The 57,671-nt window shown below is 67.1% G+C and carries 45 protein-coding genes, 1 other RNA gene, 3 pseudogenes and 1 riboswitch (2 of these 50 running past the window's edge); of the genes and pseudogenes, 21 read left to right on the forward strand and 28 right to left on the reverse strand.

The window, feature by feature from the left end; genetic code table 11:
- A protein-coding gene (locus tag IEW85_RS09135; protein WP_188684914.1) for an MOSC domain-containing protein crosses the window boundary here: on the forward strand, positions 1-383 show its 3' end. 463 nt of this gene lie to the left of the window's left edge; 383 of the gene's 846 nt are visible here — the last part of the coding sequence; its start codon lies beyond the left edge, outside the window; its stop codon occupies positions 381-383.
- 23 nt (positions 384-406) lie between these two features.
- Positions 407-503: signal recognition particle sRNA small type (gene ffs / locus IEW85_RS09140), an RNA gene on the forward strand.
- A gap of 23 nt (positions 504-526) precedes the next feature.
- On the opposite strand, the gene gdhA is transcribed toward ffs, so the two are convergent.
- A complete protein-coding gene (gene gdhA, locus IEW85_RS09145; RefSeq protein ID WP_188684916.1) occupies positions 527-1,885 on the reverse strand; it encodes an NADP-specific glutamate dehydrogenase in 1,359 nt (452 codons plus the stop codon).
- Positions 1,886-1,971: 86 nt separating this feature from the next.
- Between gdhA and IEW85_RS09150 the strand changes: the two genes are divergently transcribed.
- The 12 genes from IEW85_RS09150 (at position 1,972) to IEW85_RS09205 (ending at position 15,108) form a co-directional block, all read left to right on the forward strand.
- Positions 1,972-2,430, forward strand: a complete 459-nt coding sequence (locus tag IEW85_RS09150; RefSeq protein WP_188684917.1) for a 23S rRNA (pseudouridine(1915)-N(3))-methyltransferase RlmH — start codon at positions 1,972-1,974, stop codon at positions 2,428-2,430.
- Positions 2,423-3,118, forward strand: a complete 696-nt coding sequence (locus IEW85_RS09155) for an NADPH-dependent F420 reductase (RefSeq protein WP_188684919.1) — start codon at positions 2,423-2,425, stop codon at positions 3,116-3,118. The genes IEW85_RS09150 and IEW85_RS09155 overlap by 8 nt, the downstream gene beginning before the upstream one ends.
- Positions 3,119-3,212: 94 nt before the next feature.
- Entirely contained in the window at positions 3,213-8,186 is a 4,974-nt protein-coding gene (locus IEW85_RS09160) for an Lhr family ATP-dependent helicase (protein ID WP_188684921.1), read from the forward strand.
- Positions 8,187-8,247: 61 nt separating this feature from the next.
- Positions 8,248-8,874: a VOC family protein gene (locus tag IEW85_RS09165; protein ID WP_188684923.1), complete on the forward strand. Its 627-nt coding sequence runs from the start codon at positions 8,248-8,250 to the stop codon at positions 8,872-8,874.
- A gap of 114 nt (positions 8,875-8,988) precedes the next feature.
- Positions 8,989-9,354: a DUF6507 family protein gene (locus IEW85_RS09170; protein ID WP_188684925.1), complete on the forward strand. Its 366-nt coding sequence runs from the start codon at positions 8,989-8,991 to the stop codon at positions 9,352-9,354.
- Between the two features lie 277 nt (positions 9,355-9,631).
- Complete coding sequence (locus IEW85_RS09175) at positions 9,632-10,672, forward strand: pseudouridine synthase (RefSeq protein ID WP_188684927.1); 1,041 nt, start codon at positions 9,632-9,634, stop codon at positions 10,670-10,672.
- On the forward strand, positions 10,665-11,291 hold the full coding sequence (locus IEW85_RS09180) for a DedA family protein (protein WP_188684929.1): 627 nt from the start codon (positions 10,665-10,667) through the stop codon (positions 11,289-11,291). Before IEW85_RS09175 ends, IEW85_RS09180 begins: the two co-directional genes overlap by 8 nt.
- A 69-nt stretch (positions 11,292-11,360) precedes the next feature.
- A complete protein-coding gene (locus tag IEW85_RS09185) occupies positions 11,361-12,770 on the forward strand; it encodes a TspO-related membrane protein (protein ID WP_188684931.1) in 1,410 nt (469 codons plus the stop codon).
- Between the two features lie 33 nt (positions 12,771-12,803).
- Entirely contained in the window at positions 12,804-13,124 is a 321-nt protein-coding gene (locus tag IEW85_RS09190) for a hypothetical protein (RefSeq protein WP_188684933.1), read from the forward strand.
- Positions 13,125-13,145: 21 nt separating this feature from the next.
- Complete coding sequence (locus tag IEW85_RS09195; RefSeq protein ID WP_188684935.1) at positions 13,146-13,685, forward strand: NUDIX hydrolase family protein; 540 nt, start codon at positions 13,146-13,148, stop codon at positions 13,683-13,685.
- A gap of 66 nt (positions 13,686-13,751) precedes the next feature.
- Positions 13,752-14,294 carry a hypothetical protein gene (locus IEW85_RS09200; protein ID WP_188684937.1) on the forward strand — a complete coding sequence of 181 codons (543 nt, stop codon included), beginning with the start codon at positions 13,752-13,754 and terminating at the stop codon, positions 14,292-14,294.
- Complete coding sequence (locus IEW85_RS09205) at positions 14,287-15,108, forward strand: hydroxymethylpyrimidine/phosphomethylpyrimidine kinase (protein WP_188684939.1); 822 nt, start codon at positions 14,287-14,289, stop codon at positions 15,106-15,108. Before IEW85_RS09200 ends, IEW85_RS09205 begins: the two co-directional genes overlap by 8 nt.
- A 104-nt stretch (positions 15,109-15,212) precedes the next feature.
- Here the strand turns inward: IEW85_RS09205 and IEW85_RS09210 are convergent, their stop codons facing one another.
- Positions 15,213-16,454: an acyl-CoA dehydrogenase family protein gene (locus tag IEW85_RS09210; RefSeq protein WP_188684940.1), complete on the reverse strand. Its 1,242-nt coding sequence runs from the start codon at positions 16,452-16,454 to the stop codon at positions 15,213-15,215.
- A 64-nt stretch (positions 16,455-16,518) separates the two neighbouring features.
- On the reverse strand, positions 16,519-17,244 hold the full coding sequence (locus IEW85_RS09215; RefSeq protein WP_188684942.1) for a response regulator transcription factor: 726 nt from the start codon (positions 17,242-17,244) through the stop codon (positions 16,519-16,521).
- Between the two features lie 36 nt (positions 17,245-17,280).
- On the opposite strand from IEW85_RS09215, the gene IEW85_RS09220 reads away from it, so the two are divergent.
- Positions 17,281-18,465, forward strand: a complete 1,185-nt coding sequence (locus tag IEW85_RS09220; RefSeq protein ID WP_188684944.1) for a sensor histidine kinase — start codon at positions 17,281-17,283, stop codon at positions 18,463-18,465.
- A gap of 327 nt (positions 18,466-18,792) precedes the next feature.
- Here the strand turns inward: IEW85_RS09220 and IEW85_RS09225 are convergent, their stop codons facing one another.
- The 3 genes from IEW85_RS09225 to IEW85_RS09235 form a co-directional block, all read right to left on the reverse strand.
- Entirely contained in the window at positions 18,793-20,169 is a 1,377-nt protein-coding gene (locus IEW85_RS09225; protein WP_188684946.1) for a copper amine oxidase, read from the reverse strand.
- Positions 20,170-20,302: 133 nt separating this feature from the next.
- Entirely contained in the window at positions 20,303-23,965 is a 3,663-nt protein-coding gene (locus IEW85_RS09230; RefSeq protein WP_188684948.1) for a choice-of-anchor G family protein, read from the reverse strand.
- A 247-nt stretch (positions 23,966-24,212) separates the two neighbouring features.
- Positions 24,213-25,322: a sensor histidine kinase gene (locus tag IEW85_RS09235; protein WP_188684950.1), complete on the reverse strand. Its 1,110-nt coding sequence runs from the start codon at positions 25,320-25,322 to the stop codon at positions 24,213-24,215.
- Between the two features lie 441 nt (positions 25,323-25,763).
- On the opposite strand from IEW85_RS09235, the gene IEW85_RS09240 reads away from it, so the two are divergent.
- Entirely contained in the window at positions 25,764-26,468 is a 705-nt protein-coding gene (locus tag IEW85_RS09240) for a response regulator transcription factor (protein WP_188684952.1), read from the forward strand.
- A gap of 75 nt (positions 26,469-26,543) precedes the next feature.
- Here the strand turns inward: IEW85_RS09240 and gcvT are convergent, their stop codons facing one another.
- Together gcvT and gcvP are read right to left on the reverse strand one after the other, a co-directional pair.
- A complete protein-coding gene (gene gcvT, locus IEW85_RS09245) occupies positions 26,544-27,728 on the reverse strand; it encodes a glycine cleavage system aminomethyltransferase GcvT (RefSeq protein ID WP_188684955.1) in 1,185 nt (394 codons plus the stop codon).
- 110 nt (positions 27,729-27,838) lie between these two features.
- Positions 27,839-30,742, reverse strand: coding sequence for an aminomethyl-transferring glycine dehydrogenase (gene gcvP, locus IEW85_RS09250; protein ID WP_188684957.1), 2,904 nt, complete (start codon positions 30,740-30,742; stop codon positions 27,839-27,841).
- Between the two features lie 167 nt (positions 30,743-30,909).
- Positions 30,910-31,011: riboswitch (glycine riboswitch) on the reverse strand.
- Positions 31,012-31,307: 296 nt separating this feature from the next.
- Between gcvP and IEW85_RS14635 the strand changes: the two are divergent.
- Positions 31,308-32,078 (forward strand): annotated as a pseudogene (locus IEW85_RS14635) (sodium/glutamate symporter); the annotation flags it as partial.
- Positions 32,079-32,664: 586 nt separating this feature from the next.
- Here the strand turns inward: IEW85_RS14635 and IEW85_RS14370 are convergent.
- Both IEW85_RS14370 and IEW85_RS09260 read right to left on the reverse strand, forming a co-directional pair.
- Entirely contained in the window at positions 32,665-34,104 is a 1,440-nt protein-coding gene (locus IEW85_RS14370) for an allantoate amidohydrolase (protein WP_308420880.1), read from the reverse strand.
- Between the two features lie 30 nt (positions 34,105-34,134).
- Positions 34,135-35,562 (reverse strand): YfcC family protein, encoded by a 1,428-nt coding sequence (locus tag IEW85_RS09260; protein ID WP_188684961.1) that lies wholly within the window; start codon positions 35,560-35,562, stop codon positions 34,135-34,137.
- A 374-nt stretch (positions 35,563-35,936) separates the two neighbouring features.
- Between IEW85_RS09260 and IEW85_RS09265 the strand changes: the two genes are divergently transcribed.
- Positions 35,937-36,194 carry a Smr/MutS family protein gene (locus tag IEW85_RS09265; protein ID WP_188684963.1) on the forward strand — a complete coding sequence of 86 codons (258 nt, stop codon included), beginning with the start codon at positions 35,937-35,939 and terminating at the stop codon, positions 36,192-36,194.
- A gap of 28 nt (positions 36,195-36,222) precedes the next feature.
- On the opposite strand, the gene IEW85_RS09270 is transcribed toward IEW85_RS09265, so the two are convergent.
- From IEW85_RS09270 to gabT, 11 genes and pseudogenes are all read right to left on the reverse strand, one after another.
- Complete coding sequence (locus IEW85_RS09270) at positions 36,223-37,131, reverse strand: alpha/beta hydrolase fold domain-containing protein (RefSeq protein WP_188684965.1); 909 nt, start codon at positions 37,129-37,131, stop codon at positions 36,223-36,225.
- The gene (locus tag IEW85_RS09275; protein WP_188684967.1) at positions 37,131-38,072 is read right to left on the reverse strand and encodes a DUF368 domain-containing protein; all 942 of its coding nucleotides are present in this window, start codon (positions 38,070-38,072) and stop codon (positions 37,131-37,133) included. Before IEW85_RS09275 ends, IEW85_RS09270 begins: the two co-directional genes overlap by 1 nt.
- A 114-nt stretch (positions 38,073-38,186) precedes the next feature.
- Positions 38,187-39,065, reverse strand: a complete 879-nt coding sequence (locus tag IEW85_RS09280) for an urea carboxylase-associated family protein (protein WP_188684969.1) — start codon at positions 39,063-39,065, stop codon at positions 38,187-38,189.
- A gap of 34 nt (positions 39,066-39,099) precedes the next feature.
- Positions 39,100-39,894: pseudogene (locus tag IEW85_RS09285) on the reverse strand (putative hydro-lyase).
- Positions 39,891-41,150, reverse strand: a complete 1,260-nt coding sequence (locus IEW85_RS09290; protein WP_229658928.1) for an NRAMP family divalent metal transporter — start codon at positions 41,148-41,150, stop codon at positions 39,891-39,893. Before IEW85_RS09290 ends, IEW85_RS09285 begins: the two are co-directional and overlap by 4 nt.
- Before the next feature lie 74 nt (positions 41,151-41,224).
- On the reverse strand, positions 41,225-41,908 hold the full coding sequence (locus IEW85_RS09295) for a GntR family transcriptional regulator (RefSeq protein WP_188684971.1): 684 nt from the start codon (positions 41,906-41,908) through the stop codon (positions 41,225-41,227).
- Positions 41,909-42,014: 106 nt separating this feature from the next.
- The gene (locus IEW85_RS09300) at positions 42,015-43,760 is read right to left on the reverse strand and encodes an acetyl/propionyl/methylcrotonyl-CoA carboxylase subunit alpha (RefSeq protein ID WP_188684974.1); all 1,746 of its coding nucleotides are present in this window, start codon (positions 43,758-43,760) and stop codon (positions 42,015-42,017) included.
- A gap of 11 nt (positions 43,761-43,771) precedes the next feature.
- Positions 43,772-45,493 (reverse strand): 5-oxoprolinase subunit B/C family protein, encoded by a 1,722-nt coding sequence (locus IEW85_RS09305; protein WP_188684976.1) that lies wholly within the window; start codon positions 45,491-45,493, stop codon positions 43,772-43,774.
- Complete coding sequence (locus IEW85_RS09310; RefSeq protein ID WP_188684978.1) at positions 45,490-46,260, reverse strand: LamB/YcsF family protein; 771 nt, start codon at positions 46,258-46,260, stop codon at positions 45,490-45,492. Before IEW85_RS09310 ends, IEW85_RS09305 begins: the two co-directional genes overlap by 4 nt.
- Positions 46,261-46,395: 135 nt before the next feature.
- Positions 46,396-47,778 (reverse strand): NAD-dependent succinate-semialdehyde dehydrogenase, encoded by a 1,383-nt coding sequence (locus IEW85_RS09315; RefSeq protein WP_188684980.1) that lies wholly within the window; start codon positions 47,776-47,778, stop codon positions 46,396-46,398.
- Between the two features lie 2 nt (positions 47,779-47,780).
- Positions 47,781-49,121, reverse strand: a complete 1,341-nt coding sequence (gabT, locus tag IEW85_RS09320) for a 4-aminobutyrate--2-oxoglutarate transaminase (protein ID WP_188684982.1) — start codon at positions 49,119-49,121, stop codon at positions 47,781-47,783.
- Between the two features lie 103 nt (positions 49,122-49,224).
- Between gabT and IEW85_RS09325 the strand changes: the two genes are divergently transcribed.
- On the forward strand, positions 49,225-50,160 hold the full coding sequence (locus IEW85_RS09325) for a LysR family transcriptional regulator (RefSeq protein ID WP_188684984.1): 936 nt from the start codon (positions 49,225-49,227) through the stop codon (positions 50,158-50,160).
- On the opposite strand, the gene IEW85_RS09330 is transcribed toward IEW85_RS09325, so the two are convergent.
- Positions 50,136-50,807 carry an MFS transporter gene (locus tag IEW85_RS09330; RefSeq protein WP_188684986.1) on the reverse strand — a complete coding sequence of 224 codons (672 nt, stop codon included), beginning with the start codon at positions 50,805-50,807 and terminating at the stop codon, positions 50,136-50,138. The genes IEW85_RS09325 and IEW85_RS09330 overlap by 25 nt on opposite strands.
- 139 nt (positions 50,808-50,946) lie before the next feature.
- A complete protein-coding gene (locus IEW85_RS09335) occupies positions 50,947-51,768 on the reverse strand; it encodes a CPBP family intramembrane glutamic endopeptidase (protein ID WP_229658929.1) in 822 nt (273 codons plus the stop codon).
- Positions 51,769-51,927: 159 nt separating this feature from the next.
- On the opposite strand from IEW85_RS09335, the gene IEW85_RS09340 reads away from it, so the two are divergent.
- Positions 51,928-53,445, forward strand: a complete 1,518-nt coding sequence (locus IEW85_RS09340; protein ID WP_188684990.1) for an alanine/glycine:cation symporter family protein — start codon at positions 51,928-51,930, stop codon at positions 53,443-53,445.
- 23 nt (positions 53,446-53,468) lie between these two features.
- On the opposite strand, the gene IEW85_RS09345 is transcribed toward IEW85_RS09340, so the two are convergent.
- The 3 genes from IEW85_RS09345 to IEW85_RS09355 all read right to left on the reverse strand — a co-directional run bounded on the left by IEW85_RS09345 (position 53,469) and on the right by IEW85_RS09355 (position 54,916).
- The gene (locus tag IEW85_RS09345; RefSeq protein WP_188684992.1) at positions 53,469-54,047 is read right to left on the reverse strand and encodes an arsenate reductase/protein-tyrosine-phosphatase family protein; all 579 of its coding nucleotides are present in this window, start codon (positions 54,045-54,047) and stop codon (positions 53,469-53,471) included.
- Positions 54,048-54,318: 271 nt separating this feature from the next.
- Positions 54,319-54,588 (reverse strand): hypothetical protein, encoded by a 270-nt coding sequence (locus IEW85_RS09350; RefSeq protein WP_188684994.1) that lies wholly within the window; start codon positions 54,586-54,588, stop codon positions 54,319-54,321.
- A 1-nt stretch (position 54,589) separates the two neighbouring features.
- The gene (locus IEW85_RS09355; protein ID WP_229658930.1) at positions 54,590-54,916 is read right to left on the reverse strand and encodes an IS110 family transposase; all 327 of its coding nucleotides are present in this window, start codon (positions 54,914-54,916) and stop codon (positions 54,590-54,592) included.
- A 133-nt stretch (positions 54,917-55,049) separates the two neighbouring features.
- Between IEW85_RS09355 and IEW85_RS09360 the strand changes: the two are divergent.
- Positions 55,050-56,154 (forward strand): annotated as a pseudogene (locus IEW85_RS09360) (IS3 family transposase).
- A gap of 121 nt (positions 56,155-56,275) precedes the next feature.
- Here the strand turns inward: IEW85_RS09360 and IEW85_RS09365 are convergent.
- Positions 56,276-56,872: a hypothetical protein gene (locus IEW85_RS09365; protein ID WP_188684995.1), complete on the reverse strand. Its 597-nt coding sequence runs from the start codon at positions 56,870-56,872 to the stop codon at positions 56,276-56,278.
- A 727-nt stretch (positions 56,873-57,599) separates the two neighbouring features.
- Positions 57,600-57,671, reverse strand: partial view of a hypothetical protein gene (locus IEW85_RS09370; protein WP_188684996.1) — the end only. The gene runs 216 nt beyond the window's last position; 72 of the gene's 288 nt are visible here — the last part of the coding sequence; its start codon lies off the right edge, out of view; its stop codon occupies positions 57,600-57,602.

A 57,671-nucleotide genomic window follows, 5' to 3' on the forward strand; every position in this document is an offset into this window, starting at 1 on the left:
GAGGACAGGTCACTCTGCTGCATGAGGCCTCGCTCCGGGCGCTGCAGGCCGCCTCCGGGCTGCCGGAGCAGGACCAGCTGTGGCACCGGTTCCGCCCCACCGCCGTGGTCGTATCGGACACCCACTCCACCCCCGACTTCGCCGAGGAGTCCTGGCAGGGGCGGGAGGTCGGCGTCGGGACGGCCCGGCTCCTGCTGGGTGCCCCGGTGCCGCGTTGTGCGGTGATCGACATCGATCCGCTCACCGGCGAGCGCAGCGGCGATCTGCTGAAGACTCTGGCGGCGGTCCGGCCGGTCAATGAGCGCGGAGAGCCCTCCTTCGGGGTCTTCGCCACCGTGCTGAGCCCCGGAACCATGGGGCTGGGCGATCAGTTCGCCTTCTGACCGGGGCCCACGATACGATGGTGTGCGGCCCCACGTGTGGTGTCATCCTGCTGAACTCCCCCAGGACCGGAAGGTAGCAAGGGTAGGTGGGCTCTGGCAGGTGCACGTGGGGCTTTTAACGTCTGCTGACGCTCCGTCCGGGCTCAGATCACGCCCTGTGCGATCATCGCGTCGGCGACCTGAGTGAATCCAGCGATGTTCGCGCCAGACACGTAGTCTCCCGGCATCCCGTATTCCTCAGCCGTAGCCGCGCAGCGCGCATGCACGTTCTCCATGATCTCCGCCAACCGCTGCTCGGTGTACTCGAACGACCACGTGTCACGGGTCGCGTTCTGCTGCATCTCCAGAGCCGATGTCGCCACTCCCCCAGCGTTGGCCGCTTTGCCTGGGCCGAAGAGCACCTCGGCCTCACGCAGGCGCCGAATCGCTTCCGGCGTGGCGGGCATATTCGCGCCTTCGGCAACTGCCGCAACTCCGGCCCGGATCAGCAGCTCGGCGTCCTCCGCAGTCAGCTCGTTCTGCGTGGCACAGGGAAGTGCGACGTCGACCGCGGTCTTCTCCGCGACGGCCCAGACCCTCCGGTCCGGGATGAACTCCGCCTGCGAGCGTGCCTCGACGTACTGGGCAATCCGTTCCCGGCGGACCTCCTTGATCTCACGCAGAAGGTCCGTATCGATCCCCTGCGGGTCGTAGACGGAACCGGATGAGTCCGAGGCTCCCACCACTGTGCCCCCGAGCTCTTGGGTCTTTTCGATGGCGTAGAGGGCGACGTTCCCTGACCCGGAGATCAGGGCCTTCGCCCCGTCCAGGGACCGCCCACGGGTGTGGAGCATGTGCTCGGTGAAATAGACGGTGCCGTAGCCGGTCGCTTCGGTTCGGACCAGAGAGCCGCCCCAGGTGATGCCCTTACCGGTGAGGACGCCTGATTCGTAGCGGTTGCTGATCCGTTTGTACTGACCGAAGAGGTAGCCGATCTCTCGACGGCCCACCCCGATGTCTCCGGCAGGGACGTCGACCCGGTCACCCAGATGGCGGTACGCCTCTGTCATGAAGGACTGGCAGAATCGCATGATCTCTGCGTCGCTGCGCCCCTTGGGATCGAAGTCGCTGCCGCCTTTTCCTCCTCCGATCGGCAGTCCGGTCAGTGCGTTCTTGAAGACCTGCTCGAAGCCCAGGAACTTCACCGTTCCCGCGAGCACCGACGGGTGAAAACGCAGTCCTCCCTTATACGGCCCCAGCGCCGAGTTGAACTGAACTCGGAACCCACGGTTGATCTGTACCTTCCCCTGGTCATCGCTCCAGGGGATCCGGAAGATGATCTGGCGCTCAGGTTCGCAGATGCGCTCCAGGATCGATTCGTCGGTGTATTCGGGGAACTTTGTCAGCACCGGCCCCAGCGAGTCGAAGACCTCCTTGACCGCCTGGTGGAACTCTGCCTCTCCCGGATTGCGGTCGATGACCTGTTGAAACACACTGCTGATCCGTCTGTTGGTCGGGCTCAAAGTACCACCTATCGTGAGTCTTCATTCATATGCGTGTAACAGGCTAGTCCATGGTCTCCTTCCCGTGCGCCGGTAGAGTCGTCCCCATGAGCATCACCGTCCTGGGCATCGGCAAGAAGCACGAGAAATGGGCCGTGGACGGCATCGAGCGCTATACCCAGCGGCTGCGCAAACCCTATGACCTGGGGTGGAAGCTGCTCCCCCACTCCTCCCGCGAGGGCGACGCCGCCCGCGACGAGGAATCGGGACGCATCCTGGCCGCCATCAAGTCCGGGGAGCATGTGGTGCTGCTGGATGAGCGTGGGAAGAACATCAGCTCCCCCGCCCTGGCCAAGCACCTGCAGGGCCAGTTCGACACCGGCCGCTCGGTGACCGTGGTGATCGGCGGAGCCTACGGGGTCAACGCCGAGATGCACTCCCGGGCGGACTTCACCTGGTCGCTCTCCCAGCTGGTCTTCCCTCATCAGCTGGTGCGGATGATCCTGGCCGAGCAGATATATCGCGCCCAAGAGATCAGCGCAGGAAGGCCCTACCACCATGTCTGAGCACAACACCGCGCAGAGCAGCGACCCTCAGCCCGTGGTCGGAATCCTGGGAGCCGGCCGGGCCGGCACCGCCTTCGCCCGCACTCTGCTGGCCGCCGGCGTCGGCGTCGACATCTGTTCAACCCGGCCGCCCAAGGCGCTGCAGCACCACCTGACGATCTACGCGCCTGGGGCGAATCCGGTGAGGCCGGAGGAGATCGCGGTGCGCACCCGGCAACAGGGTCCCGGGATGGTGATCCTGGCGATTCCGCAGGAGGAGCTGGATGAGGTGGAGCCCGAGTGGATCGGAGACTCCACCCTGGTCGATGCCACCAACACCTGGACCTACGCCGGCGAGCGCGAGCCGCTGCCGGGCTGGCTGGACGCCGCAGTCACCGAGCAGCTGCCCAGCTCGATGGCCATCGCCGGGCACTTCAGCCCGGCCCGGACGGTGAAGGCGCTGAACCACATCGCCCATTCCGAGTTCGACGACGCCGCCGGCCGCGACCTGCCCATGACCCAGCGCCGTGCGCTGGCGGTGGCCACCGATGACGATCAGGCCCGCGGACTGGTCATGGGTCTGCTGGTGCGTATGGGATTCGACCCGGTCTCCCTGGGGCCGCTGGCCGCAGGACGGGTCATGGAGCCCGACGGCCCACTGTTCAACCGTCCGTTGCAGCGCGAGGACCTGCTCCCCTACGCCCGCTGAGGATCGCGTACCTCATTGTCCAGAATGGTGTACCGGATCCCCGTATTCGCGACATTCAGGTACGCGATCCGGCCAGACATGGGAAAGTAGGCATGTGACCGGACTCGACCAGTTCTCTGAGGCGACGCGCGAGTGGTTCCGGGCCTCCTTCGGCTCCCCCACCGCGGCTCAGGAGGGCGCGTGGAACGCCGTCTCCCAGGACGAGAACGCCCTGGTCATCGCCCCCACAGGATCCGGCAAGACGCTCTCGGCCTTCCTCTGGTCCATCGACCGGCTCTTCGCCCAACCGCCGGCGGCCGCGAAGACCAAGGTCCTCTACATCTCCCCGCTGAAGGCTCTGGGTGTGGACATCGAGCGCAATCTGCGCAGCCCGCTGGTGGGGATCGGGCATACGCTGCGCCGGCTGGCCGGCGAGCGCGGGGAGACCGACGACGACGGCGCGGTCCCGCAACCGCCACAGATCAGCGTGGGCGTGCGCACAGGAGACACCAGCGCCAAACAACGGCGGGACCTGGTCCGGACCCCGCCCCATATCCTGATCACCACGCCCGAGTCGCTGTACCTGATGCTGACCTCCCAGGCCCGGGAGACCCTGTCTGAGGTGGAGACGGTGATCGTCGATGAGGTCCACGCCCTGGCCGGCACCAAACGCGGCGCACATCTGGCGGTCTCCCTGGAACGGCTGGACTCCATGCTGCGCGAGGCCGGGCACACACCGGCCCAGAGGATCGGGCTCTCGGCCACAGTCGAGCCCAGGGACGAGGTGGCCCGGTTCCTGGGCGGACGGCAGCCGGTGGAGATCGTGGCACCCGAGGCACAGAAGGAATGGGACATCACTGTCTCCGTGCCGGTGGAGGATCTCGCCTCCCCGGAAGCCGACTCCTCCGGTCCGGAGCTCGGCGGTCAGCCGCTCCAACCGAGCATCTGGCCTCATGTGGAGCACAAAGTGGTGGAGCTGGTGGCTCAGCGCCGCTCGACCATCGTCTTTGTGAACTCCAGGCGCCTGGCGGAGAAGCTCACCGGCCGGCTCAACGAGATCTGGGCGGAGAAGACAGGCAGTATTGAGATCGGTGCTGAGGCTGCTTCCGCGGCGGCCGACTCCGGCCAGGACGCCGAGCCTGCCGAACTCGCCCGCGCTCATCACGGCTCGGTCTCCAAGGAGCAGCGTGCGCTGATCGAGGAGGACCTGAAGTCCGGGCGGCTGAAGTGCGTGGTGGCCACCTCCTCTCTGGAACTGGGCATCGATATGGGTGCGGTGGACCTGGTCATCCAGGTGGAGGCCCCGCACGCGGTCTCCGCGGGGCTGCAACGGATCGGCCGCGCCGGCCACCAGGTGGGCGAGGTCTCTGTGGGCTGGTTCTTCCCCAAGCACCGCGGGGATCTGGTGAGCACCGCCGTCGTGGTGGAACGCATGCTGGCCGGGCAGATCGAGGCCCTGCACATCCCCAAGAACCCGCTGGACATCCTGGCCCAGCAGACCATCGCCGCCTCAGCCCTGGAGAGTCTGGACGCTGAGGAGTGGTTCGAGACGCTGCGCCGTTCGGCCCCCTTCGCCTCGCTGCCCCGCTCGGCCTATGAGGCGGTGCTGGACCTGCTCTCCGGGAAGTACCCCTCCGACCGCTTCTCGGATCTGCGGCCGCGGATCGTCTGGGACCGCGACGCCGGCACGCTGAACGGCCGCCCCGGTGCCCAGCGCCTGGCCGTCACCTCCGGCGGAACCATCCCGGACCGCGGGCTCTTCGGGGTCTATCTGGTGGGCTCGGGGGAGAGCGGGGAAGGCACCGGTGCCGTGTCAGGCTCTGCGCGCACCGGGGGGCGGCGTGTGGGTGAGCTGGATGAGGAGATGGTCTACGAGTCCCGGGTGGGCGACGTCTTCGCCCTGGGCGCCAGCAGCTGGCGGATCGAGGAGATCACCTTCGACCGGGTGCTGGTCTCCCCGGCCTTCGGCCAGCCGGCCAGCCTGCCGTTCTGGCGCGGAGACGGGCTGGGCCGCCCCGCGGAGCTGGGCCGAGCCCTGGGCAGCTTCGTCCGGGAGGTCCACGCCGGCGGGCAGGATGAGGCCGTCCAGCAGCGTCTGCAGCGCCTGGGCATGGACCAGTGGGCCCGGGAGAACCTGGTCCGGTATCTGGCCGATCAGCAGGAGGCCACCGGGGCGCTGCCCACGGACCGGCGGCTGGTCATCGAGCAGACCCGCGATGAGCTGGGCGATTGGCGGATCATCCTGCACTCCCCCTACGGCCTGCAGGTCCATGCGCCGTGGGCGCTGGCGGTCGGCGAGCGTCTGCATGAGCGCTATGGGCTGGACGGGGCCGCGATGGCCAGCGATGACGGGATCGTGCTGCGGGTCCCCATGATGGATGAGGAGCCGCCCGGGGCGGAGCTGTTCCGCTTCGAACCGGAGGAGCTGGAGGAGCTGGTGACCTCCCAGGTCAGCGCCAGTGCGCTCTTCGCCGGACGGTTCCGCGAAGCCTCGGCCCGTGCTCTGCTGCTGCCCCGGCAGAATCCGGGGCAGCGCACTCCGCTGTGGCAGCAGCGTCAGCGCTCCTCCCAGCTGCTGGAGGTGGCGGCGGGCTACCCCGACTTCCCCATGATCATGGAGGCCATGCGCGAGGTCCTCCAGGACGTCTATGACATGGAGGCGCTGCTGGAGCTGACCCGCGGAATCGCCCAGCGGCAGATCACACTGGTGGAGGCCACCACGCACCGGCCCTCCCCCTTCGCCCAGTCCATCCTCTTCGGCTATATCGCTCAGTACCTCTATGAGGGCGATTCTCCGCTGGCTGAGCGCCGGGCGGCGGCACTTTCCGTGGATCCGGAGCTGCTGGGCGAGCTGCTGGGCCGGGTGGAGCTGCGCGAGTTCCTGGATCAGCAGATCATCGACGACGCCGAGGCCCACGTCCAGCGGCTGAGCCCCTCCCGGCGGCTCCCCACCTCCCCCGGGGCCCGCGGTGAGGAGCGCGCGCCGGAATCGGTGGCGGATCTGCTGCGGCTGCTGGGGCCGCTGACCCCGGAGCAGCTGGCCCAGCGGCTGGAGTCTCCGGAGGTTGAGACTCCCGACGCCGGCGGCGAGGGTGCTGAGCCAGGGCTGGAGTCCACAGACGGTGCGGCTGCTGGTGCTGGAGCGGCGGAGGCTGCGGAGGCAGAAGAAGCGGCTCATGCCTCCGTGCGGGAGGCTGAGGACTGGGCGGAGCAGCTGGTCTCCTCCCAGCGTGCCTTCCGCGTCTCCTGGCAGGGCGAGCAGGCCTATGCGGCCGTGGAGGATGCGGCGCGGCTGCGCGATGGGCTCGGCGTTCCGCTGGCTCCTGGGATCCCGCAGACCTTTCTGGATCCGGTGGCCGATCCCTTAGGCGATCTGGTGGGCCGCTTCGCCCGGACCCATGGGCCCGTCACTGTGGGCGCCGCGGCCCGCGCGCTCGGGCTGGGTCGGGCGGTGGTGGCGGATACGCTGCGTCGCCTGGCCGAGGAGCACCGCGTGGTGGAGGGCCTCTTCCGTCCGGAGGGTCTGCCCGAGGGTGAGGAGACCGAATGGTGCGACGTGGAGATGCTGCGCCGCATCCGGCGTCGCTCTCTGGCCGCGCTGCGGGCCGAGGTGGAACCGGTGCCGGTGCGGACCTACGCGCAGTTCCTGCTGCAGTGGCAGGGAGTCGCTGAGGCTGAGGACTCTGGGCCGGCTGATCTGACCGCGGTGCTCTCCCAGCTATCCGGCGCGGCGGCTCCGGCCAGTGCCTGGGAGTCCTTCATCCTGCCGGCGCGGATCCCCGACTACCGGCCCGGGATGTTGGATGAGCTGCTCACCTCCGGTGAGATGGTGGCGCTGGGCCGCGGTGCGCTCACCGGTCATGACGGATGGGTGGCTTTCGCTCCGCGGGAGGATGCTGAGACGCTGCTGCCCCTGGCCCGGTCAAAGGACGAGGAGGAGGGCTCGCTGCCCCGGGCCGTCCTGGAGACCTTGGGCCGCGGGGGCGCGTGGTTCGCCGATGCGCTGCATGACCAGCTGGTCCGCGACGGGGTGAGCACCTCGGCCCAGCAGACGGCCGATGCCCTGTGGGAGCTGTTCTGGGAGGGGCGAGTGATCCCGGACAGCTTCGCCCCCGTGCGCAGCTTCCTGACCTCGGGCAGCACCGCGCACCGGCAGAAGCCCCGGCCTTCGCGCAGCCGGCATGCCTCACGGCGGATGGCGCTGCGGCAGTCGGTTCAGGCCCATCGGGGACGGGTCGGCAGGACTGCCGCTGGCGGCACTGGTGCTGGTGTGACCGGGGCTGGTCTGACCGGGGCGGAGGTCGGCGTCGGGGGCCGGTGGTCACTGCCACCTGCCGAGGAGGCGGCGCCCACGGTGGCGGCGCATACTCAGGCGGAGATCCTGCTGGATCGCTATGGTGTGGTGACCCGGGGCTCGGTGATCAGTGAGCAGCGGACCGGGCGCAGTCCCAAGGAGGCCGCCGGTGAAGGGCCGCTGGCGGGTGGATTCGCCGCGGTCTACAAGGTGCTGGCCGCGGCCGAGGAGGCCGGGCAGATCCGCCGGGGCCACTTCATCGAGCAGCTGGGTGCGGCTCAATTCACCAGTTCTGCGACCATCGATCAGCTGCGCGCGCTCTCCGAGCAGCTGGAGGATGCCTCCGGCGGGCAGAAGGCTGGCGGGCAGGATTCCGGCGGGCCGCGGACTCGGCGCCAGGAGGAGTCTGCGGCGCCGATCGCGCTGGCGGCCACGGATCCGGCCAATGCCTATGGTGCGGCACTGGACTGGCCGGCGGTGCCGGGTGCTGAGGAGCCGGGGTCGGGAGTCTCTGCGCGGCCAGGCCGGAAGGCGGGCGCCGTCGTCGTGCTGTTCCGGGGTGAGCTGCTGGTCTATATGGAGCGCGGCGGGCGGACGCTGCTGCTGTTCACCGAGGATGAGGAGCTGCTGGATGCTGCGGCAGTGGCGCTGACCGAGCGGCTGCGGGCGGCGAAGACCGGGCGGATCGCGGTGGAGCGGGTCAACGGGCAGCGGGTCCTGGAGCATCGGTTCGGCGGATCGCTGCGCGCAGCGGGTTTCCATTCCTCTCCCTCAGGGCTGCGGTTCGCCGGGTGAGGACGGCGTTCTCCCAGGTCAGATTCAATAGTTCCCAGGGCATGTCGGCTACGCTGATCCCATGACTCTTAGCTTTCCGTTCCTGATGTTCCAGGGCCGCGCCCAGGAAGCGATCGATCACTACCTGGAGACCTTCCCGGACGCAGAGCTCCTCGCGATCCAGCACCATCTCGAGGGAACTGAGATCTTCGACCCTGCCACGGAGCAGGCCGAAGATGACGAGACTGGTCAGGAGCCGGAGGGCTCGGAGCAGGACGCCGGCGAGGAGCCCGAGGAGGATGCCGAGAAAGACTCTGAGGATGAGTCGGCTGATGAGGCTGCGGACCCGGCTGACGAGGCCGCCGAGGCGGACTCAGACGAGGAGTCTGAGGAGCCGCCGGTGCTGGTGGCCACGGCGCAGCTGAAGATCGGCAGCCAGGTGCTGATGCTCCAGGACAGCCTGGTCAAGCACACGTTCACCTTCACCCCGTCCACCTCGATCGCCGTGGTGGTGGACTCCGCCTCCGAGTTCGACCACATCGTGGACAAGCTCGCCGAGGGCGGGCAGTATCTGATGGAGCCGGGCAGCTACGACTTCGCCCAGAACTACGCCTGGGTCACCGACCGCTTCGGCTTCTCCTGGCAGGTCAACCACCCGCTGAGCACCCCCGAGGAGACCACCCAGGCCAAAGCCCCCGAGTGGGGCTGAGGCGGGGGTTGGGACCGCTGGGGATGTGAGTCTCCTCCCATCTCAGTTGACACAGAACCGTCACACATGATGAATCTGTCGAGGCAGATTTTTCGTCAGGGGTGATTCATCGCCATGGCTACATTCAGCGTCGACGTCTCAGCGGCCGCTGAAACACTGAACAGCACAGCGGGGAAACTCGAGGACCTGCCGGAACACCTCGAGGAGCTGGATACCGGGTTGCAGAATGCGCAGACTGCCTGCGGCGATGGCGTGTCTGCTCCCGTGATCGAGGCCCTCACCAACTGGTGGACAGAATCAGCAGAGGGCCACATCAGCAAAGTGACCGCAGGCTCTTCCAACGCCATCACCTTCACCGGAGAAGCCCTGGAGCACTACTGGAACGGCGATGAAGAGATGGCCGTGGAAGCGGAGGCACCGCCCACCAGGTCGAACCCATCGACTCGGTCAACGGCAGCTGACCACACAGGGGACGCTTGAATGACTGCAGAATCTGTTGCCGGACTGGCCGACGATCAGTGCTGGGGATACGGCGAACAGACCGGGTTGGCGTTCGACGCCGGACTTACCATGGCCAATCCAGAGAGCCTGAGGACGGCTGCCGGCAAGATCTCGGATGGGGCCTCCGACGTAGACTCCGACATCTCCCAGGCCAAAGGCACTTGGCGCCGGCTTCCCAGGCGAGGTCTTCTACCCATAAGAAGCTCCTCCTCAGGGCTGATCCACGCCGGCCCCGCCGCCCGATAGGCTGACGCTGATGTCTCAGCGATCGCCTCTCCCGGTCCGCAACGGGGTCAACGCCACCCGACTGCGCCTCCCCCTCAGCGGGCCCTGGGAGACCATCCACGACTACGTCCTGGAGAAGTTCGGGCATATCGACCACGGCGGCATCACTGAGCGCTTCCTACAGGGCGAGGTCGTCGACGCCGACGGCACCCCGCTGAGCACCAGCACTCCCCTGGGTGCGGCCGAGTTCCTCTGGTACTACCGCTCCGCCGGCGTCGAGACTCCCCTGCCGGTCACCGAAGAGATCCTCTTCGAGGATGAGCACCTCATCGCGGTGGACAAGCCACATTTCCTGCCCACCACCCCGGCCGGAAAATACGTCCAGGAATCCCTGCTCGTGCGCCTGCGCAACCGCCTGGACCAGCCGGACCTCATCCCCATCCATCGCCTGGACCGGGGCACCGCCGGCGTCGTGCTGCTCTCCAAGGAGCCCAGCACGCGCGGAGCGTATCAGCTGCTCTTCGAGAACCGCGCAGTCTCCAAGACCTACGAATGCGTCAGCGCCCTCCCCGCCGGAACTGACCCGCAGGCTCTGGCCGCGCGCTTCCCGCTGAGTGTGCGCAGCCGCATCCATAAGACCAAAGGTGTGGTCGTCTCCGAGCGGGTGGCCTACGACGTCGCCGACTCCGGCAAGCGCCCCCAGGACCGCCGCGCGCCCAAGAAGGGCCGACGCCGCACCACCCCCATCCCCGGCGCCAACTCCTCCTCCCTGGTGGAGCTGCTGGCCACCGGGCCCAGGCCGAACGGCCAGAGCACCGGTGCCGCCGGCGTCGGGCACTTCCACCTGACCCCGCACACCGGAAAGACCCACCAGCTGCGGATCCACATGGCCCTGCTGGGACTGGGCATCCTGCATGACCGGTTCTATCCCGAACTGCTCGACGACGCCCCCGACGACTTCGAGGCACCGCTGCAGCTGCTGGCCAAGACGCTGAGCTTCACCGACCCGATCACCGGAGAGCACCGCACCTTCACCTCCCGCCGACGCCTGCAGGAGGCACCCGATGAATGAGCTGGGCGACGCTTCCCTCTACGAGACCTGGGGCTTCTGGTACTTCCTCTTCCAGGCGGTGGCCGTGGCGCTGACCGCCTTCGTCCCGCCCTTCCCCTCCGAGGTCATGGTGATCGCCTCCGGGACGATGGCCGCCGACGGGATCGTGCCCCTGAGCCTGGTGCTGGCAGTGACCTTCCTGGGTTGCCTGCTCGGAGACCTGGGCGTCTACGCGCTCTTCCGCTACCAGTTCATCCGGGTGCTCTACCGCTGGCGATGGGGCCGACGCCTCCACCGGAAGATGCTGCGCGTCTCCATCCGCGCAGGCGGCGCCTCCACCTGGGTGGGGCTGCTGCTGATCCGCGGAGTCCCCGGCGGACGATCCGCCTCCATGGCCACTGCCGGGATGATGCGGCTGCGCTGGCGCGGGCTGATCCCGCTGGCGCTGGCCGGCGCGGTGATCTGGACCATATGGCTGGTCGGATTAGGTTACATTACGGGAACAACTACCGGGCTTCCCCCGTGGGCGAGCACAGTGGCGGCAGTCGTTGTGGGTACCCTAGTTGGGTTGATCATCGCGATGATCGTCGCCCGAGCGCGGCGTAGGCGAACACCCCACCGATCCGCAGAGGGAGCGTAGCACTTGAGCGAGAGGTCGGCTGAGACGTCATCGTCGGCTGACGAGTCTGCCCCTGCGGAAGAGACCTCCATGGACAGCACTCCTCCCGGCGCCCCCACCTCAAGGGAGAACTCCGCGCCGGAGGAGGCAGGTTCGGAGAAGACCCAGATCCTTCCTCCCATCACCGACGAGGACGACGCCGAGACCGCGCCCAAGCTCTCCCTTCCCAAGCCCCCGCCGCCGGAGACCCGTCCGGAGCGCGACTGGGTGGGCCTCGCTGACGAGGAGAAGACCGAGGATCCCGACTCTGAGGATGCCGAGACTGAGGGCGTCGAGACTGAGGGCGCGCCCGAGGCTCCCGCCGATAAGCCGGCCTCCGAAGAGCCCGGCCCGGTTCCGCCGCCGCCGGCACAGCGTGAGCGCAGCGCCCGGGACCAGCGCCCTCTGCCCTGGGATCCTGATGCTCCACGGGCCGGCCGCGTGCGCCCCGACGCCGACGCCGACCGTCGCCGCGAGATCATCCTGGAGAAGGCCTCTGCCATCGAGGCCGCCACCGCCGCATCCCCGGACGCCTCCCCGGACGAGGCCGGCGACGAGGAGGATGACCTCTACACCTACATCCCGCCGTATAGCCTGCCCTCCCGGGATCCGGATCCGCCGGCGCAGAAGAGCGACTTCCACCGTCAGATCTTCGTGAGCATCGGCGCGGTCGCCTCCTTCATCACTATGCTCTGGATGTTCGGCGCCTTCGGACAGCAGGCCATCCTGGGCGGCGGTGCACTGGATGAGCTGCTCGAGGGCTGGTACTCGGGCGAGCAGGCGCTGCTCTCCCCGGACGCGAACTTCTTCTGGCTCTGGCCCGTGGTGGTCAGCGCGATCATCGCCCACACCGTCTTCCAGTGGCAGAGCACGCAGAAGTCCACACCGCGCCAGCAGCGTTCCGGCTGGCGGATCGGCCTGGCGTCCCTGCTGATGCTGGTCTGGACCGCCGCCGTCTACGCCGAGCTGCTGACCGTGGCCGTGCTGGCCGCACTGGCCACGGCCCTAGCCCTGATGGATGCGGTGCGCCAGTTGAACTTCCACACGGCGCGCAGCAGCACCGAGCGCCGCCTCACCGACGCCACCGCCGGGCTCTTCGCCGGCTGGGCGCTGGTGTTGGCGATGGCCTCCGTCTCCGTATGGCTGACCGCGGTGGGGATCCGCATCCCGGGCGTCCCCGCCCTGCCGTGGGCCCTGATCGGTCTGCTGCTGTGCATCTGGGTGGGCGCGTTCTACTCCATGACCGAGCGCGGCCGGATCACCATCGCCATGGGCCTGGGCTGGGGCATGTTCTGGCTGATCTTCCCCCGCCTGCTCTCCGACCTGACCTCGGTAGGCGTGGCCATCGGCGCGGCCATGGGTGCCTTCATCGTCATCCTGGCCACCGAGTCCCGCCGTCACCGGATCAACCACGCGGAGCGTCGCGCGGCCATGGGCCGTCCGGTCGAAGACATCATCTGATCCGCTCCCCCGGTGATCAGTAGACTGGCTGGCATGCTCTGGCTCATCACCGCGAAGGTCCTCCTGGCCGTAGGGATCTATGCCCTGACCGCCGGTGCGCTGAGCATCGCCGGCCAGCAGCCGCTGAGCTGGTTCCCCGGCTGGACCCAGGCCCCCGCGGGAGTGATCGGCAAGGCCCGCGCCCGCTCCTTCAAGGCTGAGACGCTTCGCCACAACGACTACGGCTCCGCGTTCATCGCCCCGCTCCAGGGCGGGAAGTGGCGCGTGGTGGTCCCCTCCCGGCATTTCGAGACCGTAGTCTCCGGGGATAAGGACCAGGCGGTCTCCACCGCGGTGACCCGCGCACAGAGCTGAGCTGAGGGATAGCATGGTGCCATGTCAGTGCGCACCCCTGATCCGAACCCTGGATGGCTGAACGAGGCTGACCTCTACGAGGCCCGACGCCGCCTCCCGATGGTCTACGTGGAAGCCATCCCGGTCCGCCAGGACGCCCTGGGCTATGTGACCGAACTGGGGCTGCTCTACACCGCCGACGACGACGGCCGCTTCTCCCGCAGCGTGGTCTCCGGCCGGGTCATGTACCGCGAGACCATCCGGGCGGCTCTGCTGCGCCACATCGAGAAGGACCTGGGCTCCCTGGCCCTGCCGCAGCTTCCGCCGTCGCCGGTTCCCTTCACGGTGGCGGAGTACTTCCCCTACCCCAGCGAGACCGGTCTGGTGGACAACCGCCAGCACGCCGTCTCCCTGGCCTATGTGGTGCCGGTCTCCGGGGAATGCTCCCCGCGCCAGGACGCGCTGGAACTCTCCTGGGTCACCCCGGAGCAGGTGCTCACCCCAGAGATCCAGGCGGAGTTCGTCGGCGGCCGCGAGCAGATGGTCCGCCAGGCGCTGGCCCATATGGGCTACGTGGGCTGACAGGCTCACCTACCAGGTCAGCGGCCGCTTCGGCGCTGGCTTCTACCAGCGGTAGAATTGACCTCTATGACGACGCCCGCTCCGGAGAAGACCACTGCGCGACGCCGCCGCGCGCACACCAAGGACGCCGGCCCTCGGCCGCGGATCCGACTGGGACTGACCGGTTGGGTCATCTCCTGGCTCGGCCCCACCGCGGTGATGGGGGCCCTGCTGCTCGCACTCTCCTTCGTCCCCGGCCTGGATGACGAGGGCTTCCTGACTCCCCTGATCCCGCTGATCGCAGGCGCCGCCGTCGGCGTCGGGATCCCGGGCACCCTGCTGGTGAACTGGCTGTACCGGCACCATCTCAACGTGGTCCTGCACGTGCTGGCCTATGTGGTGGTGGGGCTGCTCTACGGTCCGGTGATGCTCTTCGCCGGCACGGCAGGCCTGATGCCCATGCTCATCCCGCTGGTCGGCTTCCCCGCCGGTCTGCTGCTGGGCGCCGGCCGCTGGGTCGCCCAGCCCCTGGCCACTGTCGAAGACCCTGCCGAGCAGGCCGCTGAGAGCGAGTCTGCCCGCGACGAAGCTGCTGAGGAGCCCACTGATGAGGAGACGCAGAATGACTGATGCACCCACGCCCGCGATGACGCTGACGATCGCCGGCTCCGAGGCCACCGGAGGCGCGGGCGCCCAGGCGGATCTGAAGACGTTCCAGGAGCTGGGCACCTTCGGCATCGTCGCACTGACCTGCATCGTCTCCTTCGACCCGAAGAACGACTGGAACCACCGCTTCGTGCCGGTGGAGGCCCAGACCATCGCGGACCAGATCGAGGCGACCTTCGCGAATTACGACGCCGAGACCCTGGACACGGTGAAGCTGGGCATGATGGGCTCCCCCGTCACCATCTCCACCGTCTCCGAGGCGCTGGCGCAGCGTCAGTCCAAGAACGTGGTGTTGGACCCGGTGCTGATCTGCAAGGGTCAGGAGCCCGGTCACGCCCTGGACACCGATAACGCGCTGAAGGCGGAGCTGCTGCCCAAGGCGACCTTCGTGACGCCCAACCACTTCGAGACCGAGCAGCTCTCCGGCATGACCGTGGAGTCCCTGGAGGATCTGAAGGCGGCCGCCCAGGAGATCCACCGCATCTCCGGCGCAGCAGTGCTGGCCAAGGGCGGTGTGCGCCTGGAGGGTGCCGACGCCGTGGACGTGTTCGTGGATGAGAACGGCCTGGAGGTTCTCTCCGCCCCGAAGATCGGCGAACACGCCGTCTCCGGCGCCGGCTGCTCCCTGGCCGCCGCCGTGGCCGCTGAGCTGTCCAAAGGCGCCGCTCCCCTGGAGGCTGCACGCCGGGCCAAGGACTTCGTCACCGCAGGCATCCGCCAGCGCGTGGTAGGACAGACCCCGTTCGATGCCCTCTGGCAGGGCGGCCTGCGCGGCTGAGGCTTCTCGCACAGTCGCTTTCGGCCACCGTCCCCAGATCGCGCACTGTCGCAACACCCCGCGGCTCCCCACGGAAGCAGCCGGCGTCGGGACGTCGCCCCGGATCAGGCGAAGGCGGAGAACCCGGTGAGGTCGCGGCCGATGATCAGCGACTGCACGCTCTCGGTGCCCTCGTAGGTGTGCACCGCCTCGATATCGGCCATATGCCGCGCCACCTTGTTCTGCAGCAGGATGCCGTTGCCGCCGAGCATGTCCCGCGCAGTCTGCGCGATGGCCCGGGCCTTGCGGGTGTTGTGATACTTGGCCATCGAGGCCTGCGGGCCGGTCAGCAGCCCTGCCATATCCCGCTCGGCGGCCTGACGGACATGCAGCTGCATAGAGGTCAGCTCGGAGACCATCCAGGTCAGGCGCTCCTGCACCTGCTGGAACTGCCCCAGCTTCTTGCCGAACTGCTCGCGCTGTGTGGCGTAGTTCAGAGCGGACTCCACGACGGCGGCGGCATGGCCGACTGCGGACCAGGCCACACCCAGCCTGGTGGCGAAGAGGACCTTGGAGGCGTCCTTGAAGCTGGTCGCCCCGGGCAGCACGGCGGCCGCCGGAACCTCCGCATCCTCATACTGGATCAGCGCCTGGTGGATGGCCCGCAGGGAGTACTTGCCCTCGATGACCTGCGCCCGGTAACCGCGGGTCTGCTGATCCACCATGAAGCAGCGCACCTGACCATCGTGGACTCCTCCGGAGACCCGGGCCCAGGTGAAGGTCAGCCCGCCCGAGGCCCCGTTGCCGATCCACTTCTTGGCCCCATTGAGCACATAGTGCCCGGACTCCTCATCACCGACCAGCCGAGCGCTGGTCTCCAGTGAGACCGAATCCGAGCCGTGGGTGGGCTCGGTCAGTGCGAAGGAGCCCAGGGTCTCTGCCGTGGCCAGCTTCTTCAGATGCTGCGCCTTCTGCTCCTCAGAGCCGAAATAGGCCAGGGTCCGCAGGGCCAGCCCGCCCTGGACGGCCAGGGCTGTGGCCAGGGAACCATCGATCCGCGACATCTCCATGTTCACCAGACCGGCGGCCAGCGGAGACATGGTCTCCAGCCCGACGCCGTCCACCTCCACACCATCGGTCAGCAGTCCGCGGCGGCCGGCGTCGGCCACCAGGTCCACCGGGTATTCGCCGCGCTCCCAGTGCCGGCTCATCCGAGCCTCGAGGCCCTCGGCGTAGTCGCGGGCGCCCTGCCACCAACGCCGGTCCTCGTCCGGGACATCGGCGAAGACCCCGTAGTAGTCGAGGTCCAGCGGCGTGGAGACGTCATAGGTCGGATCAACAGAGGAATCTGGAGCAGCATGTGTCATGAGACACATGTTACCCATGAGTCACGTCGCCGTCACCAGTGCCACCCAGGTCCGGCGGAAGCACTCACTCCAGCGAGGGCTCCACCACACCCAGCTCCACTGCACGGATCAGCAGCTGCACGCGGTCGCGGACACCCAAGCGCTGCATAAGACGTCCCATATAGGCCTTCACGGTGGCCTCCGAGACCATCATGCGCTCGGCGATCTCCGAGTTGGAGCAACCGGTGGCCAGCAGGCGCAGCCCCTCCAGCTCACGCTCGGGCAGCCGCGGCATCTCCGGATAGCGCTCCAACACGGAGATCACCTGGGCAGGATCGTTCTTCACCGAGACCATCAGCTGATGCGCCACCGAAGGTGAGAAAGGCGCCATCCCATCATCGACCTGCCGGATGGCGTCGATGATCTCCTCCGGCTCGGCGTCTTTGACGATATAGCCGCCCGCGCCGGCCCGCAGCGCAGGGATGACATAACGCTCAGTGGAGAAGGTGGTCACGGCCAGCACCGCCACGGAGTCGAACATCCGGCGGATCTGCCAGGTGGCCTCGATGCCGTCCACCCCGGGCATGTGCATATCCATGACCACGACCTCGGGCATCAGCTGGCCCGCCGACTCCACGGCGGCCGCTCCCTCACGGACCTCGCCCACACAGCGCATGCCGGGGCTGGAGTCCACATAGGTGCGCAGGGCCGTGCTCATGACCGGATGATCATCTGCGATCAACACCCGGATGTCCTGCGGATCATCTGTCTCCCCCACTTCAGGGGCCGAAGACTCCGCAGATCTGATCATGACAGCATCCTACTGACCTGATCATAGGATGGACATATGCCGTCCATCGCCGAGGAGTTCGAATCCGGAGGATTCTGGTCCTGCCGCGATCTGAACAAATGGGCTCTGGTGATCGTCACCCTGCTCTTCGGCATCTCCCTGGGCGCAGACATCATCTTCGAATCCATCGAGGGGCAGGTCTATCCGGTCCTGCTCACCGTGATCGGCATGCTCAGCGTCAGCTGTGTGGTGCTGCTGTGGGTCTCGGTGACCTGGGCCTGCGCCGTCGGGCTGGCCATGCTGGCGCTGGGCCTGGCTGTGGAGGGCGGCTTCGTCTACTCGCTGGTGCTGAGCCTGCTGCTGACCAGTATGGCCGCCATGGCCACCACTAAGGCCTTCCGCCGAACCTTCCTGGCCGCCGTCGTGGTGTGGCTGGTGATCATGGCTGTGCTGATGCCGGACGTGGCCCAGGGTGCGGTGACAGCCCCGGCCGGGACGGTGCTCCTGCTGCTGGTCTATGCCGCGGGCAGCGCTTTCCGACGGCTGACCAATGCGCGGCTGCAGTCCCAGCGGGAGCTGGAGGTCGCCGAGGAGAAGCACCGGACCTCCGTGGCCTCGGAGCGCCAGTCCATCGCGCGGGACCTCCACGACATCGTGGCCCATGACATCACCATCATCGCCATGCAGTCCCGCGCCGCGCGGATGGCCGGCACCGAGGACGCCTACCGGCAGGCGGTGGACACGATCGGAGACTCCTCCCGAGCGGCGCTGAAGGATCTGCGCCGTATGCTGGCGCTGCTGCAGGAGGACCAGGATCCGGACCCACACTCCTCCTCAGCCACGGAGCTGGACTTCCCCACCGGCGCCGCGGCCTTCACCGATCAGCTGCAGCAGCTGGGGATCCATTCGGAGTGGAGCATCGACGGCGATATCCGCAGCCTCTCCCGGTCCGTGCATGCCGCGCTGTACCGGATCCTGCAGGAATGCACCACCAATGTGGCCAAATACGCCGGCAGCGGCCAGCAGTGCCGGATCCGGTTGGACGTGGGCGAGGAGGATGTCGGCCTCACCGTCAGCAACACAGTGGCCTCCCGACGCCGGGCGATGACCGGTTGGTCCAGCTCCGGGGCGGGCCTGATCGGGATCCGCGACCGGGCGCAGGCCTTCGGCGGGAGCACCCGCGCGGGCTTCGACCGGCGGGGCCGATGGACCGTCACCGTGCAGGCCATGAAGAAGGCCTGACCCGGCCTTTTCATACGCTTTCTGAGTGGAACCTTCATTGACGCTGATGACGAGCTGTACATACCTGTGATCTGGAGAGAAACCCTAGACGAAAGTCGACTAGAGGGCCCTTGAGCCGGCTGGAGAGAATGGAGGGGTCGTGCAGAAACGGTGCACGCTCCACACAGTGTCGGTTTGGAGAGCCGCCGGGTTTCGGTGCAACGTTCCGGCGGAGGAAAACTTCAACTGATACGGCACAGGCCCGGGCGGTGGGAACGGCATCGCCCGGGCCTCTCCGTCTGCAGGAGCAGCGAGTCCACAGCTCACCGGAGAATGATCATCTTCTCCTCAGTGAGAATGTCCGCCGTCCTCCATCTCTTCCATGTCTTCGATCTCCTCCACGAATTCAGAATCCTCAGGCTGGCCATCGATGTCCTCCCGCCCATCGGGCACATCCGCACGCGTCGAGGTCAGATCGCGCGGCATCATGTCGAAGGTCTGCCAATGGACCTCCATCGGGGACTGATCCTCATCCCGAGGAACGTGGTGATACCCCACCGCCACCCAAGAGACGGGGTCCTCCAGCTCCTCCCCTGCGCTGTCTTCCACATAGTCGATGACGCCCGATCCACATCCGCCGCGGTTCTCCGTAGCGAAGATCTGACATTCGTCGTAGTTGGTGAAGGCGATGTCATAGCCGGAGTCCGCGCCGTGGTTCTCTTCGTCATGGACGTAGGTGAAGGAGTCCGTCTGGCCCAGATTGATCTCATAGGACATCGGATGACCGTTGGCGTTGAGCGACTCCGGCGCCACCACCCGCCACCAGCGGCGCTCCTGCGTCTGATGGGTGGAGGGCTCGTCGACCGATGCCAGAGACCCGTCAAGGACGGGGGCCTCGGATCCCATCTCACCGGTGGGTTCGGCATCGAACTGTTCGACCTCCTGGGGCTGATCAGCACCGCCGATCCCCCAGTGGATCCTCCACACCACGTTGTGCGCGTGATTGGCCGCGTAGTCGGCCTCCTCATCCCCGATCGGCCAGCCATGCTCCTCATCGGTGTAGTCCACCGGAGAGAGGTCTCCTGTGGCTCCCAACGCAGGCCTGATCGACCCGTCCGAACCGAAGTTGTACTCCGCGATGTACTCGTACCAACCCACTTTGGAGATGGTCGACAGAGTCCATGTGTTCCCACGATCGGCGGTCAGCGTGCCGTCTGAGAAGGAGCGGTAGGCAAGCCCTGAATCGATGATCTCCGAACACAGCACCTCCCTCTCAGGGGTATCTCCGAAGGTGGAGCCGTCTCCGATGTTCGGCACCTCGATGCCGAACCGCTCACCGGCACATTCGGCCTCGGACAGTGAGTGCATCCGAGTGCCGCCGAACCCAGCCTGCGTGATGTCAGCGGTCAGCCGCTCACCGTCATCGTAGGGCACCTCCATCTGCGCCAGGGCCATCTCCCGGATCAGCAGGATCGGTTCGCGGTCAGCAGGGGTGAAGTGGATGTCGCTGAGGACTGCTCCGGACTTCGCATCCACTGAGAAGCACATGGACCAGACGGACCCGGACGACATCTCCTGAGTCAGCGGCTCAGCGCCCTCCTGACAGTCCAGATCGGCTCCAGAAGCAGAGGCCTCGAGGTCCTCAGCATCAGAGCTCGATCCGCAGCCGACCCCCAGGACAAGAACTGCGGCTGCGACGAGCGCGCGGTATGCACGCGTGGTCATATCTGATTCTCCTTGCTCGTTCTCTCTGGGACTGGACTGAGACACAGGTCAAGGGCGGCCGCACAACTCAACGTCACGCGACCGCCCTCGACTCTGGACCCCGGATCATCTCAATGAGATGCCCCGTGATGGATCATTCTGCAGCTGTGTTCTTCCTCCGGCTGAAGAACAGCACACCTGCACCGGCTGCCAGCGCCAGCAGCGCCAGGCCGGCCAGCGTTGCGAACCCGCTCACACCAGTGGCTGCCAGCCCGCCGGACGGCTGGGAAGAGTCACCGCCGGATCCGGCGGAACTGTCCTGCGGATCGACTGTGCCGATGCCCGCGCCGTCGCCATGCGCCTCGCCCTGACCATCTGTCACCTGGAAGGTGACAGCCTGCTCGTCATAGCCCTCAGCAACGACGCTGAAGGTGTGGGCGCCGAGCTCAGCCTCCTCCGGGACCTCCCAGGTGAAGGTCACGACGCCGTCCTCATCAGCGGTCTCAGCACCCAGGTCGATGGTCGGATCGCTGTTCATCACACCGCTGACCTCCGTCCCAGGCGCGTATCCGGTGGCGTAGCCGATCTGCTCGGCACCGAGCTGGACCTGGGCGTACTCGACGCTGATGCCGAGCTGACCGGTCGCTGCCTCATCGACGACCTCGACCACGCCGCAGGCATTGTCTCCGGTCTGCGGATCTGTGGCGGAGATCTGGATCACAGCATTGTTCAGCTCAGCCGGAGCGGTCCACGTCACGGAGAAGGTTCCGTTCTCCTGCACCTCGGCAGAGTCGGTGGCGACCACCTCTCCGTCGAAGTCGGTGAACTCGAGCTCCACGGTGTTGCCCGGGGCGAAGTTCCCGCCGGTGACGACGACCTCCTCACCCGGAGCGACGCTGCGCGGCTCCGCCGACAGCGTCGGGGCCTCGTCAGCCGGCCCCTCGGTGACGGAGACGCTGATGGCGTCTGAGATCTCCGGGTCCTCGGTGTCTGCAGCCGTGATGAACAGGCCCCCGGGCTCAGTGCCCTCGGGGACAGTCCAGCTGGTTGAGAAGAGTCCGTCCTCTCCGACCTCGAGACCTTCGACGGTGTCGACGGGCTCACCATCTGCATCCGTGATGGTCACCTCTACCGTCCGGCCCGGGTAGTAGCCGGACCCCTGGAGGGACAGCTCTTCACCGGGCTGCAGAGCTTCAGGCTCGGCAGTCAGGTTCGGATCGATCACAGTGCTGTCACCATCGATGACGTCGAAGCTGCCCGCGGAGGTGACCTCCGGATCCTCGTCGTCAGTCAGATGAGCGATCAGCGCCCCAGGTTCAGCACCTTCCGGGACGGTCCAGGTGATGGAGACGGACCCGTCCTCAGAGACCGGGGTCTCTTCCACGCTGTCCATGATGTTGCCGTCCAGGTCGGCGATCTCCAGGGTCACCGTGGAACCGGGCACGTAGGAGTCACCTGCGACGGTGACCTGACCGCCGGCCGGGATCTGTTCCGGCTGCACGGAGACGGCGGGCTGGTCCGCAGCGTCACTGTCGACCACGTCGACCACCTCGGAAGCCCCGATCTCTGGATCTTCGTCATCGGTGATGGTGAAGATCAGGACGCCAGGCTCGGTGTCCTCTGGAATGGTCCAGGACTCGGAGATGTCGCCGTCGCCGAAGTCGATGCCCTCGACGGTGTCGATGACGTCACCCTCCGGATCGGTCACCTCCAGGGTTCCGGTGGAGTCCTCAGGGAAATCGCCGCCTTCGACAGTGACGGTGTCACCGGGCTCAGCAGTGTCGGGCTGGATAGTCAGACTCGGAGCCGGAGCGCCGTCGTCGCCTCCATCCTCAGCGCCGTCCTCAGTGCCGTCCTCGACGCCGTCCTCAACACCATCCTCAGTGCCGTCCTCGACGCCGTCCTCAACACCATCCTCAGTGCCGTCCTCGACGCCGTCCTCAACACCATCCTCAGTGCCGTCCTCGACGCCGTCCTCAACACCATCCTCAGTGCCGTCCTCGGCTCCGTCGTCAGTGCCGTCCTCGGCACCGTCGTCAGATGGATCGATGACTGTCAGCGGGACCTCAGTCTGCTCACCGCTCTCCTCATCCGTGACGCGCACGACGAGGTCACCGGGCTCCGCATCCTCCGGAACAGGGAAGGAGAGATCGAACGCGCCGTCCTCATCCGTGGTGACCTCTTCGGGGTCCCCCACGGGGTTGCCCTCCGAATCGACCAGCTCAACGGTGGCGGCGCTGTCCGGGGTGAAACCGGTTCCAGCGACATCCGTGCTGTCTCCGGGATCGACCTCAGCAGGATCCACCGTCAGGTCGAGGTCGAGCTCGCCGTCGTCGTCAGTCTCGCAGGCGTCGATGCGGGCACCGGCCTTACCCAAGTCCAGACGTCCGGCATCGGCTGCCTGCAGGAAGCCCACGCTGATGGCAGAGACTTCGAGGCTTTCGGTGGCCTCAGTGCCGTCAGGCAGTTCGCAGGTCTCCTCGACCTGACGGTTCAGCTGCACGGAGACGACCTCAGCGGCCATCTCGATGAAGGGCTCGAGCGCTCCACGGATCGGAACAGTGATCGAGTTGGTCTTGATGTCGCGGACCAGCAGATCGAAGACCTCCTGGCCGGCGTCGCCGATCACGAAGTCACGGGCCGGGACCAGAGCAGTGTCGACCAGCGGTGCGATGACCGTGTTGACGGTGGTCTCCAGCGTGGTGCAGGTGAGAGTCCCACCCTCGCACTCCAGCGGCCGCACCTCTTCATCCATGAGGTTCACACCCCAGGAGGCCACGGTGTCTCCGACGGTGGCCTCCAGATCAACTGTGACGCTGCCGGCAGCACCCTCGACTGCGCCGAGCACGATGTCGGTGACTTCCTCCATCGCGTCGTGCACCGTCTCAGCGATCATCGGGTAGATCTCATCGTCGATCAGCTCAGTGTTGGGGTTCTGGTTGTTCATGCCCGTCGGCTGATCGGGCCGCATCTCGCCGGAGAGGAGCTGGTCGAGGTGGAGCTCCATCGTGCCGGTGGAGAAGTCGATCGTCAGCACCTCGTTGTTGGTGGTGATCGGCTCCGCCAGCACAGCTTCGAAGATCTCCTCCTGCATCTCGGAAGTGACCGAAGCATCCACGGAGGTGTCCCCGGGGACGGCATCGAGGATGTCCGTCAAGTCCAAGAGGGAGTTGACCTGATCCTCCACCTCAGCGTCGATCTCACCGATGGTGTCATAGATCATTCCCGCAGCTTCCTCCACTGCAGGGGACTGCAGGACCATGCTGGCTTCGCCGGCGCGGTACTGACCCGGACCGCCGACGCCGTCCTGGTCCAGGAACTCTCCATCCTCTGCAATGACCTCAGCGCCGCCGGCCCCGAGGTAGAGGGAAGCCTCGTCGACGATCAGATCTGTCACACCGCTGGCACCGGAGAGCTCCATCAGGGAGAGGAGGTCGATGTGGGCGGCGCCGAAGTCAGCTTCAGAACCGTCCAGGTGCACAGAGCCGTCTGCTCCGGCAACACCGGTGACCGCCCGTGCATCCTGCGGACCGCTGGCCTCAGACTGGGACTCCAGAGCGCCGACTTCGCCGAAGTCGACGAAGTCTGTCAGCGGAACTTCGACATCACCGAGCTGGATGACCTCGGAGCCCAACGCGTCTGCGTTCAGCGCCTCTCCGTTGGGGCCGGGATCGGCGTCCCAGGTGGCCTCGGAACGGCCGCCTCCGGCCAGACCGGTCCCCAGGATGCTGGAGTCGACGATGCTGGCGGATGCCTCGGCGGCTTCCTCCGGGTGGTTGTCCACTGCTGCCGACGCCGGCACTGCATGAGCGCCCACGGTCAGAGTGGATATGACACCCAGGGAGACGGACGCACTGAGCCAGCGCCCTTTCGGAACAGGATGTTTGGGCCCCATCCTCCCGGGCTTCTGCGGAACGTTGTCGGGTTGCATGCATTCCTCTCGTGCATGGTCATGTCTGCAGCCATCTGATCCGATGAGCTCAGAGGAAACGTGTGCTACGTCCCCCCGACGATCACGCTATGGTCACGGCACCGGCCGGATGTAGTCCCCTTTGGGAGACAAATCAGGTTCTTCCAAGGTTCGACACTCTGGTCTTCCAGGTTCCGGGGCTCGTAACCCCTGCCTCGACCCGGCCTCCGAACTCGCTGGCCCGCTTGCGGATGTTCCGCAGGCCCTCCTCGGAGCTGAACGGTATGTCGCGTTCGTCCCGCTGCTGTGCTGGGAGCGAATTGGTCACGCAGAGTTCGATGCCCTCTGCCGTCATCTCCGCGGAGAGGGTGCATGCGGCGTCGGCGCCGCGCGCGCCGTATTTGATGACGTTGGTGCAGCACTCCTGCAGGATGCGGTAGACCGAGCGTTCCACCGCCGGAGACACACCTTCCCAGCTGCCGGAGAGGAGAGTCCGGGTGCGGATCCCCAAAGATTCCAGCTCCAGCCGAAACTTCTCCAGTCCGTCCACCACAGTGAGCCGGTGGCCCCTTTCGGAGCCGCCCTCATGGCCTGTGTCATCTCCTGAGAGCACGGTGACGATGCGCCCCAGGTCCTCCAAAGTGGCCCGAGATGATTCTCCCACTCGACGCATCGTCCTGCGGATCAGCGCGTCGTCCTGACCCAGCCGCGCCATCTCCGCCTGCATCGCGATCACGGTGATGTCATGGGCGACGACGTCATGCAGGTCCCGCGCCAAGCTTCTGCGTTCAGCAGCCAGGGACTCCCGATGCCGACGTTCGGCCGCCTCCAACTCACGCCTGTCCTGCTCCTGCTTCTCACGGAGCCGGCGAGCTCCTGTTCCGAGAGCATAGGCCCCGAGCAGCAGGACGATCATGCTGCCGAACACGAAGATCTGCGCGGAGACTTCGTGCAGATGGGAGGCATACCAAGCGGACCAGACGCCGGCGGCGGCCAGGAACACCCACCGGACCGGCGGCCGGGAGAAGTAGGCACAGATCCCCGCCATCAAAACCAGGAACATGGCCTGCTCAAGGGCCGCAGAACCCATCACCACGCTGAACACACCTGCTGCCAGCCCCACGACGGCGGCCGCGGAGACCGAGAGCCAGAGCACAGAGAGCGCAACCAGCAGAAGCGAGATGGAGAGCAGTGACCGCGGGGCCAGCACATCTCCCGAGGCCCATACAGCCATGATGCTGGCAGCGAGCCAGGCGGCAGACATCACCGTGATGATCGCCAGGAGGAAACGTTCGGGGCGCTGGGCTCCGCGGCGCAGAGAACCTCTGCGGGGAGCTGAGCTGCGGGGTCGCTCAGTCGCAGTAGAAGGGGTCGACGTACTGACAGAAGAACTGGTTCGCCCCGGAGCGGGTCTGCACCCCCTCATCGGCGCCTGTCTTCTCCTGAACACTCGCAGTCCATCCTTCGGGAATCTCAGGGGGCGCGGTCCGAGTCTCACCGTGGATGTGCGCGGGTGAGACAGCCACAGTCAAGGAAACCACACAGGCCGAGAGGGTCGATACCATGGCGACCCGTGTCCACTTTCGAGGATATGTCTTCATACAGTTGATGTTAAGGAAGTGGTAGGCGAATCCGAAGTCCACTTTCGTGCATATCCTCTGCAGCAGGACCCACGTCCCTCCGAGAAGCGGATAGAGTCGATCCGGTGATCACTCAGGACACGTTGCGCGAACACACGGACCGGCCGATGGGCCTGCTGAGCGTTCTGGTCGCCGATGACCACCCTCTGATGCGTGAAGCAGTCAAGGGGTATATAGAATCCGCCCCAGACATGACCTGCGCAGGCACAGCGGACGACGGAGCGTCAGCCGTCGAACTGGCTCTTCAGACCGAGCCGGACGTCATCGTCATGGACATCCAGATGCCGGAGAAGGACGGCATCCAAGCGACTGCGGAGATCCTCCAGCACCGCCCCACAGCCGCTGTGCTGACGGTGACCACCTTCGATCAGGAGCTCTACGCCGTACGCTCCCTTCAGGCCGGCGCCCGCGGTTATCTGCTCAAATCCGCACGGGCCGAGGAGCTCCTGCAAGCCATCCGCGGCGTCGCCTCCGGGGAGGTCCCACTCTCGCCGAAGGTGGCCGAAGACCTCATCCTGGAGGCAGCCCGGGACAGCGCCAGCATCCGCCGGTCCCTGAGCCGGTACAACATCCCAGAAGTTCCCGAGCGCCAGCTCGCTGTGCTGAAGCTGCTGGGGCGCGGATACAGCAATGCCGAGATCGCTGATGAGCTCTTCCTGGCCGAAGATACGGTGAAGAAATACCTGCAGAGACTCAACGACCGCTTCGAGACCCGTGACCGCGTCCAGCTCCTGATACGTGCCGTGCAGCTGGGCTTCATCGAGCCCTGACACGGGGCTGCGGCCCCAGCCCCGGTGTCCCGGCGTCAGCTCCGGTGAGTGGGCCATGTTCAGGGCGTGCGTGGCTCAGCCGCGGGAGTAGAACGGCAGCTCCACAACCTCGAAGGGTTGAGGTCTGCCGCGCAGATCGATGTCCAGGCGCGTGCCCGGCGCTGTATGCGCCACATCCACGTAGGCCATCGCGATCGGGTGTCCCAACGTGGGGCTGGGCTGCCCGGAGGTCACGACGCCCACCAGGCGGCTGGGCTGCTCAGCCTCGCCGGCCGCATGGTCGGCGTCGGGGGTCTCCTCCGGGAGCACCACCGAGTATCCGGAGCGGCCGGCCCGCCTGCCCAGACCCTTGAGCCCCACCAGGCGTTGTCCGCTGGTCCTACCCCGGCCCTCAGCCTTTGCTGCCTCCAGGGCGGCCCGGCCCACGAAGTCCTCCCCCTTGGAGAAGGAGACCACGGGCAGGCCGGCCTCGAAGCTGACCCGCTCCGTGGAGAGCTCATTGCCGTAGAGCGGCATGCCGGCCTCCAGCCGCAGCGAGTCCCGGCAGGCCAGACCGCAGGGCGTCAGCCCGAAGTCCGCCCCGGCCTCACGCAGGGACCGCCACAGGGCGCCGGCCTTGTCATTGGGCATGAAGAGCTCGAAGCCGTCCTCGCCGGTGTATCCGGTGCGAGCCAGCAGCACCTCCTGCCCGCCGATGGTCACTGTGGCGGAGGCGTAGTAGCCCAGCTCCTCCACGATGTAGGTCTCATCCAGCCGCACCACGGAAGAGATGATGTCCTGGGACTTCGGCCCCTGGACGGCGATCAGACTGATGCCCTCGGACTCGTCCCAGACCTCGGTCTCCGAGCCCTGGGCGGCGTTGAAGGCCTGGACGCGTTCCTCCAGGGCGGCGGCCACCACCTCGCGGTTGGCCGCATTGGGCACCACCATGTACTCCTGCTCGGTGATCCGGTAGGCGATGAGGTCATCCAGGATGCCCCCGTCCTCGCGGCAGATCAGCGAGTATTTTGCCTTGCCCACGCGGATGGCGGCCAGGTTCCCCACCAGTGCGGTGTTGAGGAAGGTGCCGGCGTCGGGTCCCACCACGCGGATCTCGCCCATATGGGAGAGGTCGAAGAGTCCGGCGGTGGTGCGCACCGCATGGTGCTCCTCCAGCTCGGAGGTGTACTTCAGCGGCATCTTCCATCCGCCGAAGTCGGTGAAGCTGGCGCCCAGCTCCTCATGCTCTCCGGCGAGGGCGGTCTCTCTGAGGTCAGTCATATCGTCTCTCTCGTTCTACCAAGCGCTTCTCTGTCTACCTGCCCCGATCTGCAGGGGTAAAGCGAGATATGCTTGGTAAAGCGCGGGTTTGGCAGGGTTGGGTGGGCGTTTCAGAGCTCGAAGGCTTCCGGCGGCGGGCAGGAGCACACCAGGTTCCTGTCACCGTGGGCGCCATCGATCCTGCTCACCGGCGGGAAGTACTTGTCCTGGCGCAGCCCCTTCACCGGGAAGGCGGCCTGTTCGCGGCCATAGCTCCGGCCCCACTGGTCAGAGCCGACGACGGCGGCCGGATGCGGAGCCCAGCGCAGCGGCGAGTCCTCCTGGGTCACGGCACCGTCGATGACCTCCTGGATCGCTGCGCGGATGGAGACCATGGCCTCGATGAAGCGCTCGATCTCCCCCAGATCCTCCGACTCGGTGGGCTCCACCATGAGCGTGCCGTTGACCGGGAAGGCCAGTGTGGGCGCATGGAAGCCGTAGTCGATCAGCCGCTTGCAGACATCCTCGGCGGTGATGCCCGAGACTTTGGTCAGCTCGCGCAGATCCAGAATGCACTCATGGGCGATCAGCCCGCTCTCCCCGGTGTAGAGGGTGGGGAAATGATCGGCCAGCCGCGCGGCGATGTAGTTCGCGCTCAGCAGCGCATACTCGGTGGCGCGGGTCAGCCCCTCAGCTCCCATCATCGCGATATAGGCCCAGCTGATCGGCAGCACACCGGCCGAGCCGAAGGGAGTGGCCGTCACCGGCGCTCCCCCGCGGACCTGGCCGTCGGCGTCGGTGGCCCAACCGGCACCCACCTCAGTGGTGGGCAGGAAGGGCCGCAGATGCTCCGCCACGGCGACCGGCCCGACACCGGGCCCGCCGCCTCCGTGCGGGATGCAGAAGGTCTTGTGCAGATTCAGGTGGGACACATCGCCGCCGAACTCTCCGGGCTGGGCCAGCCCCACCAGTGCGTTGAGGTTGGCGCCGTCGATGTAGACCTGGCCGCCGGCCTGGTGGACCTTGCCGCAGACCTCACGGACATCGGCCTCGTAGACTCCGTGGGTGGAGGGGTAGGTCAGCATGATCGCGGCGATCCGGTCCGGATGCTGGGCGATCTTCGCGTCCAGGTCCTCCAGGTCGATGGTGCCGTCCTCGGCGGTGGCCACCACGGCTACCTGCAGACCGGCCAGCACGGCGGATGAGGCGTTGGTTCCGTGGGCGGAGGCGGGGATCAGGCAGACGTCGCGGTCGGCATCGCCGTTGTCCAGGTGGTAGCGGCGGATGGCCAGCAGACCGGCGTATTCTCCCTGGGAGCCGGCGTTGGGCTGGATGGAGACCTCGGCGTATCCGGTGACCACCGTGAGCTTGGACTCCAGGTCAGCGATCATCGCCCGCCAGCCCTCGGTCTGATGCGCCGGGGCGTAGGGGTGGATCCCGGCGAACTCGGGCCAGGAGATGGCCTCCATCTCGGTGGCGGCGTTGAGCTTCATGGTGCAGGAGCCCAGCGGGATCATGGTCCGGTCCAGAGCCAGATCGCGGTCGGCGAGCTTCCGCAGGTAACGCATCATCTGCGTCTCGGAGCGGATCTCGTGGAAGATCGGGTGGGTCATGAACTCGCTGGTCCGCGCCAGCGACGCAGGGAAGGCCCGGTCATGCTCAGCGGTCTCGGCCTGCTGATGCGCGCTGTCCGCGGCGCCGAATGCCTCCAGCACGGCCGCCAGCTGGGCCGGCGTCGTGGTCTCGTCCACGCTGATGCCCACTGTGGTCTCATCCACGCGGCGCAGGTTCACGCCGTTGGATTCGGCGGAGAAGAGCACCGCCTCTGCGGAGGCCTCCGAGCCCAGGCGGACCTGGACGGTGTCGAAGAAGGAGTCGGTGACCAGCTGCTGGCCGGCCTCGCGCAGCGCCTGTGCCAGGCCGCGGGCCTGGGCGTGGACCGTCTCTGCGATCCGGGTCAGCCCTTCGGGTCCGTGGTAGACGCCATACATGGAGGCGGCCACGGCCAGCAGGGCCTGGGCGGTGCAGATGTTGGAGGTGGCCTTCTCGCGGCGGATGTGCTGCTCGCGGGTCTGCAGGGAGAGACGGTAGGCCGGACGCTCCTCCGCATCCTTGGAGACGCCCACCAGACGGCCGGGAAGCTGGCGCTGAATGCCGGAGCGCACCGCCATAAAAGCGGCATGCGGGCCGCCGAAGAAGAGCGGGATGCCGAAGCGCTGCGAGTTGCCCACGGCGATGTCCGCGCCCTGCTCGCCGGGAGGGGTGACCAGGGTCAGGGCCAGCAGATCTGCGGCCACGGTGACCAGCGCGCCGCGCTCCTTGGCCTCGGCGATGAGGTGCGAGTGGTCGGCCACGGTGCCGGAGTTTCCGGGCTGTTGGAGCACCAGGCCGCTGATCTCACCCTCGGGCAGGCCCTGGCCCACCACGTCGTGGAAGATGACCTCGATGCCCAGGGCGTCGGCCCGGCCCTGCACCACGGCGCGGGTCTGCGGGAAGATGTCGGTGTCCACCACCACCGGGGCCTCGGCCTTCTTCCGGTTGGCCCGGCGCATCAGCAGGATGGCCTCGGCCACGGCGGAGGACTCATCCAGCAGGGAGGCGTTGGCGATGTCCAGGCCGGTCAGATCGGCCACCATGGTCTGGAAGTTCAGCAGCGCCTCCAGACGGCCCTGGGAGATCTCCGGCTGATACGGCGTATAGGCGGTGTACCAGGCGGGGTTCTCCAGGATGTTCCGCAGGATCACCTGCGGGGTGTGGGTGCCGTAGAAGCCCTGACCGATCATCTGGTCCTTGACCGTGTTGCGGGAGGCGTAGTCGCGCAGGGCATCCAGCGCCTGGGCCTCGCTGAGCGGCTCGGGGAGGTCCAGCTGCTGGTCCTGCAGGATGCCGGCGGGCACGGCGCTGTCCACCAGCTGCTGCAGGGAGTCGTAGCCGAGGGTGCTGAGCATCTGCTCGGCGGCGGAGGCTGAGGGGCCGATATGCCGAGCGGCAAAGCCGTTCAGCGGCGCGGTGGAACCGGGATGCTGGGAACTCATGGGGGAACCTTCCGGGAGCGTAGCCGTTGCTGGGTGTCCCTCCCCCACTCTGTAGAAGACCTGAGAGTTTCACCGCCGACCACCCTGCTGATCAGGGCGGAGGCGGCTTGCACCTTGGGTGAGCAGGCGTCCTGGCAGAAGGACGCCCGGCTGCTTTCCAGAGTCGCCACCCCTGCGCGGTACAGGTGCCTGAGAGATTCCCGGGGAGGATATTGCTCCTTCGGCGCCGGCGAGCGCATAGGCCCGCCGAACTCTCCCGCACAGGGGACGTGGCGTATGGAGTTGTGGTCGCGTTCACGCGATGCCGCCAGTCTATCCGAGCACGGGTTACGCAGGAATGACATCGGGCCGATGCTCTCTGATGCATCTGCGTCCCTTGACCAGGGATATCTGACCCCTCCGGAGGCCGATTTCGGGGCCAGCTGTCCCTGGAAGAGGGACGCCGATAGGCGGTCGGGAGGTCGCTGGTGCTGTGATCCAGGCTTCACCCTCTAGACTGTCCCGCGGCCCCCGGCCCGGGGTGCTTGTGAAGAATGTCCCGTGACCCGGGAGAGAAGGTTCCTCTATGAGTCCCGATTCAGTCGGTTTCGCCGTCGTGCTGCTGGCGGCTGTCATGCTGCTCGGCAAGTACCTGCGCGTGAAGGTTCCCGCCATCCAGAAGCTGCTGCTGCCCAGCGCCATCGTGGCCGGCTTCCTGGGTCTGCTGGTCGGCCCCGAAGTCCTGGGCCGGCTGGGCGGAACGATGGGCTGGGACTGGCTGCAGAACGGCGGCCTCTTCACCGATGAGATCTACGAGGTCTGGGGCATGCTGCCCGGGCTGCTGATCTCCGTGGTCTTCGCGACCCTCTTCCTGGGCGCGCGCATCCCCTCCCCCAAGCGTGCCGCCAAGCTGGTGGGGCCTCAGCTGTCGGTGGGCGTGGCCTACGGCTCCGGTCAGTACGTGGTGGGCATCCTGCTCGCACTGCTGGTGCTGGCCCCTGTCTTCGGAGTGGACCCGCTCCTCGGCGCGCTGATCGAGATCGCCTTCGAGGGCGGCCACGGCACCGCCGCCGGCATGCAGCCCGCCTTTGACGACATGGGCATCCCAGAGGCAACCGACCTGGCAGTTGCCATGGCCACTGTGGGCCTGGTCTCGGCCATCCTGATCGGCATCGCCGTGATCAACTGGGGCGTGCGCACCGGTCGCACCCAGGTCATCAAGAACGTCTCCGAGCAGTCCGACTCCGAGCTGCGCGGCCTCTACTCCGATGATGAGACCGTCCACACCGGACGCATGACCGCCCGTCCTTCCTCCATCGAGCCGCTGACCCTGCACGTGGCCGTGGTGGGCCTGGCCATCATCCTGGGCTGGCTCATCCTGGAGGGCCTGATCTGGGTGGAGGACCAGCTCTGGGGCCAGCCCGGCTCTGTGTGGCCCGGTGCCGACGGTGAGGGCCTGACCCTGCTGGGCTACGTCCCGCTGTTCCCGCTGGCGATGATCGGTGGCGTGCTCATCCAGATCCTGTTGGACCGCACCGGCAACTCCCACCTGCTGGACCACGAGACCATGAAGCGCATCCAGGGCCTGGCCCTGGACATCCTGGTGGTGGCCGCCCTGGCCACCATCTCCCTGACGGTGATCGCCGACTACTGGCAGACCTTCCTGATCCTCTCCGTCGCCGGCGTCGCCTTCTCCACGTTCATGCTGCTCTACTTCACCCCGCGCATCATCCCGGCCTTCTGGCTGGAGCGCGGCATCGCCGACTTCGGCCAGTCCATGGGCGTGACCGCCACCGGGCTGGCGCTGCTGCGCGTGGCCGATCCGGACGACAAGTCCCCGGCCCTGGAGGCCTTCGGCTATAAGCAGCTGTTCTTCGAGCCGTTCTTCGGCGGCGGACTCATCACCGCGGTCTCCATCCCGATCATGTTCGCCACCGGCAGCGTCATGTGGATCCTGATCCCGATGGCGGTGCTGTTCGTGATCTCGCTGACCTCGGGCATGATCTACCACCGCGGCGTGAAGTCCGGGAAGTGGACCGATCCGGCGGCCGAGGCGAAGGTCTGAGCCTGCCCAGCTGAACCCGCTGGCCCGACCCGTTGTCAGCGAGGCCCATCTTCAGCTGCGGGCCAGCTCCCAGACCGGCTTCGAAGGCCTGGATGCCCAGAGCGACGTCGGGGGCGGTCACATGCTCATCAGGGTGATGGGAGATCCCGCCAGTGCAGCGGATGAACAGCATACCGATCTCAGTGACCTCGGACATCGCGACCCCATCGTGGCCGGCCCGCGAGTAGGTGTGCAGCGGGTCCTCCGCGCCGGCGTCGTCGGTGGTGGAGATGGCGGCGGCGATGACCTTCTGCAGGGGGGCTGAGCATTCCACTGCGGGAGCACGCAGGAACTCCTCCACAGTCAGCCGCAGCCCCCTGGCCTCGGCCAGCTCGTGGAGCCGGGCACTCATCTCCTCCCAGGCGGCCTCCCGCGGGGCATCGGCCGGTGCGCGCAGGTCGATGCTGAAGACCACCTCGCGCGGGATGACGTTGACCGCTCCCGGTGCGGCCTCGATCTGACCGACGGTTGCCACCACCTCCCGACGCCGGCCGATCTCCTCCACGGCCGCGATCATCTCCGCGGCACCCACCAGGGCGTCGCGGCGGTGGTGATACGCAGTGCCGCCGGCATGTCGGGCCTCCCCGGTGACGGTCAGGGTGAAACAGCGCTCCCCCACGATGGAGGTCACCACGCCCAGGGCGCGGCCGGCCTCCTCCAGCTGGGTGCTCTGCTCGATATGGGCCTCGAGGTAGCCGCGGATCTCCTCCGGGGCGCGAGCGGCCTCGCCGATGCGCGTCGGGTCCAGACCGAAGGACTCGAAGGCCTCGCGCAGCGTGAGCCCCTGGTCATCGGTGTGCTCCCACCAGTCCTGCTGCCAGGCCCCCGCCATGGCGTAGGAGGTGAACAGCCCGCTGCCGAAGCGGCTGCCCTCCTCATCGGCGAAGGCCACCACCTCCACAGCGAAGGGCAGCTGATCGCGGTGCGGGGCCAGCCGGTGGATGACCTCCAGGGCCATGATCACACCCAGCGGCCCGTCATAGCGGCCGGCACCGGGCACCGAGTCCAGATGCGAGCCCAGGAGCAGCGCGGGCAGACCGGGCTCCCGGCCCTCCATCCTGCCGATCAGCGTGCCTGCGGCGTCGATGCGGGTGCTCAGTCCGGCCTCCTGCATCCAAGAGGCGGCCAGATCGTTCTGCCGGTGGTGCTCCTCGGAGAGGTAGGTTCGCAGGATCCCGCCCTCCATGGAGGTGATGCCTGCCAGCTCATCGCAGCGGCTCAGGGCGCGGGCGGCGGAGGGGTCGGTTATGCTGGAGCGGGTCCTTTCTGGAACATGGATGTCGGATGGTGCGCGGCCGGCGTCGGGGGCTCAGGAGTACTGGATCAGCGCCGCCACGGTGACCAGCAGGGCACCGGTGGTCAGCCAGATCAGCAGCAGCGGCCAGATGAACCGGAACCACTTCTGCAGGGCGATGCCGGCCACGGCAAGCGATCCCATCAGGGAGGTCTGCATGGGGTTGATGATGTTGGTCATGCCGTCGCCCAGCTGGAAGGCCAGCACGCCAGTCTGGCGCTCCAGGCCCAGGACGTCAGTCATCGGGGCGATGATCGGCATGGTCACCGTGGCCTGGCCGGAGCCGGAGGCGATGACCAGGTTGAACAGCGCCTGGAAGATGAAGATGCCCACGATCTGCACCGGGCCGGGCAGGGCCTCGATGGCGGTGGCCGCACCGTCGGCGATGGTGTCCACCACGGCCCCATCCTCCAGGACCACGATGATGGCGCGGGCGAAGCCGATGATCAGCGCACCCATGATCATGCCCTGGGCGCCCTTGACGAACTCCTCGGCCGAGCGGCTGGGGCCGTAGCCGCAGACGAAGCCGGCCACGATGCCTACGCCGAAGAACACCGCGGACATCTCCATCAGGTACCAGTCGTGGACGTTGATGCCCCAGAGCAGCAGGGCGATGCCGCCCACCAGCGTGGCCACGGCAAGGATGTGGCGGACCTGGATCTTCTGCTCCAGCAGCTCCTGGGCGTCCTCGCCGGCCTGCATCTGCTCCAGCTCGGCCACGATGCTCTTGGCCGGGTCCAGCTTCACCTTCCGCGCGTAGCGGATGAGCCAGAGACTGGTGACGGTGATCAGCACCAGCAGCACCAGGAAGCGGAAGCCGGCGCCGGAGAAGATCGGGACATCGGCGATGGCCTGGGCCACGCCCACGTTGAAGGGGTTGAAGATGCCGGAGGTGAAGCCGATGGTGGTGCCCAGCAGGACCATGGCCGTGCCCACCATGGCGTCATAGCCCAGGGCGCGGGCCACCAGGATGCCCAGCGGCACGAAGATCAGCGTCTCCTCGCTCATGCCCATGGTGAAGCCGGGGATGGAGAGGGTCAGCAGGAAGGCCGGAATCACCAGCACCGGGGAGCGGCCGAAGCCCTTGGCCATGCGCCCGGTGAGGCTGTGGATGGCTCCGCTGGACATGATGATCTGGAAGGCGCCGCCCAGGATCAGGATGAAGAAGATGATGTCGGCGGCCTCGACGAAGCCCTCGACGATCGCCATGGGGAAGAACAGCGGGTTGAACGGTGAGGATTCGACCTGCTCGTAGGAGCCCGGGACCACCACCTCGCGGCCGGAGTCCGGGTCCTCGGCGCGGTCGAAGTGGCCCGCCGGGATGAGGTAGGTCAGGGCTGCCGCCACCAGGGTGATGATGATCAGCAGGACGTAGGTGTGCGGGAAGCGCAGGAACCGACGGACCCCCTTCCGCTCCGGCTCTGCGTTCGTCACTGTGCTCATATGGGTACTCCTGTGCGAGTGGTCAGGCGATGCGTTGGCGTTGAACCTACTGTGCCTGGTCACCGGCGGCAATGGGAGAAACATCCAGCCCGGAGTGTGGGACTGCAGAACTGCTCGGACCGGCGGGCAGGACCGAGCTTCACCTGCGCCTCAGAGTGGTGCCTCCTGCAGATCTGCCGCGCCCTGGAGGCAGCTGCGCGCCAGATGCGTTCCCTGGTACCCCGGTGAGACGGGGCGGGGAGGTGATCCGACGGTGATCAGATGTTTTCGCAGGCGAAACTGCGCAGAAACGTCCTCAGTGGGCGGCGTCGGTGTTTGTAGGCTGGTGGCACAGATCGACAGCACAGGTACGCCGGAGGGGGCCAGATCCTGCCATGTCCAAGCGACTCACACTCGACCTGCACGACATCTACAACAAGAGCCGCGACATCGACCGCGCGCTGGCCGAGATCATCGACGAGGCCGAGCGGACCAAGGTCAAGACCGTGGAGATCATCCCGGGCAAGGGCAGCGGTCAGCTGAAGAAACGGGTGCTGCGATTCCTGGACCGCAGGGACATCAAGGCCCGGTACCACCGCGTGGAGAAGGACAGCAAGAACTTCGGGCGGCTGTTCGTGCACTTCAAGCACTGAGCGGACCGGGCTCTGGGCGACCCGCTTCCTACCCGCCGACCTGCTCCGGGCGCAGCGCCTCGATGATCTTCTGCCGGTCCCTTCGGCCCCAGGCGGTGGGCAGCAGCGCGTAGACGTGCACCTCACCCTTGCGCTCATAGAAGTCGATCGCCACGCCCGCGGCCTCTGCGGCCTGGTGCAGCAGCTGGGTGTCCGGCTGGAGGATGTCCCGGGTGCCGATGAACACGGACAGCGGCCCCAGTCCGCTGAGGTCTCCATAGAGCGGGCTCACTCGGGGGTCGGTGACCTCCAGGGAATCGCGCCAGAGTTCGCTGAAGTGCCGGCCGCCGGGCCGAGCCAGCCAGGGGTCGCTGGGCTGGACCAGGTCGATGCGCGGATTGCTCCAGGTCAGGTCCAGCGCCGGGGAGAGCAGCACGGTCCGCGGCAGCACGATGCCGGCATCGCGCAGCTGCAGAGCGGCCGAGAGTGCGATCTGCCCGCCGGCGGAGTCGCCGAAGAGCCGCGTCTCCGCTCCCCTGTCCACACTCTCGCGGACCAGGGCGACGACGCCGTCCACCACCTGTTCCGCGGTGCCCCGCGGGGCCAGCGGGTAGATCGGCACGGTGACCGTGGTGGCGTTCTCCGCGGCGATGCTGGCGGCCAGCTGCCAATGCGGCGCGACGATCTCATTGACCCAGCCGCCGCCGTGGACGAAGACGGTGCTGCCCTGCGGCTCGCCCCCGGCGGCCCGGGGCGTGATCGTGTAGACGGGCCAGCCGCGGATCTCCTCGCGGGTGATGCTGACCTCGGCGCGCAGCCGCTTGGGCGGGGCGAAGGAGCGTGGGCGCAGCACTCGGTCCTCCACGCGCTGCTCGGCGGCCTCGCGGTCCCAGAAGACCTTATTGCGCCCGGTGAGCTTCAGGATCGCCGGAACGGCCCGCTGCGGGAGTGTGACCATCAGTGGGCGACGTCGGCATCGCGCTGCTGCTTCTTCACCAGACGGGCGTCCACGACCACCAGAGCCGCGACCACTACCAAGCCGGCCAGGCCGAGCCCCAGGGCGGTGGGCCACTCGGGGCCGACGGCCTGGAGCGTGCGGTCCTCGTCCTGCCAGGGCCAGAGCACGCGCAGGGCGCCCACCATGACGCCGGTCAGCACGATCAGGGTGAGCTTATGGTGGTGGGCCAGCAGCCAGCGCAGGGCCTTCACGATCATGATGCCGCCGATCAGCATGCCCGCCGCGAAGAGGCCCAGATAGCCGAAGTCGCGCTCGGAGACGGCGTTCATCGTGGGCTCGTAGAGACCGAAGGTCAGCAGCAGGAAGGAGCCGGAGAGTCCCGGCAGCATCAGCGCGGAGACGGCGACGGCCGCCGCGGGAATGATGGTCAGCGCGCTGGCCTCCACATCGGTGGGCGGCAGCGAGACCAGCCAGAAGGTGAGCACGGCGGCCACGATGCCGGCCAGGACGTGCTTGCCCCCAACCTTGCCGGCCATGCGCAGCGGAACAGCCAGGGAGGCCAGGACCATGCCGAAGAAGGCCGCGCGGGTCAGCTCGGGATGGTTCTCCACGGCAATGGAGATGGGGCCGGCGACGGTGAAGACCGCCAGCGCCATGCCGATCACCACCGGCAGGACGACCCGCCAACGGACCTCGGCCAGGTGCGCCTTGGCACCGCTGACGCGGTCGGGGCCGGTGATCAGCGTGCGCAGCGCCGAGACCATATGGGAGGCCGAGGCGATCAGCTGCTCATAGATGCCCACCACCAGGGCGACGGTGCCGCCGGAGACTCCCGGGACGGTCTCCACAATGCCGATGAGGCCGCCGCGGATGAGGTTTCCGGGCAGGGAGGTCTGACGTTCGCGGGGTTCCTGCTCAGCGGTTTCAGCCGGAGAAGACATAGGTGGCGGCACTTTCGCGACGGCGGTGGGGACACTCCAGGATAAACGCCCCAGCTGAGAGTCCGATGAGGGTGGGCTGGGGTCCGACGCCGGCGCGCTCAGTGTGTGCCGGGTTCAGCTGGAAGCCCGGGCGTGCGGGACCGGGCGCAGGCCGTTGCGGCCGTCCTTGCCCTGATAGGCCGCGGGCGCGGGCGACTCCCAGCTCAGCAGGACCTGCTCCTCCACGGAGAAGACCTCCACGCGCAGCGGGTGACAGTGTTCCAGCTGCTCTTGCGTGCTGGCGGCCTCCGGGCCCCACATATGCACGGAGAGATCGCCTCCCGGGCAGGTGGACAGGGCGCAGAGCAGATCGATCTCGGCGAAGAATTCGAAGTGGTCGGCCTGACGCCCCTCAGCGGCCGGACGAGCTGGGCAGGAGTCCATGAAGTACTCCCGGTTCTCGTTGAGGCCGGCGAACTGGAAGACGTTGAGCACATCGTGGACGTCGAACTCGGTGAGCCCATAGGGCTGCACGGCCCGGGTCAGATTGGAGTGGCAGTGATGGTCGAAGTCGTAGCCGGCCAGCATGCGGTTCACATACGGGTCGCAGCGTGTGCCCAGCAGATCGTGGATGACCTCGGTGTCGGGGTGCTCAGCCAGGGAGTCGGCGATCACCGTGGCCATCGGCCGCAGATAGGGCAGCGTGGACCAGAAGCGGTCATAGGTGGTCATCGATGCCCGCTGCAGCTGGCGGGTCCGCGAGGCCCAGAAGCGTTCGCGCGGATTCTGCCGGCTCCACATGTTCAGGTCACCCACCTGCGGGCCCTCCACCGAGCTGATCCTCACCACCGAGCCGGCCGGCACCTCCCAGGCCTGTCCGGAGCGCACCGGGATCTCGAACTCCTGGGTGAGCGTCCGGCCCGCAGCGGCCAGACGGTCATAGAAGGAGCGGTCCGCGTCCAGCGGACCTCCGGGCAGCGACTGGTATGCAGCAGGCTGGGCGTAGGTGTTCATGCACCTCAGCCTAGCGAGCCTGCGGACCGCGACGTCACGGAACCTGGAGCTCGGCGTCGGGGAGGTCGGTGATCAGCATGTGGCCTGGGGCGTGGCTGATGGCCAGCTCCGGAGCAGACTCCATGACCGCGGCCTGAGGGGTCACACCGCAGGCCCAGAACACCGGGGTCCAGCCCTCCGGGATCTCCACGGCGTCACCGAAGTCCGGGGCGGAGAGGTCCTTGATCCCGATCTCCTCCGGGGAGCCGATATGCACCGGGGCGCCGTGGACTCCCGGATAGCGGGAGGTGATCCGGACGGCGTCGGCGATCCGGTCCGCCGGCAGCGGCCGCATGGAGACCACCATGGGGCCGGACAGCGCGCCGGCGGGCCGGCAGCGGATGGAGGTCTTATACATGGGCACGTTCACGCCCTGGTCCATGTGAGCCATGGGGACGCCCGCGGCCAGCAACGGGGTCTCGAAGGTGAAGCTGCAACCGATCAGGAAGGCCACGAGGTCCTCGCGCCAATGCTCCAGGACGTCCTGCGGCTCGGCCACCAGCTGGCCCTCACGGTAGAGCCGGTAGGCGGGCAGATCGGTGCGGATGTCGCCGCCGGCCAGCAGCTCCGACTCCACCTGACCGGCCTCCAGCACACCGAGCACCGGGCAGGACCTGGGGTTGCGCTGGGCAAAGAGCAGCATGTCGAAGGCCAGCTCCTACGGCACCGCCAGCAGGTTCGCTTGGGCATAGCCGGGACTGAAGCCACTGGTGGGCCGGCGCAGGCCCGCCCGGAACTGCTCACGGGCCGCGGCGGGGGCCAGGTCATGCTCCGGGGCGCTCATACTCATCCACCCTGCCAGAGCTCAGCCAGGCCTGTCAGCGAGTTGGCGCCCATGTAGATGGTCAGCAGCCAGACCACCGTGCCGGAGACCAGCAGCCACTTGGGGTAGCGGTAGCCGCCCAGCAGGGAGCTCTGCTTGAACCAGGCTGCGGCCAGGATGACGGCGAAGCCCAGCGGCAGCACCACACCGTTGAAGGCACCGGCCATGATCAGCAGAGTCTGCGGGGCCTGGCCCAGTGAGAGGTAGACACCGCAGGTCAGCACCAGGAAGCCGGCGAACATCCAGGCCCGTACCCGCGGGGAGGTCTTCTGCGTGGTGATGAAGGAGACCGAGGTGTAGGTCGCGCCCAGGATGGAGGTGATCGCCGCGATCCAGAAGGCGATGCCGAAGACCCTCAGGCCCCACTCTCCCAACACGGTGAGGAACGCGGAGGCGGCCACGTTGTCGTAGTCGGTGGACTGCAGGGTGCCGTAGGCCGTGATCGCGCCCAGGATGGCCAGGAACAGCAGGTAGCGGATCACGCTGGCCACTATGATGCCCATCACCGAGGTGCGCCCGATCTGCTGGGCGTTCTCCCGGCCGGTGTGCCCGGAGGCGATCAGGCGGTGGGCGCCGGCGTAAGTGATGTAGCCGCCCACGGTGCCGCCGATGAGCGTGGTCACTGCGAAGAAGAAGGTGTTGATGTTCTCACCCTCGGGGAGCACCGGGGCCACCGTCTCGGTCAGGGCCTGGCCCACCGGCGGGTTCGTGGTGAAGGCCATGTAGCCCATCAGCAGGATCAGCACGGCGCCGCAGACCACGACGACGCGGTCCAGAGCCACGCCGGCCTTCTTGGAGAGGAAGATGGCCATGGCGATGGCCACGGAGATGACGCCACCGAGCTCGGCGTTGATGCCCAGCATGGCGTTCATGCCCAGGCCCGCACCGGCGATGTTGCCGACGTTGAAGACGATGCCGCCGAAGAAGATCAGTGCGGCCAGCGCCCAGCCGAGACCGGGCAGCAGCCGGTTGCCCAGCTCCTGGGCGTAGAGTCCGGAGACTCCCAGGGTCCGCCAGACGTTCATCTGGATGGCGATGTCCACGATCACCGAGATCAGGATGGCGCAGGCGAAGGCTGCACCGAACTGCATGGTGAACTCGGAGGTCTGGGTGATGAACCCGGGCCCCACGGCGCTGACCGCCATGAGGAACATGGCCCCGAGCATCGCTGTGCGCCGTGTGGCGGCGAAGGTGGGGCCCTTCTTCTCGGTGGAGTCTGTCATGGCGCTCACACTAATAGTTGTCCAACAATCAGGGCAACGGATTGTTGGACAATTCCGCTCATTTAACGCGGAATTTACACACGGCGCAGATGGTCCAGGAGCTCCTGCTCCGCGGCGTCGAGGTAGTCGAGCAGATACTCCTCCGCCTGCTGGCGCTGATCGGCGGCGAGCATCTCCACCAGCTTCCCGTTGCGCTCCACATAGGCGTGGTGGAAGGAGAGCTCGCCTCGCTTGGCGTGGAAGACCAGCCGCATCCGGGCCAGAACCTGCTCCATGAGCGTCTCCAGGGTGCTGCTCTGCGCCTGGGCGATGAGTGTGCGGTGGAACTGCTGGTTGGCCTGGCCCATCCCGTCGACGTCGCCGTCCTCCTTGGCCTGGCGCGCCTGGGCCACGATCTCCTGCATCGCTCGGATGGCTCCGGGGGTGAACACGGCTGCGCGCACGGCGCCGGGCTCCAGGATCCGCCGGACCCGGTAGATCTCCTGGATGTCCTCCGGCGTCGGGGAATGGACGAAGACCCCGCGGTTGGGCAGCCGCTCCACCAGCCCCTCCCCCGCCAGGATCTGGAAGGCGCTGCGCAGCGTATGTCGGGAGACCTCCAGCTGCTGGGTCAGCCGGACTTCGGGCAGCTTGGTGCCGGGCTGGATCAGCCCGTCGGAGATCCGCTCGCGCAGCGCCTCGGCCACCCGATCGGGCCCGTAGGCGTGCTCGCTGATCCCTTCGACGGACAGCTCGCTCCAGACGACGTCGTGAGTCATTCCACCAATCTATAGGGAAAGCCTCCCAGACGGCGGCGAAGCTGACTCAGCAGGTCACGACGCCGACCGGGAGGGCCGGTCAGAGAGGCCTGGTCATCAGGGTGGCTCAGCTGATGCGGCCCAGCACATCCCCGGCACGCAGCGCGGCACCCGGCTCCAGGTCCTCACGGGTGAAGATTCCAGAGGCCGGCGCGGTCAGCGTGGACTCCATCTTCATAGCCTCCACGACGGCGAGCGCCTCGCCTTCCTGCACCTGAGCTCCATCGTCTGCGGCCCAGCTGACCAGGCTTCCGGCCATCTGAGCGGTGACCACGCCTTCCTGGGCGGCCGGTGCGGCGCTGCCGGGGTCGGCGTCGGCGGCTCCGGAGCCCAGCAGGCGGCGCAGCGCGGCGGGCAGACCCAGGCTGACGGCGCGGCCGTCGAGCTCCACGGTGACCCGCTCCATCCGGTGCTCGCGGTGTCGCGCAGCGGCGGCCAGGTGCTCGGAAGCCGCCAGCTGCTCCTCGAAGTCACCCTCGATCCAGCGAGTATGCACGGCGAAGCTCTCTGAACCCTGCTCAGCGCGGAAGCCGGCGGCCTCCAGGACGGTGCGGTGGAAAGGCAGGACCGTGGGCAGGCCCTCGATCCGCACCTCCTCCAGCGCCATCTGAGCCCGGCGCACAGCGGTGGCCCGGTCCGGTCCGGTGACGATCAGCTTGGCGATCATCGAGTCGAAGGCTCCGGAGACCTCGTCTCCGCTGCGCACCCCGGTGTCCACTCGGATGCCCGGGCCTGTGGGCGGCTGGAACAGCTCCACCGGCCCAGGGGTGGGCAGGAAGCCGTGGGCGGGCTCCTCCGCGTTGAGGCGGAACTCCAGGGCGTGACCGGCCGGCGTCGGGTCCTCGGTGACCGAGAGCCGCTCGCCCTCAGCGATGCGCAGCTGCTCTGCCACCAGGTCCACGCCGGAGGTCTCCTCGGTGACCGGGTGCTCCACCTGCAGACGGGTGTTGACCTCCAGGAAGGACAGGACGCCGTCGGGGCTGAGCAGGTACTCCACCGTTCCGGCGCCCAGGTAGCCGGCCTCGGCGCAGATGGCGCGGGCGGATTCGTGGATCCGGTTCCGGGTCTCCTCGTCCAGGAAGGGTGCGGGGGCCTCCTCCACCAGCTTCTGGTTTCGGCGCTGCAGGGAGCAGTCGCGGGTTCCAGCCACCACCACGTTGCCGTGGGAGTCGGCGATGACCTGAGCCTCCACGTGACGCGGGCGGTCCAGGAAACGCTCCACAAAGCATTCGCCGCGGCCGAAGGCGGTCTCGGCCTCACGGACGGCGGAGACGTAGGCCTCATCGATCTCGGCCTCGGTGCGCACGATCCGCATGCCGCGGCCGCCGCCTCCGTGGGCGGCCTTGACAGCCACCGGCAGGCCGTGCTCGGCGGCAAAGGCGCGGACCTCCTCGCTGGTGGAGACCGGCCCGTCGCTGCCGGGCACCAGCGGGGCGCCCACCTTCACGGCGAGCTCACGGGCGGTGACCTTATTGCCCAGCTGCTCGATGGTCTCCGGCTTGGGGCCGATCCACACCAGGCCGGCCTCGACCACCGCACGGGCGAAGTCGGCATTCTCTGAGAGGAACCCGTAGCCGGGGTGGATGCCGTCGGCGCCGGTGCTGCGGGCGGCCTCCAGGATCTTCTCCATGTCCAGGTAGGTCTCGGCGCCGGTGCTGCCGTGCAGCGGCACGGCGGTGTGGGCCAGCTGCACATGCAGGGCCGCGGCGTCCTGGTCCGCGTAGACGGCCACGGTGGAGTAGCCGGCCTCGCGGGCGCTGCGGATCACGCGGACGGCGATCTCGCCGCGGTTGGCGATGAGGATGCGCTTCATGCGGGAGCCTCTCAGGTCAGGGGTTGGAGTGTGTCAGGGTCGACGGCGGTCAGACGGATGCTCTGCCCGGGGGCCAGCTGGGCGGCCCGCGGCAGGTCCTGATCGATCACGACGCCGATCACCGGGTAGCCGCCGGTGACCGGGTGATCATTGAGGAAGAGCACCGGCTTGCCGGCCGGGGGCATCTGCAGGGAGCCGCGGACCACGCCTTCGCTGGGCAGCTCTCCCCCGGCGGAACGCTCCAGCGCGCGGGCCTGCGGGTCTGAAGGGTCCACATCCAGGCGGATGCCGATCCGATCGGAATCCTGGGTGACCAGCCAGTCCTGCTCGGTGAGCCGGCGGGCCTCTGTGGCGCTGAACCAGTCCTCGCGCGGACCGTAGGTGAAGCGCAGAGTCACCGGGCCGGCGTCGGGGATCTCCGCGGCAGGCTCCGGGGCACCCACCGGCCGGCGGGGCTCGCGGCCCACGCGCAGAGACTGTCCGGTCTGCAGCGGGGCGGGGCCCAGTCCGGACATAGTGTCCGCGGAGACGCTGCCCAGCACGGGCTCGGCCAGGAAGCCGCCGCGCACGGCCAACACAGTGCGCATCCCGCGGTGCGGGGCGCCCACCGAGAGCGTCTCCCCTGCCGCGAGCAGGAAGGGAGCGCGCAGCGGTGCGGTGCGCGCGGAAGCGGAGCTGTCTGGTATGGAGCCTTCGGATCCCGAGCTCTCGGCGTCGGGAGAGATGGCGAGCTCCGGCTCGGCGCCGGAGGCGGCGAGGACCAGGTCCCGTTCAGCCCGCAGCTGCAGACCGGCATGAAGCACCTCGAGCACAGGTGACTCGGCGGTGTTGCCCACCAGTCGGTTGGCCTGCAGGGCGGCGGCCTCATCGGCGATGCCGGCCCGGGAGACGCCCAGATCACTGAGTCCGCTGCGGCCGAAGTCCTGGAGGAGGCTCTGCAGGCCGGGGCTGAGGACGGTCAGATCGCCGGGCTGCTCATCAGCCTGCGCAGCGGCAGCGGATGACTCACCGGCGGGTTCGCGCACCTGGATGGCCTCGGGCGAGACGGCCCGGTAGCGGACCGTGTCTCCAGGGCTGACCAGCGCGGGCGACGCCGGCTGCTCGCCTGCCGCTGCGGACTGCGCGTCCTGCTCGGCGCGGGAGAGGTCCCACATGACCTGCGGGGAGCGGCCGATCAGCTGCCAGCCGCCCGGGGAGACGCGCGGGTAGACCGCGGAGAACTCTCCGGCCAGGGCCACAGAGCTCTCAGGGACTGCGGTGCGTGGGGTGCTGCGCCGGGGCACGGCGAGAGCCTGGGCCTGCTCCCCCTGAGGCACGCAGTAGGTGAAGCCGGGGGCGAATCCGCCGAAGGCGCCTGTCCAGCTCTGACCGGTGTGCCAGGAGATCAGGGCCTCCACGCTCATGCCGAGGGTCTCGGCGAGCTCGGGCAGATCCTCACCGTCGTAGACCACCTCCAGCTCCACCTGGCGGGCGTCACCGGCGGAGAACTCACCGATCTCCAGGACAGCCAGGGACTCGCGGGCGGCACGGACCGCAGTGCGGGAGGTGAAGCGCAGCAGAATGGTCCGGGCTGCGGCCACGGCGTCGACCTGACCCTCCAAGGGAGTGCCGGTGAGCTGCTGGTGGCAGGCGAGGACATCGTCGAGGGTGGCGAACTCCAGCAGCAGGGACCGCGGGCCGGCCTCGCGCAGCCCGCGGATCAGCGTGCCCGTCTGCTCCGGTGCCGCGCTCATGCGGCGGTGAAGCTGCGGATCTCGACGCCGGCGCCCTCCAGGGCCTCCCGGACGGAGCGGGCCATCTGGACTGCTCCGGCGGTGTCGCCGTGGGTGCAGATGGACTCGGCCTCAGTCTCGATCCGAGTGCCGTCGCGGGCGATCAGCGCACCCTCTTCGGCCAGGCGGAGCATGTTCTCCACGACCTCGGAGGTCTCGTGGAGGACGGCGTCGGGCTCGCGGCGGGAGACCAGGGTGCCGTCGGGGTTGTAGCTGCGGTCCGCGAAGGCCTCAGCCACACCGCGCAGCCCCTGCTCACGGGCATAGTCCAGGGCGTAGCCGCCGGGCAGCAGCAGGACCGGGAGGGTCTCGTCGAACTCGGCGATGGCGTCGATGACCGCGCGGGCCTGCACCTCATGGGTGACGATGGTGTTGTACATGCCGCCATGGGGCTTCACGTAGCTGATGCGGGTGCCGGCGGTGCGGGCCAGGCCGTCCAGGGCGGCCAGCTGATAGAGGACGTCAGCGACAAGCTCGGCCGGGTCGTAGTCGATGAAGCGGCGGCCGAATCCGGCCAGGTCGCGGTAGCCGATGTGGGCGCCCACTGCCACGCCCTCGGCGGCGGCGGTACGCACGCTGGAGAGGATGGTCTTGGGGTCGCCGGCGTGGAAGCCACAGGCGATGTTGGCGCTGGAGACGACCCCGAGCATGTCTTCGTCCGGAAGCCGCCAGTTGCCGAAGGACTCTCCGACGTCGCTGTTGAGGTCGATGCTGCGCTGGCCAGTCATGTCATCCTGCCTTCCGTAGCCGCTGCTTTTCGACCAGCATGCCGCAGATGACAGGATTGTTCAACAATCTTACGGAATGAGGGCGCAGGTCTTCAGGGACCGCCGGCACGAGCCGATCTGTTCCCCTCTCCTGCCTCAGCTCCAATCCACCGCCAGGTACTGCGGCTCGGTGAACTCCTCCATCCCGAAGCTGCCGCCCTCGCGGCCGATGCCGGCCTGCTTCACCCCGCCGAAGGGCGCCGAGGGATCGGAGACGATGCCTCGATTGATGCCGACCATGCCGGCCTCCAGCCGTTCGCCGATCCGCATGGCCCGCTTCAGGCCCCCGGCATAGACATAGGAGGCCAGGCCCACCTCGGCAGCGTTGGCCTGCGCGATGACCTCCTGCTCCTCGTTCCAGGTCACCACCGGCGCCACCGGCCCGAAGATCTCCTCGCGCAGGATCGCCGCCTCACCCGGAACCCCGGTGAGCAGCTGCGGGGCCACGAAGGTCTCGGCCAACCCCTGGGGCAGCTCGGCCCGATGGGCGACCTCAGCACCCTCGGCCACAGCGCCGTCGATCAGTTCGCGGATGCCGACGGCCGCCTGCGCAGAGATCACCGGACCGATCTCCGCACCCTCGGCGGCGTCGCCCACATTGAGCGCCTCGATGGCCACACCGAACTTCGCGGTGAACTCCTCGGCCACCGCCTCATGGACATAGAAGCGGTTGGCGGCCGTGCAGGCCTGCCCCCCGTTGCGGAACTTGGCCACCATCGCACCGGCCACGGCGGCGTCGAGGTCTGCATCCTCGGTCACGATGAACGGCGCATTGCCGCCCAGCTCCATGGAGGTGTTCACCACCCGCTCGGCGCACTGGCCCAGCAGGATCCGACCCACCCGGGTGGAGCCGGTGAAGGAGAGCTTGCGCACCCGCTCATCGGCCAGCCAGGCGGAGACCACTCCGCCGGAATCGGTGGTGGTGGCGATCTGCACCAGACCCTCCGGCGCCCCTGCCTCGGACAGGATCTCCGCCACGGCCAGTGCTGTCAGCGGCGTCTCCGCAGCAGGCTTCAGCAGCACCGCGCAGCCGGCCGCCAGAGCGGGCCCGATCTTGCGGGTGGCCATGGCAGCCGGGAAGTTCCACGGGGTGATCAGCACCGCCACCCCCACCGGATGCCGGGTCACCACATTGCGCACTCCGCCAGCCGGGGCCGGAGCGTAGTCGCCGGCGGGACGCACAGCCTCCTCCGCATACCAGCGGAAGAACTCCGCGGCATAGTTCACCTCAGCGGCGGCATCGACCTGAGACTTCCCGTTCTCCGCGACGATCAGATCCCGCAGCCGCTCCTTCTGAGCATGCATTCCCTCATAGGCGCGCATCAGCACCTCGGCCCGGTGCCGCGGCGAGGCCTCACGCCACTGCTCGAAGGCCGCCTGTGCGGCACCCACCTGAGCCGCAGCCTGCTCCGGGGAGAGATCTTCCACAGTTCCGACCACGGCAGAGGTGGCCGGGTCGGTGACAGCGAACTTCGCCATGATCAGGCCTCCTTCAGTGCCTCAGTGATGATGGTCAGACCCTCGGTGAACAGCTCGTCGCTGATGGTCAGCGGCGGCAGCAGACGGATGACGTTGCCATAGGTTCCGCAGGTCAGAGTGATGACACCCTGAGCGCGCGCCGCAGCGGCCGCGGCAGCGGTGAGGGCGGCGTCGGGGGCTTTGGTCTCCGGATCCACCAACTCGAAGGCGAGCATGGCGCCGCGGCCGCGCATCTCCCCGATCCGCGGGTCCTGCTGCTGGGCGGCCTCCAGGTGCTCCACGGCCAGGCGCTCCAGCTCCACGGCGCGCTCAGCCAGCCGCTCCTCGGCCATCGTCTGGATGGAGCCCAGCGCCGCAGCGCAGGCAACCGGGTTGCCGCCATAGGTGCCGCCCAGGCCACCCGGGTGGGCGGCGTCCATGATCTCAGCGCGGCCGGTCACTGCGGACAGCGGCATACCGCCGGCGATGCCCTTGGCCGTGGTGATGATGTCCGGCTCAATTCCCTCATGCTCGGAGGCGAACCATTGCCCGGTCCGGGCGAAGCCGGTCTGGATCTCATCAGCGATGAAGACCACGCCGTTCTCCCGGCACCACTGCGTGATGCGCTTCAGGAAGCCGCGCGCGGGGACGATGAAGCCGCCCTCCCCCTGGATGGGCTCCATGATCACGGCCGCCAGGGCATCGGCGCCGATCTGCTTCTCCAGCTGGTCGATGGCGCGGTCGGCCGCCTCATCCCCGGAGAGCCCGTCGCGGAAGGGATAGGAGCCGGAGACCCGGTAGATCTCCGGGGCGAAGGGTCCGAAGCCGCGCTTATAGGGCACCGACTTCGCCGTCAGACCCATGGTCAGCGTGGTGCGCCCGTGGTAGGCGTGGTCGAAGGCCGCCACAGCCGTCTTCCCGGTGTAGGTGCGGGCCACCTTCACCGCATTCTCCACCGCCTCGGCGCCCGAATTGAAGAGCGCAGTCCGCGCCGGTCCCGGCACCGGAGTCAGCTCGGCCAGCCTCTCCGCAACAGCTACGTATCCCTCATAGGGAGTGACCATGAAGCAGGTGTGGGTGAACTGCCGGATCTGCTCCTGGACGCCGGTGAGCACCCTCTCAGCGGAGGCGCCCACTGAGGTCACCGCGATCCCTGAGCCGAGATCGATCAGCCGGTTGCCGTCCACATCCTCGACGATCCCGCCGTCGGCCCGCACCGCGAAGGTGGGCATCAGCGAGGCCACTCCGGAGGGGACCACGGCCTGCTGCCGAGTCAGCAGCTCCTGGGCCTTGGGGCCTGGCAGCTCAGTGGCCAGATGGCGGGACTGCGGCAGCGCAGCGGGGGCGGGTGCTTCGACGGACATGCGATCCCCTATGAGAAGAGACGGACAGTTCTGCAGTGAGCATGCCCCGTGCCCAGCTATGCCGTCCAATGCCTGTTATCCATAGAAAGTATGCTTCTGAGGCATGGAAACACGTCTGCTGCGCTATTTCGCCGCTGTGGCCGAGGAGGGAACCGTCTCCGGAGCCGCCGCCACGCTGCACATCACCCAACCCTCGCTCTCCCGGCAGCTGCGCCTGCTGGAGCAGCACCTGGGGCTGAAGCTCTTCCAGCGCTCCGGGGTACGGCTGGTCCTGACCTCAGAGGGGCGCGAGTTCCTCAGCGTGGCCCACCAGGTGCTCCAGAAGCATCACGACGCCGAACAGATCGCCGAGACTCTGGCCGCCGGCCGCCTGCGCCGACTCGCCATCGCCGCCCCGCGGACCACGCTGATCGACATCGTGGCCCCGTTCATCGCCACCTTCACCCCTGCTGACCCCGTGCCCGAGGTATCCGAGACCGCCGTGGAGCCCGAGCTGCACCCCGCCTCCGGGGACTATGACCTGATCATCTCCCCGCATCCGGCGGGACAGGGTCATCCGGCAGGCTCCGCAGAGAGCCCCGACGCCAGCCCAGCCGAGCACATCACCTCCCGCCCTCTGGCCTCACTGCCGGTCTGGGCCTACATCCCCTCCGACCACCCGCTCGCCGACAGCAGGCAGCTCACCATGGAGGAGCTCTGCGCCCATCCGGTGGTGGCGGCCACCCGTGAGTTCAAATCCCGCCAGCTGCTCGACGCCGCCCTCAGCCTGGCGGAGCTGCGCCCGGCGGAGCTGCTGGAGGTGACCCATGGACGGCTGGCCCAGGCCATGGCCGCGGCCGGGCGCGGCGTCGCGGTGGTCTCCGATGATCCGCATTTCGACCTGATCCCGCTGCAGATCCTCCACGAGCAGAAGCCGCTGCGGATCAACCTCTCGGCCGCCTGGCGAGCCGATCACCACGCAGCCGATGCCCTGCACGCCATGGCACAACGGCTGCAGGAGTTCTGCACGGCGCGCTATGGGCCCACGCTGGCGGACTGAGTCCCGGCAGGATCGCGCAGCAGCAGGGCCAGCCCCGCCGCGCTGAGCAGGGAGACCCCGCCCAGCCCGGCCCAGGCGGCACCAGCGCCGAAGACGTCTGAGAGCAGACCCAACATCGGCGTTCCGGCCATGGCCGCCATGCCTCCGGCTGAGGCCAGGGCCCCCAGATGCGCACCCAGGTGCCGCTCCCCCGAGAGCGAGGCCGCGGCGATGGGCGCATGCGGGGTCACGGTCATCTGCCCCAGGGTCAGCAGCAGCACGAAGGCCGCTGGGCCAGCCCACCAGGGACGTTCCATGCCCGGCCACGCATGCTCTGATCCTCCGCTCAGCAGAGCGGCAGTGAGCGCACCGGCGGCCATGAGTCCGAAGCCCAGACCGAAGACTGCGGACAGCGGCAGCCGCCCCACCAGCCGCACCCAGAGCATCTGACCTGCGGCGATGAGCACTGAGGCACCGGTCATCAGCACGGCCACCGCCTGAGCGGCGCGGTCCGGGCCCACTTGCTCGCCCAGGACATCGGGCATCAGGAAGTAGAGCTGGTTATAGGCCAGCAGATAGGTGCTGTAGCCCAGGGCCACCAGCAGGAAGATCCGATTGCCTGCCACGGCACGCAGCCCGGCGGCCAACGGTTCGCGTCCCTGCCCCACCCCCCCGCGGCAGCCAGCGGGCGTGGGCCGCTGTGATCAGTGCGGACCTCATGCCGCGGAACATTGCTGATTCTGCGACCCATTTTCACCAACACGGCAGAAAGCTCTCCCGGAGGGACTCTCGCAGGTCAGAGAAGGGTCAGCTGATGCCCACGGCCGCCACCAGCAGCGGGAAGGCCAGGAAGCCCACCACATCCAACAGGAAGTGGGCGATCAGCAGCGGCATCACCCGGCCATAGCGCAGATACAGCCAGCCGAAGATCACGCCCATCAGGAAGTTCCCGACGCCGGGGCCGAAGCCCTGGTACAGGTGATAGGCCCCGCGCAGCACCGCACTGACGAGCACCAGCACCCAGAGTCCGCGGTGGCTCAGCGGCGGCCGCACGGTGGAGACCTGCAGCGCCGGCCAGATCCGGCGGGCCCGGTCGAAGAGGTAGGCGACCATGATGATCTCCTCCAGCAGCGAATGCCGCAGCGCGGTCAGCAGCAGCATCGGCGTGGTCCACCAATGCTCGCCCACATCCGCCGGGATCAGCTCCACTGTGGCCCCGGAAGCCCGGCCGATCCCGTAGATCACCAGCGTGCCCGCCCCGATCAGCACAAACAGCCCGACGCCGAGCACCCAGTCCCGGCCCGGTCGCCTGAAGTCCAGACCCCAGCGGCGGAAGGGGTTTCCTCCGTGGAGGAAGAAGAGATAGAGCACCAGCGCCACCGGTGCCAGGGCGAAGAGGTTGTCCAGCAGCTGATAGGTGAAGTCGAAGGCCTCATGGCGGGACTGGCTGGACTGGACGGTGGCGGACTGCTCCCCCAGCGGCTCGCGGGTCAGCCGCTCGGCCAGGTTCAGCACCGCATAGATGGCGCTGCGCCCCAGGGAGAGCGCCAGCACGATGGCGACCTCCCAGGCGTAGAACTTCGGCGGACGGCCGGGCCGGGCAGAGTTGGGATGGGAGGAGGATTCCACGCTCTTCAGCCTAGCCATATCCATCGCTGCGGCCGGAAGCGTCTGCAGCTCAGACAGAGACCGGCAGGAAATGTCCATACAACAGAACCGGTGCTAACCTTCAATCCTCAGCTCTACTGTGATCCGCCGCACAAGCGGTCCCGACGAGGGGAATCTTCTATGGACGCAATTCTGGAATGGGCCGACGGCGTGGTCTGGAGCCCATGGCTGGTGTGGCTGTGCCTCTTGGCCGGCCTCTTCTTCACCATCCGAGCCAAGCTGGTGCAGTTCGGCCAGGTCCCGAACATGATCAGGAACCTGCGCGAGGGCAGCAGCTCGAAGGACGGGATCTCCTCCTTCCAGGCGCTGACCATGTCGCTGTCCGGACGTGTCGGCGCCGGCAACATCGCCGGTGTGGCCGTGGCCATCGCCTCCGGCGGCCCCGGCGCCGTGTTCTGGATGTGGGTGGTGGCCCTGCTGGGTGCCGCGACCTCCTTCGTGGAGTCCACTCTGGGCCAGATCTTCAAGGAGCGGGACCCGCGCACCGGTGAGTACCGCGGCGGTCCGGCCTTCTACTTCGAGAAGGCCTACCAGCACACCCGCGCCGCCGTGCCGATGAAGATCTATGCCTGGATCTTCGCGGTGGTCTCGGTGATCGCTCTGGGCATCTTCCTGCCCGGCATTCAGACCGACACCATGTCTGGGGCACTGACCTCAGCCTTCCCGGTGCTGGACCGGTGGATGATCGGCGTCGTGCTGGCCCTAGTGCTGGGTGTCATCATCATCGGCGGCGTGAAGCGCATCGCCCACTTCACCTCGGTGGTGGTGCCGTTCATGGCCGTCGGCTACATCATCATCGCGCTGATCGTGCTGCTGGCCAACCTCTCCGAGGTCCCGGCCATGCTGCAGCTGATCTTCGAATCGGCCTTCGGCGCCCACGCCGTCTTCGGCGGCATCCTGGGTGCGGCCATCGACCAGGGCGTGCGCCGCGGCATCTACTCCAATGAGGCCGGTCAGGGAACCGGCCCGCATGCAGCTGCGGCCACTGAGGTCTCCCACCCCGCCAAGCAGGGCGTGGTGCAGGCCTTCGCCGTCTACATCGACACGCTGATCGTCTGCTCGGCCACAGCCTTCCTGATCCTCTCCACCGGCATGTTCCAGGTCTTCGACGGCGATGAGAACCTCGTCGGTGAGGGCGGCGGACTGCCGGCAGAGGGCGCAGAGGCCGGTGCGGAGTACACCCAGTTCGCCCTGGGCACCGTCTTCGGCGCAGCCGGCGCGGCCTTCGTGGCCATCGCGCTGACCTTCTTCGCCTTCTCCACGCTGGTCTATTACTACTACATGGCCGAGACCAACCTGACCTACGCGATGCGCCGGGTGCAGAGCACCAGCACACAGCGGGCGCTGCTGGCCATCCTGCAGGTCTCCATCCTGCTGATCGTCTTCTACGGCGCCATGGGTGCTGAGGGCAGGGCCTGGTCCATCGGCGACATCGGAGTGGGCATCATGGCCTGGCTGAACATCGTGGGCATCCTGATCATCCAGCAGCCGGCGTTCAAAGCGCTCAGCGACTACCGGGCGCAGGTCAAGGCGGGCAAGGACCCGCAGTTCGATCCACGCCTGCTCCAGATCCGCAATGCCGGATTCTGGGAGGAGCGGGCCGACCGCCTGGCCCGCGGAAAGAAGTCCGAGGGCTGAGCCCACCGGGTTGGGCTCCGAGGTCAGGAGGGGCGGACGGCCTCCACCAGCGCCTCGATGGGCTCGCGCAGCTGACGGAAGGACTCGTCGTAGACGTCGGAGGGGAGCATATAGGGATCCACCACGTCGTCCTCGCTGCCGGCGGATGCCGCACCGCTGCGCTGCTGGGCCACCAGCGGCACCAGGGCCGCCAGGCGGTCCGCCACAGTGGCGCCCTGCCCCACGGCCTCAGTGATCTGATCGGTGTCCACGCTGCTTAACAGCCGGCCGACCTCGCGGACGGTGAAGGTGCGGTCCTCCGCCTCGGGGACATCGGCCAGGATGTCCTCCACGTGGACGCGGGTGGCGGTCAGGATGAGGTCCGAGTCCCGCACCATCTGCGGGGTGAGCTGATCGGCCACGAAGTTCCGTGCGTCGGCCCCATAGTCGGAGACCCGCTCCCTCATAGGTGGTTGCATGTCTTCACCGTCGTGGGCGTAGGTGCCGCCGGAGTGGACGCGGATGCCCTCCTCGTCCAGGTGGTGGGCGAGCAGGCGCTCCATCGCCGGCGAGCGGCAGATGTTGCCGGTGCAGACGGTCAGCAGAGTGTAGGGCTCAGTCATGCCTCTATCCCACCACAGCGGCTGCGCATCCTGCAGGAGCGCGGTCCGCTCCCCGCTGAGGGCACGAAGCTGCTCGCCTGTCAGCGAATCACACCAGAGACCCCTCCTGCGACTCATACCCGTACCCGGATGGAAACTGTTCCTCCGGATCATCGGATTCGGCACACCCCGCCAGCACCAGCGCTGAACTCACCAGCATGATCGGGGGCGCTCCACGGGACCCTGAGATCAGTGAGGAACGGGCCGCTCTGAGACCCCAAGCACCAGACCATCAGCGCTCACCTCGGAAAGGATTTTCGGCCTCTTCCAACTCCTGCTGTGTGGTTAAACCGATGCAGGGGTGACTGGGACGCAGAGACATAGCTACGTCGTGATTTCTCAGCACGGAGTAGAGACGTGCCATCTCAAGCACGGCTTCTCCATGTGCCACGAACGCGACGTCGATCGCCAGCTCATCCGATGAATCGATATACCAGAGCTCCCGCAAGTCATTCCATATCGACTCGACGTCGGCGCCAGCGACGTCGATCTCTGAGTTCACGTCAAGAACAAGGCAGTGCAGCTCTCCGTGCGCTTGGAAATAGGAGCCGGTCTGGCCTGCCAGCCTCTACGACCTTGTGCCCTTTCCGACGCAGGTACGAGCTCAGAGTGGCCCCGTAGGAGCCGGTGCCTTCGATGCCGAGGACGATAATCTTCCCGAAGGACTCTGCCCAGTTCAGCAACTGGTTGAATCCACGAGTGTAGGTGGCAATCGTGAGGGTTGCCATGATGCCGGCGACGGAGTCCATGACCGCGGCGACGTGGATGTGTTTGTGGGTATCGACGCCAATCACGACGTATCCCGACCTGATCTCTGGTTCTGTGGTCATAGTCTCTGCGCTCCTGGGCGAAGTCGTGTGAACATGGCACACTGTCGTCGGCCAGCAGGACAGGAGGGGCTGATGCAGGGATAGGTGACAACTGATCTGGCTAGCCGGTGGTTGGCCTGGAAGGATTGTCATCATGCCTAAGCCCTATCCCCGAGAGTTCCGCGACGATATTGTCCGGCTTGCTCAGAACCGGGATGAGAACACCACGATCTCCCAGATCGCCTCGGACTTCGGGATCCATGAAGGCACTTTGAACAAGTGGCTGCGCCAAGCCGACCTCGACGCCGGCAACACCACTGATCGCAAGCCCGGTGCCACCAGTGATGAGAAGGCGCAGCTGCGGGCAGCGAACCGCAGAATCAAAGTCCTCGAGCAAGAGCTGGAGGTCATGCGACGGGCCGCTGCCTACTTCGGGCAGGCTCAGATCCGGTCAAAATGAAGTACCCGCTCGTATGCGATCTGGCCGCCTGGGGAATCCCTGTGGCGGTGACGTGCCGGGTGCTGAAGATCGCCCGTCAGCCCTACTACCAGTGGCTGGCCAATCCCATCACCGAGGCCGAGTGGGAAGAGGCTCACCGGCTCNTCGGACCGCGTGGCGGCTCTGCCGCTCCCAGGGGGTGTTCTCGGTGATCAGCAGACGCAAGAAGGGCAAGGGCACCCGCCCCGGTCCGCCTGTCCACGATGACCTGGTGCAGCGGCAGTTCAGCACCGTGAAGAAAGTCAACGAAGTGTGGTTCACCGATATCACCGAGCATCACACCGGTGAGGGCAAGCTCTACCTGTGTGCGATCAAGGACGCCTGCTCCCGGCGGATCATCGGCTACTCCATCGATACCCGGATGAAGGCGTCATTGGCCGTACATGCGCTCAATAACGCGATCGCCAACCGCCGCCGGACGGGTGCTGAGGTGGCCGGATGCATCGTCCACAGCGACCGCGGATCTCAATTTCGAGCAAAGAAATTCCTCCGGGCTCTGGAACATCACAGCCTGGTCGGCTCGATGGGCAGAGTTGGCGCGGCCGGAGACAATGCCGCGATGGAGAGCTTCTTCAGCCTGCTGCAGAACAACGTCCTCGACGCGAAGCCCTGGGCCACCCGCGAGGAGCTTCGGACCTCTATAGTCCGGTGGATCGAGAGGACTTATCACCGAAGAAGGAAGCAGAAGGAACTCGGGAAATTGACCCCGGTCAAGTTCGAGGAGAAACTACTGGCCCAGGCCCTGACTCTAGCGGCCTGACAAGGAAACCCCACCTGTCACCCGTTCCTGCATCAGCCCCCAACGAGGCCTGGCCCGTCAAAAGATCGTCGTACTCTCTTCGGCCACCAGGGCAGTCGCCTGAAGCCCCTCCACCATAGCCTCAGCCCATCGGCGGAATGAGAGGAAGCCCCTGCGTAGCCCGAACACGGCAATCCCTGAGATACGCGGCCAAATCTTCTCCGCCCACACGAAGCGTGGTCTGCAACCGAATCTCGTACTTCGGCGCAGGGATGATCGGGATATACAAAGCCCAAACCCGCAGCGAGTCCCGCATGTTCTTCCATTTCTCTCTCGAATGGGCCTGCGGAATTACGTCAAGTACAACCATCGGCTGCCCCTGGCTCTTGCTGCGGCCCGCCTGGCCGATTACGCGTATATCTGTGATCTCGGACCACGAGAGCTTCCAGAAGCGACTCCGCACTCCATCTAGAGTGATCTTTAACACGCGAGGAAAGGCGAAATCGTAAACAGTCAACAGCGTCATCAGCACGCCAAACGGCAGAAAGTAGGGCATGAATGTATAGAAGGACCGCTCCGGGATGCTCAGGTCACTTCGCAACAGAACTTCATCCCTGCCACCGATGGCCACGATGGAAGACAGCAATATTATAACTGCGATAGAAACGAGACCCAGGGAGAAGCCTTTTCTATCTTTAATCCTAAATAACTCCAGGACGATTCCTTTCAACAGATTCACACCTGATAGCTACAGACCTCATGTGATCCAGTATATTACGGTTTCCCTTGCGACCAAGCCACTATGTCAACCGGATGGGGTACACAACGCGATATCTCCAGCCATACGGCCGACGCATCCTCCGCACCACGGGCCTCCAAAACCTCCAGCGTTGACCCGCTCGCTGAAGACAGAACACAGGCTACCCCTGCATCAAGCCACGACACCTCGGACTCCATCCACCCATCGCGGCTTTCCCAATTAAATGACAGAGTGCAAAGACGAATCAACCCCTCATCACACTCCACTCCAATAAAGGCCAGCTCTTCACGAATGTCCTCAATAACTCGCAAGAACGATTCAGGTTCTTGCCTGAAGTCTCGAGCCTTGCGCGCCACACGGAGCAGATCTGACAGGCCATGCGGAAGCGGCCAGGAAACTGTGGGAATACTGCACAATCCCGCCCTGTCATAAATCAACTTCCAAAGAGCCGAACCCCTCTGCTGGGAAATCAGATATGACGACTCCCCGGCTGCGTTCCAATCAACCATCTGAGCACTAAGGATGCCATTAGGTCCTAGAAAACACGCTGTATCCCAACGCCACCCCTTGGCATCGACAATCTCCAATTCCATGCAACTTCTAACCGAACCCCAAGCTGATGCGACTCGGGGCTGAGTACGATAATCGAGGTACTCATTGACCGAGCTCTGAAGCTCGGACCCAGATACTTTGTCTACAATCACTGCTACTCCCCGCTCCATACAGCCTCAGCCATTGACGATTCGATCCTGGGCTGCCACAGCGGGGCCTCCATAGC

The organism is Nesterenkonia cremea (assembly GCF_014642675.1).
GTDB lineage: Bacteria > Actinomycetota > Actinomycetes > Actinomycetales > Micrococcaceae > Nesterenkonia > Nesterenkonia cremea.

Bases quoted from the DNA above. Each gene is read 5' to 3' on its own strand.
- IEW85_RS09150 (WP_188684917.1), top strand. From the start codon at position 1,972: ATGAGCATCACCGTCCTGGGCATCGGCAAGAAGCACGAGAAATGGGCC.
- IEW85_RS09155 (WP_188684919.1), top strand. From the start codon at position 2,423: ATGTCTGAGCACAACACCGCGCAGAGCAGCGACCCTCAGCCCGTGGTC.
- IEW85_RS09165 (WP_188684923.1), top strand. From the start codon at position 8,248: ATGACTCTTAGCTTTCCGTTCCTGATGTTCCAGGGCCGCGCCCAGGAA.
- IEW85_RS09170 (WP_188684925.1), top strand. From the start codon at position 8,989: ATGGCTACATTCAGCGTCGACGTCTCAGCGGCCGCTGAAACACTGAAC.
- IEW85_RS09175 (WP_188684927.1), top strand. From the start codon at position 9,632: ATGTCTCAGCGATCGCCTCTCCCGGTCCGCAACGGGGTCAACGCCACC.
- IEW85_RS09180 (WP_188684929.1), top strand. From the start codon at position 10,665: ATGAATGAGCTGGGCGACGCTTCCCTCTACGAGACCTGGGGCTTCTGG.
- IEW85_RS09185 (WP_188684931.1), top strand. From the start codon at position 11,361: ATGGACAGCACTCCTCCCGGCGCCCCCACCTCAAGGGAGAACTCCGCG.
- IEW85_RS09190 (WP_188684933.1), top strand. From the start codon at position 12,804: ATGCTCTGGCTCATCACCGCGAAGGTCCTCCTGGCCGTAGGGATCTAT.
- IEW85_RS09195 (WP_188684935.1), top strand. From the start codon at position 13,146: ATGTCAGTGCGCACCCCTGATCCGAACCCTGGATGGCTGAACGAGGCT.
- IEW85_RS09200 (WP_188684937.1), top strand. From the start codon at position 13,752: ATGACGACGCCCGCTCCGGAGAAGACCACTGCGCGACGCCGCCGCGCG.
- IEW85_RS09205 (WP_188684939.1), top strand. From the start codon at position 14,287: ATGACTGATGCACCCACGCCCGCGATGACGCTGACGATCGCCGGCTCC.
- IEW85_RS09210 (WP_188684940.1), bottom strand. From the start codon at position 16,454: ATGACACATGCTGCTCCAGATTCCTCTGTTGATCCGACCTATGACGTC.
- IEW85_RS09215 (WP_188684942.1), bottom strand. From the start codon at position 17,244: ATGATCAGATCTGCGGAGTCTTCGGCCCCTGAAGTGGGGGAGACAGAT.
- IEW85_RS09220 (WP_188684944.1), top strand. From the start codon at position 17,281: ATGCCGTCCATCGCCGAGGAGTTCGAATCCGGAGGATTCTGGTCCTGC.
- IEW85_RS09225 (WP_188684946.1), bottom strand. From the start codon at position 20,169: ATGACCACGCGTGCATACCGCGCGCTCGTCGCAGCCGCAGTTCTTGTC.
- IEW85_RS09235 (WP_188684950.1), bottom strand. From the start codon at position 25,322: ATGTCTGCCGCCTGGCTCGCTGCCAGCATCATGGCTGTATGGGCCTCG.
- gcvT (WP_188684955.1), bottom strand. From the start codon at position 27,728: ATGACTGACCTCAGAGAGACCGCCCTCGCCGGAGAGCATGAGGAGCTG.
- gcvP (WP_188684957.1), bottom strand. From the start codon at position 30,742: ATGAGTTCCCAGCATCCCGGTTCCACCGCGCCGCTGAACGGCTTTGCC.
- IEW85_RS09260 (WP_188684961.1), bottom strand. From the start codon at position 35,562: ATGAGCACAGTGACGAACGCAGAGCCGGAGCGGAAGGGGGTCCGTCGG.
- IEW85_RS09265 (WP_188684963.1), top strand. From the start codon at position 35,937: ATGTCCAAGCGACTCACACTCGACCTGCACGACATCTACAACAAGAGC.
- IEW85_RS09270 (WP_188684965.1), bottom strand. From the start codon at position 37,131: ATGGTCACACTCCCGCAGCGGGCCGTTCCGGCGATCCTGAAGCTCACC.
- IEW85_RS09275 (WP_188684967.1), bottom strand. From the start codon at position 38,072: ATGTCTTCTCCGGCTGAAACCGCTGAGCAGGAACCCCGCGAACGTCAG.
- IEW85_RS09280 (WP_188684969.1), bottom strand. From the start codon at position 39,065: ATGAACACCTACGCCCAGCCTGCTGCATACCAGTCGCTGCCCGGAGGT.
- IEW85_RS09290 (WP_229658928.1), bottom strand. From the start codon at position 41,150: ATGACAGACTCCACCGAGAAGAAGGGCCCCACCTTCGCCGCCACACGG.
- IEW85_RS09295 (WP_188684971.1), bottom strand. From the start codon at position 41,908: ATGACTCACGACGTCGTCTGGAGCGAGCTGTCCGTCGAAGGGATCAGC.
- IEW85_RS09300 (WP_188684974.1), bottom strand. From the start codon at position 43,760: ATGAAGCGCATCCTCATCGCCAACCGCGGCGAGATCGCCGTCCGCGTG.
- IEW85_RS09305 (WP_188684976.1), bottom strand. From the start codon at position 45,493: ATGAGCGCGGCACCGGAGCAGACGGGCACGCTGATCCGCGGGCTGCGC.
- IEW85_RS09310 (WP_188684978.1), bottom strand. From the start codon at position 46,260: ATGACTGGCCAGCGCAGCATCGACCTCAACAGCGACGTCGGAGAGTCC.
- IEW85_RS09315 (WP_188684980.1), bottom strand. From the start codon at position 47,778: ATGGCGAAGTTCGCTGTCACCGACCCGGCCACCTCTGCCGTGGTCGGA.
- gabT (WP_188684982.1), bottom strand. From the start codon at position 49,121: ATGTCCGTCGAAGCACCCGCCCCCGCTGCGCTGCCGCAGTCCCGCCAT.
- IEW85_RS09325 (WP_188684984.1), top strand. From the start codon at position 49,225: ATGGAAACACGTCTGCTGCGCTATTTCGCCGCTGTGGCCGAGGAGGGA.
- IEW85_RS09340 (WP_188684990.1), top strand. From the start codon at position 51,928: ATGGACGCAATTCTGGAATGGGCCGACGGCGTGGTCTGGAGCCCATGG.
- IEW85_RS09345 (WP_188684992.1), bottom strand. From the start codon at position 54,047: ATGACTGAGCCCTACACTCTGCTGACCGTCTGCACCGGCAACATCTGC.
- IEW85_RS09355 (WP_229658930.1), bottom strand. From the start codon at position 54,916: ATGACCACAGAACCAGAGATCAGGTCGGGATACGTCGTGATTGGCGTC.